General features: G+C 43.6%; 54 protein-coding genes and 5 tRNA genes (1 of these 59 running past the window's edge). 12 read left to right on the forward strand and 47 right to left on the reverse strand.

The window, feature by feature from the left end; all coding sequences use genetic code 11:
• Positions 1 to 597: 597 nt before the first annotated feature.
• A complete protein-coding gene (clpX, locus tag DP73_RS02640) occupies positions 598 to 1,863 on the reverse strand; it encodes an ATP-dependent Clp protease ATP-binding subunit ClpX (protein WP_034597239.1) in 1,266 nt (421 codons plus the stop codon).
• A gap of 44 nt (positions 1,864 to 1,907) precedes the next feature.
• Positions 1,908 to 3,191 (reverse strand): trigger factor, encoded by a 1,284-nt coding sequence (gene tig, locus DP73_RS02645; RefSeq protein WP_034597240.1) that lies wholly within the window; start codon positions 3,189 to 3,191, stop codon positions 1,908 to 1,910.
• Positions 3,192 to 3,448: 257 nt separating this feature from the next.
• On the opposite strand from tig, the gene DP73_RS02650 reads away from it, so the two are divergent.
• The 7 genes from DP73_RS02650 to DP73_RS23285 all read left to right on the forward strand — a co-directional run bounded on the left by DP73_RS02650 (position 3,449) and on the right by DP73_RS23285 (position 6,346).
• On the forward strand, positions 3,449 to 4,162 hold the full coding sequence (locus DP73_RS02650; RefSeq protein WP_034597241.1) for a DUF421 domain-containing protein: 714 nt from the start codon (positions 3,449 to 3,451) through the stop codon (positions 4,160 to 4,162).
• A gap of 11 nt (positions 4,163 to 4,173) precedes the next feature.
• On the forward strand, positions 4,174 to 4,554 hold the full coding sequence (locus DP73_RS02655; RefSeq protein ID WP_034597242.1) for a DUF4363 family protein: 381 nt from the start codon (positions 4,174 to 4,176) through the stop codon (positions 4,552 to 4,554).
• A 79-nt stretch (positions 4,555 to 4,633) separates the two neighbouring features.
• A tRNA-Leu gene (locus tag DP73_RS02660) sits at positions 4,634 to 4,716 on the forward strand.
• A gap of 319 nt (positions 4,717 to 5,035) precedes the next feature.
• On the forward strand, positions 5,036 to 5,491 hold the full coding sequence (locus tag DP73_RS02665) for a hypothetical protein (protein WP_052090348.1): 456 nt from the start codon (positions 5,036 to 5,038) through the stop codon (positions 5,489 to 5,491).
• A 119-nt stretch (positions 5,492 to 5,610) separates the two neighbouring features.
• Positions 5,611 to 5,686: transfer RNA gene (locus tag DP73_RS02670), tRNA-Thr, on the forward strand.
• 370 nt (positions 5,687 to 6,056) lie between these two features.
• Entirely contained in the window at positions 6,057 to 6,188 is a 132-nt protein-coding gene (locus tag DP73_RS24125; RefSeq protein ID WP_282432646.1) for a hypothetical protein, read from the forward strand.
• Positions 6,189 to 6,199: 11 nt separating this feature from the next.
• Entirely contained in the window at positions 6,200 to 6,346 is a 147-nt protein-coding gene (locus DP73_RS23285; protein ID WP_165574369.1) for a hypothetical protein, read from the forward strand.
• A 46-nt stretch (positions 6,347 to 6,392) separates the two neighbouring features.
• Here the strand turns inward: DP73_RS23285 and DP73_RS02675 are convergent, their stop codons facing one another.
• The 18 genes from DP73_RS02675 to DP73_RS02760 form a co-directional block, all read right to left on the reverse strand.
• A complete protein-coding gene (locus DP73_RS02675; RefSeq protein WP_034597243.1) occupies positions 6,393 to 6,689 on the reverse strand; it encodes a hypothetical protein in 297 nt (98 codons plus the stop codon).
• A gap of 206 nt (positions 6,690 to 6,895) precedes the next feature.
• Complete coding sequence (locus DP73_RS02680) at positions 6,896 to 8,128, reverse strand: DUF5667 domain-containing protein (RefSeq protein WP_052090349.1); 1,233 nt, start codon at positions 8,126 to 8,128, stop codon at positions 6,896 to 6,898.
• Between the two features lie 439 nt (positions 8,129 to 8,567).
• Positions 8,568 to 8,643 (reverse strand) — tRNA-His (locus DP73_RS02685).
• 15 nt (positions 8,644 to 8,658) lie between these two features.
• A tRNA-Arg gene (locus tag DP73_RS02690) sits at positions 8,659 to 8,735 on the reverse strand.
• Positions 8,736 to 8,856: 121 nt separating this feature from the next.
• Positions 8,857 to 8,933, reverse strand: a tRNA-Pro gene (locus DP73_RS02695).
• A gap of 180 nt (positions 8,934 to 9,113) precedes the next feature.
• The gene (locus DP73_RS02700; RefSeq protein WP_034597244.1) at positions 9,114 to 9,713 is read right to left on the reverse strand and encodes an XTP/dITP diphosphatase; all 600 of its coding nucleotides are present in this window, start codon (positions 9,711 to 9,713) and stop codon (positions 9,114 to 9,116) included.
• On the reverse strand, positions 9,710 to 10,435 hold the full coding sequence (gene rph / locus DP73_RS02705; protein ID WP_034597245.1) for a ribonuclease PH: 726 nt from the start codon (positions 10,433 to 10,435) through the stop codon (positions 9,710 to 9,712). Before rph ends, DP73_RS02700 begins: the two co-directional genes overlap by 4 nt.
• 114 nt (positions 10,436 to 10,549) lie before the next feature.
• Positions 10,550 to 11,485, reverse strand: a complete 936-nt coding sequence (locus tag DP73_RS02710) for a lantibiotic ABC transporter (protein ID WP_034597246.1) — start codon at positions 11,483 to 11,485, stop codon at positions 10,550 to 10,552.
• Between the two features lie 69 nt (positions 11,486 to 11,554).
• Complete coding sequence (locus DP73_RS02715; RefSeq protein WP_034597247.1) at positions 11,555 to 12,244, reverse strand: heparan-alpha-glucosaminide N-acetyltransferase; 690 nt, start codon at positions 12,242 to 12,244, stop codon at positions 11,555 to 11,557.
• A complete protein-coding gene (locus DP73_RS02720) occupies positions 12,241 to 12,888 on the reverse strand; it encodes an O-methyltransferase (RefSeq protein ID WP_034597248.1) in 648 nt (215 codons plus the stop codon). Before DP73_RS02720 ends, DP73_RS02715 begins: the two co-directional genes overlap by 4 nt.
• 587 nt (positions 12,889 to 13,475) lie before the next feature.
• Entirely contained in the window at positions 13,476 to 14,696 is a 1,221-nt protein-coding gene (locus DP73_RS02725) for an HD domain-containing phosphohydrolase (protein WP_128751368.1), read from the reverse strand.
• 34 nt (positions 14,697 to 14,730) lie between these two features.
• Positions 14,731 to 15,978, reverse strand: coding sequence for a globin-coupled sensor protein (locus DP73_RS02730; protein WP_034597249.1), 1,248 nt, complete (start codon positions 15,976 to 15,978; stop codon positions 14,731 to 14,733).
• A 92-nt stretch (positions 15,979 to 16,070) separates the two neighbouring features.
• The gene (locus DP73_RS02735; RefSeq protein ID WP_034597250.1) at positions 16,071 to 16,457 is read right to left on the reverse strand and encodes a hypothetical protein; all 387 of its coding nucleotides are present in this window, start codon (positions 16,455 to 16,457) and stop codon (positions 16,071 to 16,073) included.
• Between the two features lie 45 nt (positions 16,458 to 16,502).
• Positions 16,503 to 17,249, reverse strand: coding sequence for a nitrite reductase (locus tag DP73_RS02740; RefSeq protein WP_034597251.1), 747 nt, complete (start codon positions 17,247 to 17,249; stop codon positions 16,503 to 16,505).
• 256 nt (positions 17,250 to 17,505) lie between these two features.
• Positions 17,506 to 17,727, reverse strand: coding sequence for a hypothetical protein (locus DP73_RS02745; RefSeq protein ID WP_034597252.1), 222 nt, complete (start codon positions 17,725 to 17,727; stop codon positions 17,506 to 17,508).
• 108 nt (positions 17,728 to 17,835) lie between these two features.
• Entirely contained in the window at positions 17,836 to 18,393 is a 558-nt protein-coding gene (locus tag DP73_RS02750; protein WP_034597253.1) for a Fe-S-containing hydro-lyase, read from the reverse strand.
• The gene (locus DP73_RS02755) at positions 18,393 to 19,250 is read right to left on the reverse strand and encodes a fumarate hydratase (protein ID WP_034597254.1); all 858 of its coding nucleotides are present in this window, start codon (positions 19,248 to 19,250) and stop codon (positions 18,393 to 18,395) included. Before DP73_RS02755 ends, DP73_RS02750 begins: the two co-directional genes overlap by 1 nt.
• A gap of 348 nt (positions 19,251 to 19,598) precedes the next feature.
• A complete protein-coding gene (locus DP73_RS02760; RefSeq protein WP_034597255.1) occupies positions 19,599 to 22,334 on the reverse strand; it encodes a cell wall-binding repeat-containing protein in 2,736 nt (911 codons plus the stop codon).
• Between the two features lie 452 nt (positions 22,335 to 22,786).
• Between DP73_RS02760 and DP73_RS02765 the strand changes: the two genes are divergently transcribed.
• The 3 genes from DP73_RS02765 to DP73_RS02770 all read left to right on the forward strand — a co-directional run bounded on the left by DP73_RS02765 (position 22,787) and on the right by DP73_RS02770 (position 24,600).
• Positions 22,787 to 23,149, forward strand: coding sequence for a hypothetical protein (locus DP73_RS02765; RefSeq protein WP_034597256.1), 363 nt, complete (start codon positions 22,787 to 22,789; stop codon positions 23,147 to 23,149).
• Between the two features lie 202 nt (positions 23,150 to 23,351).
• Complete coding sequence (locus DP73_RS23290; RefSeq protein ID WP_165574370.1) at positions 23,352 to 23,498, forward strand: hypothetical protein; 147 nt, start codon at positions 23,352 to 23,354, stop codon at positions 23,496 to 23,498.
• Positions 23,499 to 23,688: 190 nt separating this feature from the next.
• On the forward strand, positions 23,689 to 24,600 hold the full coding sequence (locus tag DP73_RS02770; protein WP_034597257.1) for a hypothetical protein: 912 nt from the start codon (positions 23,689 to 23,691) through the stop codon (positions 24,598 to 24,600).
• Between the two features lie 101 nt (positions 24,601 to 24,701).
• On the opposite strand, the gene citG is transcribed toward DP73_RS02770, so the two are convergent.
• From citG to DP73_RS02885, 23 genes are all read right to left on the reverse strand, one after another.
• Positions 24,702 to 25,601 (reverse strand): triphosphoribosyl-dephospho-CoA synthase CitG, encoded by a 900-nt coding sequence (gene citG / locus DP73_RS02775; RefSeq protein ID WP_034597258.1) that lies wholly within the window; start codon positions 25,599 to 25,601, stop codon positions 24,702 to 24,704.
• A gap of 154 nt (positions 25,602 to 25,755) precedes the next feature.
• On the reverse strand, positions 25,756 to 26,292 hold the full coding sequence (citX, locus tag DP73_RS02780; protein WP_034597259.1) for a citrate lyase holo-[acyl-carrier protein] synthase: 537 nt from the start codon (positions 26,290 to 26,292) through the stop codon (positions 25,756 to 25,758).
• 3 nt (positions 26,293 to 26,295) lie between these two features.
• Positions 26,296 to 27,372, reverse strand: coding sequence for a [citrate (pro-3S)-lyase] ligase (gene citC / locus DP73_RS02785; RefSeq protein ID WP_034597260.1), 1,077 nt, complete (start codon positions 27,370 to 27,372; stop codon positions 26,296 to 26,298).
• A gap of 59 nt (positions 27,373 to 27,431) precedes the next feature.
• Positions 27,432 to 28,973 carry a citrate lyase subunit alpha gene (gene citF / locus DP73_RS02790; protein ID WP_034597261.1) on the reverse strand — a complete coding sequence of 514 codons (1,542 nt, stop codon included), beginning with the start codon at positions 28,971 to 28,973 and terminating at the stop codon, positions 27,432 to 27,434.
• The gene (locus DP73_RS02795; protein WP_034597262.1) at positions 28,970 to 29,863 is read right to left on the reverse strand and encodes a CoA ester lyase; all 894 of its coding nucleotides are present in this window, start codon (positions 29,861 to 29,863) and stop codon (positions 28,970 to 28,972) included. The genes citF and DP73_RS02795 overlap by 4 nt, the downstream gene beginning before the upstream one ends.
• A 221-nt stretch (positions 29,864 to 30,084) precedes the next feature.
• Complete coding sequence (gene citD, locus DP73_RS02800; RefSeq protein ID WP_034597263.1) at positions 30,085 to 30,348, reverse strand: citrate lyase acyl carrier protein; 264 nt, start codon at positions 30,346 to 30,348, stop codon at positions 30,085 to 30,087.
• Positions 30,349 to 30,483: 135 nt separating this feature from the next.
• Positions 30,484 to 31,113 carry a carbonic anhydrase gene (locus DP73_RS02805; RefSeq protein ID WP_034597264.1) on the reverse strand — a complete coding sequence of 210 codons (630 nt, stop codon included), beginning with the start codon at positions 31,111 to 31,113 and terminating at the stop codon, positions 30,484 to 30,486.
• A 448-nt stretch (positions 31,114 to 31,561) separates the two neighbouring features.
• Positions 31,562 to 32,350, reverse strand: a complete 789-nt coding sequence (locus DP73_RS02810; RefSeq protein ID WP_034597265.1) for an acyl-CoA dehydratase activase — start codon at positions 32,348 to 32,350, stop codon at positions 31,562 to 31,564.
• Positions 32,351 to 32,380: 30 nt separating this feature from the next.
• Positions 32,381 to 33,394 carry a 2-hydroxyacyl-CoA dehydratase family protein gene (locus DP73_RS02815; protein ID WP_034597266.1) on the reverse strand — a complete coding sequence of 338 codons (1,014 nt, stop codon included), beginning with the start codon at positions 33,392 to 33,394 and terminating at the stop codon, positions 32,381 to 32,383.
• A 70-nt stretch (positions 33,395 to 33,464) separates the two neighbouring features.
• The gene (locus DP73_RS02820) at positions 33,465 to 34,718 is read right to left on the reverse strand and encodes a methylaspartate ammonia-lyase (RefSeq protein ID WP_034597267.1); all 1,254 of its coding nucleotides are present in this window, start codon (positions 34,716 to 34,718) and stop codon (positions 33,465 to 33,467) included.
• 803 nt (positions 34,719 to 35,521) lie between these two features.
• On the reverse strand, positions 35,522 to 36,976 hold the full coding sequence (locus DP73_RS02825; RefSeq protein WP_034597268.1) for a methylaspartate mutase subunit E: 1,455 nt from the start codon (positions 36,974 to 36,976) through the stop codon (positions 35,522 to 35,524).
• A 12-nt stretch (positions 36,977 to 36,988) separates the two neighbouring features.
• Positions 36,989 to 38,368 carry a methylaspartate mutase accessory protein GlmL gene (glmL, locus tag DP73_RS02830; RefSeq protein ID WP_034597269.1) on the reverse strand — a complete coding sequence of 460 codons (1,380 nt, stop codon included), beginning with the start codon at positions 38,366 to 38,368 and terminating at the stop codon, positions 36,989 to 36,991.
• A gap of 13 nt (positions 38,369 to 38,381) precedes the next feature.
• The gene (gene glmS, locus DP73_RS02835; RefSeq protein WP_034597271.1) at positions 38,382 to 38,801 is read right to left on the reverse strand and encodes a methylaspartate mutase subunit S; all 420 of its coding nucleotides are present in this window, start codon (positions 38,799 to 38,801) and stop codon (positions 38,382 to 38,384) included.
• Positions 38,802 to 38,839: 38 nt separating this feature from the next.
• Positions 38,840 to 39,736 (reverse strand): glutamate racemase, encoded by an 897-nt coding sequence (locus DP73_RS02840; protein WP_081962919.1) that lies wholly within the window; start codon positions 39,734 to 39,736, stop codon positions 38,840 to 38,842.
• Positions 39,733 to 40,686 carry a GntR family transcriptional regulator gene (locus tag DP73_RS02845; RefSeq protein WP_034597274.1) on the reverse strand — a complete coding sequence of 318 codons (954 nt, stop codon included), beginning with the start codon at positions 40,684 to 40,686 and terminating at the stop codon, positions 39,733 to 39,735. Before DP73_RS02845 ends, DP73_RS02840 begins: the two co-directional genes overlap by 4 nt.
• 348 nt (positions 40,687 to 41,034) lie before the next feature.
• Positions 41,035 to 43,257 carry a YcdB/YcdC domain-containing protein gene (locus DP73_RS02850; protein ID WP_034597275.1) on the reverse strand — a complete coding sequence of 741 codons (2,223 nt, stop codon included), beginning with the start codon at positions 43,255 to 43,257 and terminating at the stop codon, positions 41,035 to 41,037.
• A 307-nt stretch (positions 43,258 to 43,564) separates the two neighbouring features.
• Positions 43,565 to 45,202 (reverse strand): cell wall-binding repeat-containing protein, encoded by a 1,638-nt coding sequence (locus tag DP73_RS02855; protein WP_034597276.1) that lies wholly within the window; start codon positions 45,200 to 45,202, stop codon positions 43,565 to 43,567.
• Positions 45,203 to 45,301: 99 nt separating this feature from the next.
• Complete coding sequence (locus DP73_RS02860) at positions 45,302 to 46,519, reverse strand: ABC transporter permease (protein WP_034597277.1); 1,218 nt, start codon at positions 46,517 to 46,519, stop codon at positions 45,302 to 45,304.
• Positions 46,516 to 47,238 (reverse strand): ABC transporter ATP-binding protein, encoded by a 723-nt coding sequence (locus DP73_RS02865; RefSeq protein ID WP_034597278.1) that lies wholly within the window; start codon positions 47,236 to 47,238, stop codon positions 46,516 to 46,518. The genes DP73_RS02860 and DP73_RS02865 overlap by 4 nt, the downstream gene beginning before the upstream one ends.
• Positions 47,239 to 47,286: 48 nt before the next feature.
• Positions 47,287 to 48,744, reverse strand: a complete 1,458-nt coding sequence (locus tag DP73_RS02870) for an HlyD family efflux transporter periplasmic adaptor subunit (protein ID WP_034597280.1) — start codon at positions 48,742 to 48,744, stop codon at positions 47,287 to 47,289.
• A 200-nt stretch (positions 48,745 to 48,944) separates the two neighbouring features.
• Positions 48,945 to 50,585: an ATP-binding protein gene (locus DP73_RS02875; RefSeq protein WP_034597281.1), complete on the reverse strand. Its 1,641-nt coding sequence runs from the start codon at positions 50,583 to 50,585 to the stop codon at positions 48,945 to 48,947.
• A complete protein-coding gene (locus tag DP73_RS02880; RefSeq protein WP_081962925.1) occupies positions 50,582 to 51,268 on the reverse strand; it encodes a response regulator transcription factor in 687 nt (228 codons plus the stop codon). The genes DP73_RS02875 and DP73_RS02880 overlap by 4 nt, the downstream gene beginning before the upstream one ends.
• Positions 51,269 to 51,714: 446 nt before the next feature.
• On the reverse strand, positions 51,715 to 52,095 hold the full coding sequence (locus DP73_RS02885) for a MarR family transcriptional regulator (RefSeq protein ID WP_242865670.1): 381 nt from the start codon (positions 52,093 to 52,095) through the stop codon (positions 51,715 to 51,717).
• A 339-nt stretch (positions 52,096 to 52,434) separates the two neighbouring features.
• On the opposite strand from DP73_RS02885, the gene DP73_RS02890 reads away from it, so the two are divergent.
• Complete coding sequence (locus tag DP73_RS02890) at positions 52,435 to 52,653, forward strand: hypothetical protein (RefSeq protein ID WP_034597286.1); 219 nt, start codon at positions 52,435 to 52,437, stop codon at positions 52,651 to 52,653.
• 118 nt (positions 52,654 to 52,771) lie between these two features.
• Here the strand turns inward: DP73_RS02890 and DP73_RS02895 are convergent, their stop codons facing one another.
• Both DP73_RS02895 and spoIIR read right to left on the reverse strand, forming a co-directional pair.
• Positions 52,772 to 53,569, reverse strand: coding sequence for a GerMN domain-containing protein (locus tag DP73_RS02895; protein WP_034597287.1), 798 nt, complete (start codon positions 53,567 to 53,569; stop codon positions 52,772 to 52,774).
• 179 nt (positions 53,570 to 53,748) lie between these two features.
• Positions 53,749 to 54,360 carry a stage II sporulation protein R gene (gene spoIIR, locus DP73_RS02900; RefSeq protein WP_034597288.1) on the reverse strand — a complete coding sequence of 204 codons (612 nt, stop codon included), beginning with the start codon at positions 54,358 to 54,360 and terminating at the stop codon, positions 53,749 to 53,751.
• A gap of 177 nt (positions 54,361 to 54,537) precedes the next feature.
• Here spoIIR and DP73_RS02905 point away from each other — a divergent pair, with 177 nt between their 5' ends.
• Complete coding sequence (locus tag DP73_RS02905) at positions 54,538 to 55,278, forward strand: ZIP family metal transporter (protein ID WP_034597289.1); 741 nt, start codon at positions 54,538 to 54,540, stop codon at positions 55,276 to 55,278.
• A 226-nt stretch (positions 55,279 to 55,504) separates the two neighbouring features.
• Here the strand turns inward: DP73_RS02905 and DP73_RS02910 are convergent, their stop codons facing one another.
• The gene (locus DP73_RS02910; RefSeq protein WP_034597290.1) at positions 55,505 to 56,194 is read right to left on the reverse strand and encodes a GDSL-type esterase/lipase family protein; all 690 of its coding nucleotides are present in this window, start codon (positions 56,192 to 56,194) and stop codon (positions 55,505 to 55,507) included.
• 255 nt (positions 56,195 to 56,449) lie between these two features.
• On the reverse strand, positions 56,450 to 57,671 hold the 3' portion of the coding sequence (locus tag DP73_RS02915) for an IS200/IS605 family accessory protein TnpB-related protein (protein ID WP_052090350.1). The gene runs 242 nt beyond the window's last position; 1,222 of the gene's 1,464 nt are visible here — the last part of the coding sequence; its start codon lies beyond the right edge, outside the window; its stop codon occupies positions 56,450 to 56,452.

The following is a 57,671-nucleotide window of genomic DNA, read 5'->3' on the forward strand; positions in this document are numbered from 1 at the left end:
GCCTCTCCATGCAATGAGTTTCACTCCTGTGGATCGAAGCCGCCCTGTCTCTCGGGTCGATTGTTCTTAAGCGTGTTTTGTGGCTTTTTAGCGTAGCTTTCATGCCGCTGCCGTAGCACACCAAAAAACTAAAGACTGCCTTTCTAACACGCCAAGGATTTCACGAAGTCATACCTGAGCCCCCCAAAGATCTGCTTACACTCCCAACAAACTGACTGGAGGAGCGCTTTTCTGCTAAGCGGATGCGTCAGTGAAGCCGCGCTAAGGCGAGGGCCGACGGTTCGCGTCCCGTAGCGCGCCGCAGGTTCACATGCGACGGAACAGGATGTTCCTAGTGCCGCATGCGCCACGGACGGCATAGCATGCGGCCAGAAATACCAAGAGGTTCGGACGCGCTCGCGAACTGTCAAGCGAGCCAGCGGCGTAACTCGCAAACGCGTGCGGAACGAAGACACTGTCTTCGCACGAGTTAACACACTAAGAAGCGCTCCGCCCCAGAGCCCGACAAAACCGTGACCCGATAGTGTTAAAAGGACCGTCCCCACAACACGCTAAAAACACCGGTAGTTCTTACGAACTACCGGTGTTTAATATTGCTTAAGCCGATTCTTCTTTCTTGCCCTTCTTAACCTTTTCGGTCATTACAAGGAGCGGCTCTTCTTTCTTTAAGACCACTTCCGGCGTAACGACACATTTTGAAACATCATTACGTGAAGGCAAGTCATACATAACATTGAGCATCAGATCCTCAAGGATTGACCTAAGTCCTCGAGCCCCGGTATTTCTACGAATCGCTTCCGCAGCTATACTGGTGAGGGTTGCATCTTTGAACTCTAAGGTTACTCCATCAAGCTCCATTAGTTTTTGATACTGCTTAACCAGGGCATTCTTGGGCTCGGTTAAGATACGTACTAATGCTGCTTCATCCAGTGCTTCAAGGGTTACAATGACAGGCAAACGCCCAACAAATTCCGGAATCAACCCAAATTTTTGCAGATCAGCCGGCAGTATTCCTTTTAGGACTTCGCCAACATTTAAGTTTACCTTGTTGGGAATAGTAGCACCAAAACCCATGGTTTTTTGTCCGGCACGGTTTTGAATGATTTTCTCAATTCCATCAAAGGCTCCACCAACAATAAATAATATATTGGTGGTATCTAACTGGATAAATTCTTGGTGGGGATGTTTGCGGCCGCCTTGGGGCGGTACACTGGCAACTGTTCCTTCAAGAATTTTCAGCAAGGCCTGTTGAACTCCCTCACCTGAGACATCTCTGGTAATGGACGGATTTTCCGATTTACGAGCTATCTTATCAATCTCATCAATATAAACAATACCCTTTTCTGCTTTTTCCACATCGTAGTCGGCAGCTTGAATTAACTTTAAGAGAATATTTTCAACATCCTCACCTACATAACCTGCTTCAGTTAATGACGTGGCATCGGCAATTGCAAAGGGAACATTAAGAACTTTGGCTAGCGTTGAGGCCAACAAAGTTTTCCCAGAACCTGTAGGTCCCAACATGATGATATTAGATTTTTGCAATTCAACATCATCGATTTTCATGCCCAAGTTAATCCGTTTGTAGTGATTATAGACTGCTACGGAAAGCGCCTTTTTAGCGTCTTCTTGACCGATAACATACTGGTCAATGATTGCCCGAATTTCTTTAGGTTTTAGAATGTCTCCAATCTCAACACCCAGATCATCCGTTAGCTCTTCCTCGATAATCTCATTACAAAGTTCAATGCATTCATCACAAATGTAAACCCCCGGGCCAGCTACTAGTTTTTTGACTTGTTCCTGGGTCTTTCCGCAAAATGAACACTTGAGTTGATTTTTGTCTTCAGTGTACTTTGCCATCCTCTCACCTCTATACCTCAGAATTCCCCCTAAGGCGTCGGGTTTTAAGTATTTTGTTCTACTAAGAAGTTGACTGTCTTCTGACTGTTCATGCTTTGTTTGTAGAACTGTAGCTCCCCGCGCGCTATAAGGGTTCGTTTGAGCAGTGCTGCGTCTTGTCCGTGACGCTCACTTGCTTTTTTAAGCTCTTCATCTAATTCGTCTTCAGTGATCTCAATTCCTTCTACTTTGGCAATTGTTTCTAAAACTAAATCAGTCTTGACACTCTCAGCAGCTTGAGGACGCAGCTCCTCTTTCATAGCTGCTTCAGTTGAGTTTGTAAATTGGAAATAATGCTCCAGAGTCATTCCTTGCTGGGCAAGATTACGACTGAGATCATCTACCATTACAGTGATTCTTTCGTTAATCATAACTTCAGGAATCTCAACGCTGGCGTTGTCAACCACTTTGGAGACAATGGAGCGGACATGCTCATCTTTAACTCGCATTTCAGTTGTCTTCATTAATTTATTCCGCAAATCGCTTTTCAATTCATCCAGAGTCTCAAATTCGCTGACATCTTTTGCAAATTCATCATCTAAAGCAGAAAGTTCTTTGCGTTGAATTTTTTTAACGAGAGTTTTAAAGACAGCCTCTTTACCAGCTAGCTCTGCACTATGATATTCAGCAGGGAAGGTAACGTTTACTTCAACAGGTTGTCCTATTTCAGCTCCAATTAAACCTTCTTCAAAACCGGGAATAAATGTTCCTGAGCCAATGACAAGCTCGTAGTTCTCAGCTTTACCGCCAAGGAAAGGTGTTCCATCTGTGAATCCTTCAAAATCTAAGGTTACAGTATCATCATTCTCGACTTTGCCTTCTTCGAGGGTCATCAGACGAGCGTGTTGCTGCTGCTTGCTTTTAAGTGCTTCTTCTACTTCTTCTTCAGAAATAATGGCTGCACTTTGTTCGATCTTAAGGCCTTTATATTCACCAAGTTCGACTTCAGGTTTAACCATGACTTTTGCTTTAAAAATCAGGTCTTTTCCTTCCTCAATTTGAACCAATTCAACACTTGGACGGTCTACAGGGTCGATGCCACTTTCGAGGACTGCTTCAGAGTATGCCGGGCCGACTAATTGATCTAAGGCTTCGTCATAAAGTGCTTCTTTTCCTACATGCTGTTCAACCATGCGACGGGGTGCCTTTCCTTTACGGAATCCAGGAACGTTAACTTTCTTGGCCAACACTTTAGCTGCTTGATTCACCGCATTGACAAATTTTTCGGCTTCTACGGTAACTTCCAAAGCTACAAGATTTTTTTCTAGTTTTTCAACTGAGACTGACATATTATGTTCTCCCCCTTAAACACTATTTAAGACTATGTGCAAGGCAGCTGTGGATACTCGTTAGTCTTACCGTTTTTTTAAGACTACAAACCCCCGCTTAAGCCAAATACATCTATGAAATTCACTAATCAATTATAACAGACTTACTTCTCGTAATCAAATTGAAGACCCCCTCAGCAGACGTCACGGATAACTCTTGCTATTAAGGGCAAAATACCCTATCAAAGATCCTAAATATTTAGGAAAGGAGGACATGCATGCTTATCATTGTAGTTAGAACCCTTATTCTTTATTTAGTGGTTATTATCGCCCTACGCTTGATGGGAAAAAGGGAAATCGGCCAGTTACAGCCTTTCGAGTTAGTTGTTATCCTCATGATCTCCGAATTCGCGGCTGTGCCTAGTGAAAACAATGGGGTTCCACTCCTCAGCGGCATTATTCCCATTCTGGTTCTCCTATCTGCAAGCATGACTTTAGCTTGGATTTCTCTCAAAAGCGAAAAGGCTCGAGATATTATTTGCGGAAAACCAAGTATCCTTATTGATCGAGGTAAAATTTCAGAAACTGAACTTAGAAGAAATTGTTATAACATGAGCGATTTGCTCGAAGAACTCCGTATTAACGATATCCCTAATATTGCTGATGTCGAATATGCAATTTTAGAAAACAATGGTCAAGTTAGTGTTATGCCTAAGGTTCAAAAAAGGCCCATTATTCCTGACGATTTAAAAATCACTCCCCCCTATGAAGGTTTACCTTTAACTCTTATTATAGATGGAAAGCTAAAAAGGGATAATCTAGAGCGAAGTGGTAAGGATTTGGATTGGTTGATGCGAGAACTCAAGAATCATAAGCTCGACAAGATCGAAGATGTCTTAATTGCCAGCTTAGATTCTTCCGGAAAACTCTTCTTACAAGAAAAAGAAAGGCAAAAAAAGAAAAAAGTTAAACCATTACAGACTCAAGTGTGAGGTGAATAGATTTGCGAACCCTAGGGACTATTATTGTTATCGTTATTTTTTTACTGGGAGGCTCCTATGCTTCCTATGGATTTGTAAAAAACACAACCCAAGCAACTGAGGCACACTTAAAAACGGTTGAACAATCTATTTCAGCTCAGCAATGGGAAGAGGCTAAAAAGGAATTAGGGATCGTGCAGGAGAGTTGGAAGAATAATGCTAACTGGTGGAGCATTATTCTCGATCACCAACAGATTGACACCATTGATCTTAGCATAGGTCGGTTAGAAAGATTTATTGGTGCAAAAGATATTCCCCTTTCTATGGGTGAATTGTCTGACTTACAACTATTATTCTCTTATCTTTTTGATGCAGAAAGGTTTAATCTCCAAAATATCTTTTAAAATAATCCCTGTTAAAATCTCACACTTGTCAGATCTTAAAATTTATGATAGAATTCTCTCTGTTGCAACAAATAAATTTGCGAGAGTGGCGGAACTGGCAGACGCACTGGATTTAGGTTCCAGCGGGAAACCGTGGGGGTTCGAGTCCCTTCTCTCGCACCACATTATGAGGCTGAGTCCGCTTGACATTGGGTTGTCAGGCGGATTTTTTGTTGTCCTTTTTAGGATGAACAAAAACTTACTTAATATCCCCTAGTTCAGCATGTTGGGTTTTGGTTGAGTCAACAGGGAATTATAAAATGAATTATAAAATTACAATCAGGAATAATAAACAAGGGCATACAAGGCAATTTTAGTAAAAAACTCTATCCATTTTGGAAAATGGATTATGAATTTATAGCAAGTTCCTCTTTATCACGGAATTATGTAACTGATTCTACACATACCATTTATACAAAAAATAAGATAGGAGGCAACCATTATGAAGGATAGAATGTATTTTGGTTTTGTCGTTGGTTTAATTGCAGGAATTCCGTTAAGTATCTGGACGCTTTTTTCATACTATGTATTAGATTTTACCCAAACAAGAATGTTGGATTATGCTTCCGAAATATTATTTGGGCGATTACCTCTTAATGCTTTAGAAAGCATTATTGCCTGGATTGGGCAAATGGTATTTTGTGGATTTATCGGAGTAGGATTTGCGTATTTAATCCCTATTGTTAGTAGTAGACATTACTTAGCTAAAGGATGGATATATTCGGCTTTTATATGGTTCAGTTCGTATGCAATTGCTACATTATTCAAAATGCCTGATTTATTTTACACAGCACCTTATACAGTAGTTTCAAATTTTATTGGGGCAAGTATATATGGATTGGTCCTTGCAGAAGCCACCAGGCGGTTGATTAGCACTCCTAAATGCCATGGAAATTAGGAAATTAGTCACCTCAGCCTTCGAACTGAGCTTTGCTGTCTAAAATGATCCCAATTTCCTCTATTTAACATTGACCAAATCTATTAATCTTGCTACAATAGTTCTTGTCGAAAACACATGCCGATGTAGCTCAATTGGTAGAGCAGCTGATTTGTAATCAGCAGGTTACAGGTTCGAGTCCTGCCATCGGCTCCAGTTAATTTAATAATCAGTAGAGGGTAGGCTTTAAGGGCTTCTATCCTCTATTTTATGTTTATTGCCGTTTTGTATATCTTAAGCAAAGGAGTATTCTCCACAGTAGTTTTATATCCTTTACTTACCGACCCCCTCAAACTTTTTCACCCAAACGTATAAGGTTTTAAGAGAATCTATAATTTACAACGAAACCTAAGATATTGCGCATGCCTCCGGACGCGGGGGTTTTTTTGATTTCAAACATAAATATTCAGTTTTTAAAACTTTCGATACAGTTTGGATCTAAATGATTACATATTTTAACTGGTATTGCTTCGACATAAATCACAAAACCTAAACTGTCTAAATAACATACGAGGAGGTTTTGTGAATGTTTGGCATGAAAAGAAGAACTAGTAATCCAAATAGTTTGTTTAGTCCACCTTCGTTATTTCTCCATGCCCTTACGATTGGAGCTGCTGTTTGGATAGGCAAAGCTTGGGGAGATAAAGACGATCTTTAAGGAGGGGTACTATGGCAACTTTAGGTAAAGAAAATAATTTGAAATTCGTACCGGAAGGAAATGCTCAAAAGCCTGGAATACTAACACCAAAAACTAATGTAATCGCTAAAAAGACGGATTTTTTAAATAATGAAAGTTCAGATCCTAGTCATAGATGATTGTTGTAAGGGACAGCCTCGGCTGTCCTATTACATGTAGAGGTTGTCATCCTAAACTCTGAATTAACCAAAAGTATTCAAAGATCAAAACCATCAGATCAACTCCGATTAAAACCATTAAGTTACCTAACCAATTCTCGGGATATTTCCAAAAGTAAAAGATAATATTAAATAGAATAACAACGGCCGAACAGATACCCCAGCGCATATACAGTCCCTGATCATTTGAGAATAGGTGAATGAACCATATTACCGGAATAAATAAAAAGACACTCAAAAATGTAATTATTGAGTAACCGATTAAGCGGCGCAAATCGTCGGGACCGGGTTTTGCTTTACTCATGGTTTCTCCCCCTCCCCCTTCACCCTTGAGTTATTGGATAAATAAGTATATCACGAATAATCTGGAGTTTGTAATAACTCCATTTATTGAGGAGAGCTAAGGTCTTACCCGACTAAAGAATAGTGAGACATTCAGAAAAGCGACCTAAGGACTTGCTCTTAGGTCGCTTCCATAATTTCCGGTAAATTTAATTAGCAGGCATTGACTTATTGCCGCTCAGATTTTTGTTTCTCCTGCTTTTTGTTGTCACTTTTTTCTTTAGCTTTCTCATTTTTATTGTCAGCTTTTTGGTTCTGCTCTGCCTTTTCCTTCTTAGAGGATCTATCAACGGTTGATGAAGACTCTACACTAGCCGGAGCAATTGTTACAGATGTTGGCTGAGTATTGGCCAAGGAAGTTTCTTGAGAAGATGCAGGTTCAGTCACAGTCACTTCGTTTGTTGAGGCCTGGTCCTGATCAGAGTCTTGACTATCCTCCTGTTCAGCATCCTCTTGATCATCCTCCAGCTGGAGCTTTCCATTTTCTTTAAGTGTCTTCTTGAATTCTTTTAAGGCTACCTTAGCTTCTTTTTTTAATGCTTTATTATGCGCTACATCTCTGACTTCTGAGTCTGTTGAATCAACAGTAGTTCCAGTATCAGTTTCTTCAGCAGCTACTGCTACGATTTTGGCCTCTTGCTTTTCCATCTTTGTAACCGCTTTTTCCATAGAACGCACTACATTGAGAGCCAGCTTTTGAGCTGCCTGAGGAGGGAGCTTTTCGAGTAGATTACCTAATACTTTTATGTTGTTTTGATTGACATTGGTAAGAGCGATAGTCAGCTTTTGGGCCTCTTCCGAGTCAGGATCTTCAATTTGCTCTAAAAATTCCTGAGCCTTGGTGATTTTGTCTGCATACTCAGTAAAAGCCTTCTCAGATCCTTCTGCTTCTCCATCAGTCATTAATTTCTGGGCCTTGGCCAGCTTCTCCAATGCCTGCTCCTGAGTCAACTCAGCCTTACGAGCCGGATCAAAGGACAAAGCCAATTTGAGTTTACCGATGAGTTCTGATAACCAATTCGCCGGATCAATCTCGTTGCCGTCTGCATCTACAACAGTCGTCGATTCAGCATCTTCGGTATTATCATCCTGGTCGGTTGTTTCTGTACTTGTATCATCTGTTGCTGATACATCCGCACTTGATTCATCTGTACTTGGGGTATCAGCACTTGTGCTTTCAGTGCTATCTGCATCCCCACTCACTACGTCTGCGTCCGTTGTCTCCGCAGTTGTGGATTCTGTAGTCTCTGTAATTGTAGTTACGGTATCTGCACTTGTAGTGGTCTGGGCAGAGGTTTCAGCTAAGACAAGGGCCGAGCTAAACGGAAACGCTAAAAGTGCTGCTGTGACGGCAACAGCAAGTTGATTCTTTAATTTTTTTCCTTTTGTGATTTGTTTCAAATGATACCTACCTCTTTCGTTATAAATCTTGAATAATGCGCACCTTTCATAATATCTTTACGAAGTTAGAATTATTTTTTAGGGGGGTCCAAAAGAGACTTGGACATTTTACGTCTAACCTGAGGGATTTTAACTGTACAAAAAAGGACAGATTCTTAGTAGTCAAACTTAAGAACCTGTCCTCTTGTATTTTTAGCATTCTCTAGCTTTGCTGTGTTCCATGCCGCTGTTCGGCACCACAGATAATGAAATACTCACTGGCTCTATGTGAGATTTCTTCACTTCTGTTGAAGAAGTTGCCTTTCCGGTCTACACCAAGGCTACAGATAAAGGGGTAGCATTGGTTGCCCCGATACTTTAGAAATCCTCACCAAAAAGCTATACTATTTGGCAAACATAAAAAACACCGAGAATTAATTCTCGGTGTGCTTTTTCTTTATGGGGTGGGTGATGGGGCTTGAACCCACGAATGCCGGAACCACAACCCGGTGCGTTAACCACTTCGCCACACCCACCATGAGTTTTTTTGTTGGTGCGCCTGGAGAGATTCGAACCCCCGACAACCTGCTTAGAAGGCAGATGCTCTATCCAACTGAGCTACAGGCGCATCTTAAAAGGGCCAGCTCAAACTCCCAGGTCTACAAATTTACAGCTTGTGAATTATTGCTACTGTAAACAATAGCTTGTACACACTATAAATTTGAACCTCGAACTTCGTCTTTAAAAAATGGTCGGGGCAGAGGGATTTGAACCCCCGGCCTCCTGCTCCCAAGGCAGGCGCGCTACCAAGCTGCGCTATACCCCGTTGGTGACTTGATTAGTATAGCTCATCTTTGAGGTTTCGTCAAGGAAAAAATCAAAAAAAGTTTTAAAAAAATTGGAGGGGATTTTTATGTGCTTTTTCAGCTTCTCAGTGCCTAACCCGCGGAGTTTTTTGGGAGGAGAAAAGCGATGCTTATGCTTATGCTTATGCTTATGCTTAGGTCTAGCTTTTAACCTTCAGCGTTTGAAGGATGGGGATTGCTTTGCGGAATGCTTGGGCACGGTGACTGAGCCGGTTTTTCTCGCTTAAAGTCAGCTCGGCCATAGTTCGCTGATACTCCGACACAAAAAAGAGAGGGTCATAACCGAATCCGTCTTTTCCACGGCGTTCAGTTAAGATTTGTCCTTCCACAGTGCCCTCAGTAAGAAATTCTTTTCCATCCGGAGTTGCTATGACTAAGGCACAACGAAAGCGAGCCTGTCGTTGAGAATCAGCAACCCCTTTTAACTCTTGAAGCAGCTTATCATTATTTCGCTCATCATCTTTAGGTTCTCCCGCAAAACGGGCAGAATAAACCCCGGGGCTACCAGCTAAGGCATCTACTTCCAGCCCGGAATCGTCCGCTAAGGCTATTAAACCGGTTTTCTTAACCGCGGCTTTCGCTTTGAGGGCTGCGTTCTCCGCGAAGGTTATCCCGTTCTCCTCGACCTCTTCCCAGTCTTCAATATCTTTTAATGAAAGCACTTCTATGTCTGCGTCTCCAAGCAGTTCTTGGAGCTCTCGAATTTTCCCCTTATTCTGAGTGGCCAATACTATTCTCATACTGATGTCTCCGCCGCAGCTTTCTGAGCATCCATTAGGGAACGTATCCCCTTTTCAGCAAGTTCTAAGAAATTATTCAGATCCTCGCGATCAAAAGGAATATCTTCTGCTGTTCCTTGGATCTCCACGAACTTTCCTGCACCTGTCATGACAATATTCATATCAACTTCCGCCTGGGAATCTTCTTCATAGTCTAAGTCTAAAACTGCATTTCCCTGAACCTTACCTACGGAAACTGCCGCTAAGCTATCCTGTATTGGATTTGTTTTAAGAAGTTTCTTATCCATCAAATATTGAACCGCATCGACTAAGGCCACATAAGCTCCGGTAATTGCTGCTGTTCGGGTTCCGCCGTCCGCTTGGAGGACGTCACAATCAAGCCAAATTGTCCGTTCGCCAAGTTTCTTTAAGTCAATAACCGATCTCAAAGCACGACCGATTAAACGCTGTATCTCCATAGTTCGGCCGGTAAGTTTGCCTTTGCTGGCCTCACGCTGAGTCCGAGTTTGGGTTGCGCGAGGTATCATGGAATATTCTGCTGTAACCCAGCCTTTCCCTGATCCCTTCTGAAAATGCGGTACTTTTTCTTCGACGCTGGCAGTGCACAAAACCCTGGTTTCTCCGATTTCTATAAGAACCGAACCTTCGGGGATGTTTGTAAACTTTCGGGTGATTTTCACCGGTCGTAATTGATCATTTCCTCGACTATAAGAACGTTGCATATTAATACCTTACCTTTCTACGGCAGTCTTTTATGTCAATATTTAGTTTATCAGAATCAGCAGAGAAACGCTAATCGCCTGAGCCGTAACAGTAAAATTTTTACTATTTACTTCTTAGCGCAGGGACTGCCTAGCCACACTAGATAAATCCAGCGACCGGGCCGGTGTTACTTCCTCTCCGACAATCCCGGCGATAGTGTAGAGCTGGGCAATCGGGTCAAACCTAAATTCCTTTAGTAGGTTAAAACCTTTGATTTCACTGGAGCGGCGAATATGAATTCGAGGACCTGTGCAAGGATACAGCATTTCCCCAACCCGTATGTGGTCGTCATTGGCAAAACAAATCGGTAAGTCTGCCTTAATTAAATCCCAAACTCGTTGTTCCACCAAATCCAAATCAATATCGGGTTTCTCGGGCAGCTCTAGGACAAAGCCGTGTTTTATGTCACTATGTACTTCCGGCTTTGGCAAGCCCATTTCTTCTAAAATCATCGATGTAATGTCCTCAGCACTGTGGGCCATGCGTCGGTACTTGATAGAATCAAAAACAATGTCTGCTATACTTTGGGGCTCCGGACCGAAAACCGTCGGCCGGGTTACGATTACTTCCTCTCCCACTCCAATCATCACTTCGGCATTCATTTTCAGTTGAGGGTAAACCAGGTCAAAATGCTCAACAACAACACGACGCCCTTTAGATATTGCTTTCTGAATGGCTTCAGCTATTTTCCAAGGTTGTGTAAACGCCGACTCAAATCGAACATCTAAGTGATAAGTGTGGGAACGAAAATGCCCCCGGTCTGCATCATCCATCAGGGGTAAAGGCCGAATATTTATTCCATCGTCGTCATTAGTGAGTTCTAATCCCGGAAACATTCCGCGAATAAGCAGGGATTTCCCTGCCCCGGCATCCCCCACAAATCCTATCAGCTTATCCTCAGGACTTAAATAGCGTTGAGAAATATTTGTCCCCAAAAAAAGGAGACGCTTCTTTCCTCGAGGAGCAAAGTAGACTGCCTGCATCAAATGTTCATGAACAAACATGGCCATATCCGTGACTCCCTTCTATTCCGGAAAATCATTGTTTAGTCTAACTGAACAAGTTACTAAAAATAATGTTCAATAAATAAACTTAAAACTGAAAATGGCAAAAAGAATAATGGGTTGATGAACCAAATAAATCATCAAAGAATTTCGGCTCAACCAGATAATAGGCTTAGAGTTGAGCTGTAAGGCGAATACAAGCTCTGATTTCTGAGCATAGAAATGCCGATAAGCAAGAATCCCCAAAAAAGTCGCACTACTATAGGGCAATAGAGGGTAATAGTCAATCGACCCAAACCCCTTATATAAAAGACCAAAGGGAATCAAAAGACTTGTTTCAACCAATATCTTTTTAAACCATAACCCCAGCAAGATAGAAGCACCTGCAAGTGTCCAAAGAATCGAGGAAGCTAGAGAGGATAAAAAGGGCGCTAAAATCATGGTTACACCTAAGAAATGAAGAATCCCAAAGCGTACATACATATCTCCCAGCGCTAAGTAAGTTACCCCCGTAATCCCCATCCCCAGCAGCAATACTTTAACTCCTCTTCTGACCGGAGATCTGCTAAAGCCACTGGCCAAACCGGAAAGAAAGATAAAAAGTAGAGCTGACGTTTTTCCGAGCAGAAACCAAAATGGGGCCTGATAGTTAATCTTAACCCCGGCAAACTCTCTTAAATCATAAACGAGATGAAATATAACCATTAAAACTATGGCAATTGCCCTTAATAGATCAATTTCCCCAAAACGTTGTTCGGAAGTCATGAATCTATCCGCCGACTAATCGACACCCCATCTCCAAAGGGCAATACGGTAGTCGAGAAATTCGGGTTAGAGGCCAGATCCTGCAAAAATTGCCGCAGCCCTCCCACCATCCGATCATATTTAGGAGCAAAACTGCTTCCCGGAACCACCCAGCCCCGGAAGAGGACATTATCCACCACCAACAACCCCCCTGGCGAAATCAAAGGGTAAATTAAATTCAAGTACTCTAAGTATTCTCCTTTGGCCGCATCAATAAAAACAAAGTCATACATTGAATCCAGAGTCTTTAAAACTTTCCGAGCATCCCCTTCCAAGGCTGTAACATGATCAGAAAGTTCAGCACGTTTAATATATTCCTGTGCTCGAAATAAACGATCCTTATTCATATCAATAGTGGTAACATGCCCGCCGGTCTCTTTAACTGCCCGGGCTAACCAGATTGTTGAATACCCGATTGCCGTCCCCACCTCTAAAACAGCCTGCGACTTACTCATATGTACCAGTAAATTGAGAAAGTTGCCAACCGTAGGGGTTACAACCGGAATTGTTTCTTTTAAAGCCTGTTCTTCCATTTCACGCAACAGAGGATCCCGTTCACCTAACAGCGTCTCCAGATATTGTTCCATTTCAAAAGGGTAAAACAAGGTAATCTCCCTTTCCTGACTGTTTGATTGCTACTATACTAGCCTTTCTTCCACTTTATCATAAATCATTTCCAAAAGCTTGGAAAAGGTACAAAAAAAAATGCGCCAATATAGCGCATGTCGAAGGACAACTAGGGGCAGTTAAGCCGTAGCCCCACATATCGAGAGTAATATCGCAAAGATTTCGGAAGGCGCACATGAAATGTGCCTTCTCCCCAACCGCACCCCCCTTGACCTAAGACCAGGGACGCCGTGCGACACGGGCTCGACGTCTTTTACGTTAGCAGCCTAGCAAACTTCCGTTTAAGCTCCCGACCCCAGACACGGGGCAGCGCACACGGTCCCTTCCCGCCATCCATGGCTCCAGGGACACTTGGCCATCCATGGCCGGCGGACGTGCGCTGCCGCCAGTGAGCCACGGATGGCTCATCTGGCACGATAGTCTCCGGTGGAGATTATCGCCGTAGGCGGGTTCTTCAAAACAATACCTATCGCCGAAGGATGAACCCCGCTCCCCAAAGCAAGGAGCTTAAACGGTTAGTTTGCTCTGCGTCGTAAGACAGAGAGCTGTGTCCCACAAGTCCCCCCTATAAAACCCGTTTGGCGACTTTAATCAGGCCCGGATCCAGGATTGTCCCCATTCCGCGCTCAATTATAGCTAGAGCCTCACCTGAACTCATTGCCGGTCGATAAGGTCGATCCTCGGTTAATGCAGTAAAAATATCGGCGATTGCCATTAAACGAGCACCTTCATCGAGATCTTTTTCTCCCAAGGCGAAGGGATACCCTCTGCCATCAAGTCGTTCATGATGATGGGCTGCCCATTCTACGATACGTGTAGGCAATCCTGCCTCAGTCAACAAGCGGTGTGTATAATATGTATGCGTCCTGATTATATCTACTTCAGCCGGATCAAGAGATCCGGGTTTATCTAAAATCTTCCTTGGAATTGATAGCTTGCCCAAGTCATGTAGTAAACCCGCTACATAAATCTCATGTAATTGTATTTCTTCCCATCCGACCCCTTTAGCCAAACGTTCAACCGTTGCGGCAACTGAACGGGAGTGACGAGCAGTAAACTTGCTTTTTTGGTCAATTAGATCGGCGAAGGTTTCCGCCAAGCGATAAGTAAAACTAATCTCTAATTCCCGAGTGCCGGGCAACTGCCAATGATCAAACAAGAGTCCTAAGGCTATCTGAAGCAAGTCCGGTTGCTCCAAATCTAACCAAAAGGCCTCTTTCTTAGCAACTTGCCTAAAGGCCTGGGCTACTTCCGGGAAAAATAATGTCCCAGTTTGATCATTAATCCATTCAATGATTTCTTCTCTCTGTTGACGAGTAGATAACTTCCGTTTTAGCATAAGATCCACTTGATCTGCTAAGGACAAAATGCGGGCCATTAGGGTTACTTCTTCGCTCGGAACACCTAGAGCACCGTACATGGGATCAGGTGTTTCATGGTGATATTTAATAGCATTGGCCAGGGTTTTGCCGGAGGGAAAACGCTCTACAATCAGAGCACCGGACAAACAATGTCTCTCGAGGACATGTCTGCTCCCATTATATTCCCCAAAGTACCCAAATGCGCCTATATCATGAAGCAGTCCCGAAATTGTAAGATGAACAAGCTCTTGCTTGTTGAGCCCCAGGGAACGACCCAGACGCATTGCAATATAAGCAACACGTTCTCCATGTCGTTCTCCAAGGGTAACATCCAAACCTCTTTCAATTTCTTCATCGATCAAACCTAAATCAAGTGCCCGGGAAAAACTCCACATCTGTCGAATGTAGAAAGCATCTTCAAACAATTCTGCTGACCTCCCATTAGACTAACTACTGATGCTAATCGCGCAATCCCATTTGAGCAAGTGATGTTGCTGAATTAGCTACATCTTCAGATGCCGCTCCAATTTGGCTGGCGGTAAAGGATAAGGCATCAATCTGTTGAGCGATTCCCTGTACTTGTTTGATGCTGGCGTTGATAGCAGCCATTATTTCCCCGAAACGATCCACTACTTGCCCCGCCTCTGCGGCGGCGCCCTGCATGGCCTCAGTTGTCTGGGCAATTGAATTGTTTACGGCAACGGTATTTTGTTTGGTTATTGTGATTAAGGCGCTGATTTCTTTAACGGATTGTTCAGAGTGGTTAGCGAGTTTTTTGACTTCCTCAGCCACTACTCCGAAACCTCTGCCGCTATCCCCGGCCCGAGCCGCTTCGATAGCCGCATTTAAGGCCAACAGATTAGTTTGAGAAGCAATCTCCTTAATCACATCTGTTACAGAAGCTATCCGGGCAGAACTTTTATCAAGTTCGCTCATTTTACCTTGCATTTCAGAAGTCATACCGGCCAAGCGCAGAATTGTGTCCGAGATGGCTTGAATCTTTCGAACACCCTCTTGAGCTAAGACATCTACCTGACGGGAAAATTCTGCCGCCTCAGAGGCGTTCCCCGAGATTTGAGCAGTTGCTTGATTCATTTCTGCTGCCGAGGCTGCAGTTTCTTCGGAGGTTGCAGCCAATGCTTGGCTGGCTTCACTAACACTGCGTTGTAAGCTATCTATTTCTGTTAAGGCCTTCTCTAGCTCAGCCTTCTTATCAATTTCCGTCATATAAGACTGGATATAACTAGCCATAACCACTTGCTGGTCAAAACTTAGGATTCGTTGAAAGGCTAAACTAGCCCTAATAGCCTGGTCAGTTTTCTTACGATAGTGTTTAAAGATCCGGGGAATAATCTCGTCACAAAACGCTTGATTGGCGCTTAAATAATAAAAGGGTGGCAAGTTGATTCGACTATGAACTTCCCCGATAGTAACTCTCCACTGCAAAAAATCCTCATCAAGCTTATCGGGAAAGAGTGAAAACAAATATTTTTTCATAGTGACTTTCAGCTTTTCTACCGAAGAAAATCGGTCAATAATTGCTTTTAAATTCGGTAAAGTCGTTACATGAGCATAGAAGTTCCGAATAATTTCTTCAGAATCTTGCTCAATAATTGGTCGAATCTCTTTGAGAAGGGCCAACTGTTCCCCATCAATTCTCAGTAATTTTACAGCTTCATCCAAACTAAATTGATGTAAATTTATCAATTTGTTCACCCTTTCTATGCCCATTTTGAAATCCGAAAACCCTTGTTCTTGATCTCAATCCAGGGATCGATGATCGCCTTTGTCTTAAAATGCTATTGCATTTCCTTATCTTTTTCCGTTATATAATCTTTGCCTTCCAGAATGATTCCCAGAGCAGTTAATACAACATTGACCGTACAGAAGGCGTCGTGCTCATCTATGGCACAGTTATCACAGATACTTTGCACCTCTATGAAAGCTTCTTGCAGGTCTATATTCTTATATCGTTCAGGAATTACCGGAACGCTGCGGAACATATCTAGAATATCCTCAGGAATCTTATCAGAGAACTTCTCCCCAGTCTGAGCAGATAAGCTCAGAAATTCCTTGGCCATAAATAATTGACACAGCACCGAACATTTACATCCATCTGCACAGGATTTATCCATTTTGGTAAAGGCTTTATAAGCACTAAGCTTACTGAATCCTTGGTTGGCCATATTCTCGCTCCTTTCTTTTCTTAAGAACAGATACTTACATTGAACCTAATTGCTTAGTAATTCTTCAACCCTGGTTTTAAATAATTCAAGTCCTGTCTTCTCAATAACTCGATAAAGACGAGCGCGGGACCCAAGTTCTTCCTTATACTCCTCAGCCTGTGAGTTGTAAGTATCCAAAATTCTTGTTACGACAGGGATAACCTGTTCTCGTGGGATTCCTTTACGGATTAAGACTCCGTGTACGGGATCCATTCCTGACTCTTTGCCGCCAAGCCAAAGAGAATATTTCCCTCGAGGCTCAGCCATCAGTCCAAGATCGTTGCACTGGACACCTGTACAATTTCGAGGACAGCCCGAAATCCCAATTTTAAAATCCCAAGGGAGAAGTGTTCCATAAAACTCCTCATCCAGCAGCCTGGCAAGCTCTAAAGTATCTCCCCGTGAATTCGAGGAAAACCCCTTACCCGGGCAGGAAGTAATATTGCGAACGCTTTTATGCAAATTTGCTACCCGAAGCCCCACCTCTTGGATTTTTTCTAAGGCTTCAGCAACCTTTTCCTTAGGAATAAGCAAAAGCGAGGTCATCCGACGGGTGTTCTTGATAACTCCATCATCGCCTACGATCTCCGCTAAAACACGCACTTGCTTGCCGGTTAAGATTCCGCCGGGAGAATTAACAATAATAGCAAAAACCCCATTGGCTTGTTCCTCAATAGCCCAATGAATTTCACTTGAACATTCTACCGATTCGCCTGTCCATGAATAACTAATATCTCGTTGAAGTTCAGTCACAAATAAACTCTCCTCTAACTACTTTAAAGTAATTCCTATATGCTGTACATTTCTAGACGAGTCGACGAAATCCTGCAGTAAACGCTAAATTATTTATTCATGGTAAATATAATCAGGCAGGCAACCATCTATAATCTCGAGGCATGGAACCTCATACACAAGCAGAAGAGAGAGCCTAACAGCTCTCTCTTCCTTGGATTGGAACTTATTCATATGTTCTTGCCATAAAAATTTTTTAAGTTCTTTGGTAAACGTTTTATCCTGCACGCCGACGGATAATGGAATGTGATGGTAAGGTACGAGCATATGATTCAGGTTCAGGCTTAGTTTCTAAGCGTTCTACCGATCCATCTGACAACACCTCATAAATTTTAACAACTCCATCACCTTTCGTCCATTCATGGCAGCACTCTCTGCAGTAATAACGTTCACGGCCAATCCGACCGACATCTCGCGCTTCACATAGCGGGCAATTCATACTTCAGCATCTCCTATCAAAGGATATTCGGTATCTTTAATGAATATCCTCATTATACCGCAAAAACCATTTCATTTGCCCCTTGTAATTGTGAAGCTTTTGTGATTGTTACACTCTTCGGTATTGAGCTTTTCCCAAGTCATAAAGATTGTTGCCCTCGTGATCAATGATTACCATAACCGGGAAATCTTTAACTACTAAACGCCGTACCGCTTCAGGGCCCAACTCCGGGTAAGCGATAACCTCTGCTGATACAATCCGTTTAGCAATCAGCGCCCCTGCGCCGCCAATTGCCCCAAAGTAGATAGCCCCATGTTTCTTCATTGCCTCAATCACTTCCGGCGAACGAAGGCCTTTACCGATCATCCCGGTTAGTCCTCGCGAGATAAGCTTTGGAGAATAGGCATCCATGCGTCCGCTGGTTGTTGGCCCGGCAGAACCTATCACTTGCCCTTCTTTAGCCGGTGTCGGGCCTACAAAGTAGATAATTTGATCTTGCACATCAAAGGGCAGTTCTTCCCCTCGCTCTAAAGATTCAACCATTTTTTTGTGGGCTGCATCTCGCCCTGTATAAATAACCCCATTAATTAAGACATTGTCTCCGACTTTTAGGAATCTGAGCTTCTCTTGGGTTAGCGGCGCTTCAATTCGGATAATTCCATTCATCAGGCATCCCTCCCTTGTAAGACGATTTCCTTATGCCGGGTGGCGTGACAGCCAATGTTCACTGCCACAGGCATTCCGGCAATATGGGTGGGATATACTTCTAAGTTGACTGCCAGAGCGGTAGTAACTCCTCCAAACCCTTGTGGCCCAATTCCCAAGCCATTGATGCGATCTAATAACTCTTCTTCGATTTTGGCCAGACGTTCCTCGGAATTATGCTTTCCAACTTCTCTTAGCAGGCCTTTTTTAGCTAAGAAAGTAGCTTTTTCCATGGTTCCACCTACGCCCACCCCCACAATAATGGGAGGGCAGGGATTTCCACCTGCGCGATCAACTGTGTCTACAACAAATTGCATCGCCCCTTCAAGTCCCTCAGAAGGCTTACACATCTTTAAGCCTCCCATGTTCTCACTTCCAAATCCTTTGGGAGCAGCTATTAGGCGTAATTCGTCTCCCGGGACAATATCATAATGAATTACTGCCGGGGTGTTATCACCGGTATTAACACGATCAAAGGGATCTTTGACAACAGATTTGCGCAAATAACCTTTATCATACCCACGCCGAACCCCTTCATTGATGGCCTCGGTCAGGCCTCCCCCCACTACATGGAGATCTTGACCAATACTTACAAAGAGAACAGCCATCCCTGTGTCTTGACACATGGGAACTCTTTCTTCTTTAGCAATTTCTGCGTTCTCGATAAGGCGTTCCAGCACTTCTTGACCTAATGGAGAGCGCTCCACCTTTAAAGCTTGCTGAAACCCGACCATTATGTCAGAACCTAAGTTGTAATTTGCTTCGATACAAAGATTTTCCACGGCAGAAATAATTTCTTCGACAGTTATTTCCTTCATCTTTCATACCCTCCTCCATGCTTTTCTTTATGCTTTTACATACTTTTCTTCATCGGAATAGATACCGCCATAAGAAACAGCATCTTCTGAATATTCTTTACACCTGTTTTTATTTTACACTCATCCCAAATAAATGCAATAGCAAAACAAAAAGGCTTCGAATAGCTCATACCATCCGAAGCCTTCATTTGAGAACCAAATCAAGTGATTCTTAGCTTTAGATGGAGTTTACCTAAGAGGAATACTTACTCCATCTAAAGCTTAGAAGAACTTATCCAGGGACGTAGCAGCCGTTATCTCCCACTTATAGGAGATGGGAGTCTTACGGCTGGTAGTCATCGGATAATTTTAGTCCGGCAAGTCCGTCTTAGCATAATCTATTGCCGAGTCAGGGCTAGAGCCGGTACTATTCACCGCTCTTACTTTGTAATAATAGGTTGTATCTGCCCAGAGGCCTGTATTCGTATAACTGGTGGTAGAAACTGTTGCAATCTGAGAGTAGGTTCCGGAAGATGATGTGGAACCGTAAACATAATAGGATGTAGCATCACTGACTGAATCCCAGGTTAGATTAATTTGACTGGAACTTACTGCCGTTGCCTTTAACCCTGTCGGAGCGGCTGGTGTATCGTAATCATCATAATCTTCTTGATCAATGTTGATTAAAATGCTATTCGGTACAACAGCTATTCCCCCAAAAATAACTTCTTTCTTAATACTCCTAATCTTACTTTTGAAGAAGTTTATGGTAACCGGCTCTACAGGATCACTGACTAAAAACACTGGGGAATTTGTTATTGAGGCTAAGGCGGCACCGGCTAGGGCATCCGCATAGTTTTCCCCGGTAGATACATAACATGTGCTGAAATCAAGTTGATCAGCAAATTCTTTAATAATACTTATATTTGTATCATACCTGGTAATTCCGCTCAATCGTCTGGGAGAGGGGAGTTGTTTTAGGACATTATCGCTGATAATCCCTGTCCCTCCCACTACATAGGTGCTTCGGACATTTTTTTCTAAAAACCCTTCAATGTTTGTAGGCAATTTATCTTTGGGAGTAAGCAAAATTGGCATACCTTTCATGGCAGCTATGGGTGCAATCGATAAAGCATCGGGAAAGGTTTCTCCACTGGCAATTACCGCTTGATCAAATTCCCCCATTGCCTGAGCAATTTTGATCGATGTGTCGTATTTATCAGTCCCAGCGATCCTGGTTACCCCTATCCCTAGGTCTTTGATACTTTGTTCAACTCCGGAGGATATAATGCCTGTTCCACCGATGATAATTACTTTTTTCACCTTTAAACGTTCAAGCTGAGCCTTTGTTTGTTGGTGCAAGGTATTCTTAGTGGTTAGTAATAAGGGAGCGTTATATTTTTGGGCAAGAGGAGCGCTGCATAAGGCATCCGTGAAGTTCTCCCCGCTTACGATAACTGCATAGTAAGAAGTGGTCCATCCTGACTTAACAACTTCTGCAGAGGTTCCATACAGATCCTCGCCAGCTAAGCGATCAGACTGGATATCCGAGGAAGGTTCTGTAGGAATGGTGCCGTCTGTCTTGGCAGTGGTTGCATAGGCACTCGATGAATAGCCGCTGCTGCTCCAGCTGTTCACTGCAGTGACTTTGTAGTAATAAGTAGTATTCGGCGACAAGCCGGTATCCGTATAATTCGAAGTCGTTGTTGTCGTGATCTTGGAGTATGTTCCTGAAGAAGTGGGCGAGCTATAGATATAATAGGATGTTGCTTCACTCACGGAATCCCAATCCAGATAGATTTTGCTGGAACTCTCAGCCTTTGCGGTCAGATTTGTTGGAGCGGATAGATCTGACTCGTCAGATTTATCGGTGGTTGCATAATCTCTGGAAGAGTATTCACTGGTTTTCGAGTTCCTAACTGTCTTAACTTTATAGTAATAGGTGGTGTCTGATTTTAAATCACTGTCTGTATATTTCGAGGATGTGGCTGTCCCAATCTTTGAGTAGGTGCCGGATGATGTTGTTGATCTGTAAACATAGTAGGATGTTGCCTCACTCACTGAATCCCAATCCAGATAGATTTCGCTGGAGCTTTCAGCAGTTGCAGTAAAGTCTGTTGGTGCTGATAGGGACTCATCTTCGTCTTCATCAGAATCCAGGGTTTTAGCATAGTCTTTGGAGGAATATTCACTGGTTTTCGAGTTCCTAACCGACTTGACCTTATAGTAATAGGTAGTGTCCTCTTCTAAATCACTGTCTGTATAGCGGGAGGATGTGGCTGTCCCAATCTTTGAGTAGGTGCCCGATGATGTGGTTGATCTGTAAACATAATAGGATGTTGCCTCACTCACGGAATCCCAATCCAGATAAATTTCGCTGGAGCTTTCAGCAGTGGCAGTCAGATCTGTTGGTGCCGACAATGAGTCATCTTCATCCTCATCTTCGTCTTCATCTAGGGTCTTGGCATAGTCTTTAGAAGAAAAATCACTTGTTTTTGAGTTCTTAACTGTCTTAACTTTGTAATAATAGGTGGTGTCCTCTTCTAAATCACTGTCTGTGTATTTCGAGGATGTAGCTGTCCCAATCTTAGAATAGGTGCCCGACGAAGTTGTTGATCTGTACACATAATAGGATGTTGCCTCACTGACTGAATCCCAATCCAAATAGATTTCGCTGGAGCTTTCAGCAGTGGCAGTAAGGTCTGTCGGTACTGACAGCGAGTCATCTTCATCATCGTCATCAGAGTCCAGGGTAGTTTCATAGGTTCGAGAAGAGTAGGCACTTGTACCAGCACTGTTTACTGAAACTACTTTGTAATAATAGATGGTTTCCGATTTCAAATCGGAGTCTGTATAACGAGAGGTTGTGGTTGTGGCGATCTTGGAATAAGTACCTGACGACGATGTTGCCCTATAAACATAATAGGATGCTGCGTCACTGACAGAATCCCAATCCAAGTAAATTTCGCTGGAGCTTTCGGCGCTGGCCGTAAGATCAGTAGGTGCTGACGGAATACTCGCCGCAAAGGTAACTTTTGGGGCTATTAGGACAGCAAAAAAGAAGCATAGTACTAGGGTTAATAATCTTAGACTGTTTTTTTTCATTAATCTACCTCCTATATAAGAGCTTTTTCTCATATCTTCCCGTTCTTTTTCTATTGTTGATCGAATCACAATCCTCCCAGTTTCCGCTTACTTTTACTTTATTCTTTTTATATCTTCATAATCCTTCCTGTAGTAGAAACTATTTCTTTGTCAAACTAAAATTCCGAATCATCTTCCATTTTAAGACCTATACCGTATAGCTTCGTAACAGACGGTACACTCTCTATAAGCAAGTCGAAGCTATTCTCAGGCTCCCGATTCGTTCAACTTAATAAGTTAACCTTCATCACAGTAATAACAATAAGCACCAACAAAATCTTAGTTAGTGCTTATTGTTACATATCAGATTTTACACTTATTTTATCACCGAAGGAGTGTATAATTAGATATTATTAACTACAGAGGGTCACAAAAGAACCCTCTTGGTAATCAAAAAAATAGGGGGGTTAACCATGTTAAAACGCATTACTATCCTTATAGCAACAGCTATCCCTCTTAATTGGATGTCGGATTATCTGAATATAACTCTTTTAATTACAGCTGTACAGTGCTTTATTTACTTTCTTTATGAACTATTTCAAACTAATAGGACGATACCCTCTTATATACCTTTTGTTTTTGGGCTTTTATCCTCCGTTCATGCAGGCGGTAAATTTATTGCATGGCTAACATTGTTAATACTGCCAAAAAATATGCACGGAGATTACGAACTAGTGATTGATATTTGGATGTATATTTTAATAGGTTTTATTTTGTTTAATATTATAATTAAGGTTATGAGTAAGTTTTTTGAGTTATATGAAAGCGAAAAATAGTTTGCAATATACTTTAAAATAATAATGCCATTTTTCTTACCTTATCAAATCCTAAGAATCCATTATAAAAACCGCTTCAAGCGGTTTTTTCTAGTTAATATTCAGTAGACTTTCAGGTGAACCTCAGCTTCATTTCAGAATCTTATTGCATAATTACATTGTCAGAAGACATTCCTTAATATCTACTAGGAGGTGAAAGATTTTGAAATTGCTCCGCAAGCTACTGCTTCGTTCAGATCGCTTTCGACGGGCTTTAAGCGACTATCAGCGACGAATGAAGCAAGGCCCGGAACGAGATCTCCAAGTAAAGCCGAACAGAAATGTTTTAACCTTAATCATCTCACGCTAATTCTCTTTAAGGCAACTCTATAAACCAGAACCCCCGTGATTTTCTTAACATCTTTGTTAGTACATAAGGAATTATTTCGGGGAGTCAAACCTTTATCCTCAGATTAGGCACATTATTGCAAATTACTCTATTCCTTGTACCTTATAACTTGTAACTCTAAAAACAACACATTAAAGGAGGCCCTTAAACTATGAAAAAAGCTCAAACAATTTTAATAGCCACAGCCCTTACCACCCTTTTATCGGCATCTGCGGTATTTGCAAACCCTATGAACTTTCAAGCACCAAATTCTTCTCAAGTTAAGTCCGGATTCAATCACAATGCCAGAGGAAATGCCGATGGGGTTAAAACTGTTTTGGATAATCTGGTAACTTCCGGAACCCTTACCCAAGACGATGTTGCTGCTATCCAAGCCGCTCTCGAAGCTGCTAAACCTTCGGAATCTACGGCTGGGGAAAAGCAAAAACCTACTAAACCTAATGGGAGTAGATTTACAACGATTTTCGATAGCCTTGTCACTTCCGGGGCACTCACTCAGGATCAAGTTGATGCCATTCAAGCTGCTCTTGAAGCAGCCAAATCTGCAAAACCTGCTGCCGGGGAACAGCCTACCAAACCCAGCGGCAACAGATTGGCGACTGTTCTAGATGACCTAATGACATCCGGAACCCTTACTCAAGACAACGTTAATGCCATCCAGGCTGCTCTCGAAGCTGCTAAACCCTCGGATTCTAAAACCGGTGAACAGCCCACCAAACCTAATGGCAACAGATTTACAACTATTTTCGCTGACCTGGTGACTTCCGGGTCACTTACTCAAGACAAAGTCGATGCTATCCAAGCTGCTCTCGAAGCCGCTAAACCCACGGATTCCGGGGAAAATCGGAACCGGGGTAACGGTGGGTTTAAAACAATCTTAGATACTCTAGTAACAGCCGGGACTCTTACTAAAGCCCAAGAAGATGCCATTAAAACAGCCCTCCAATCAGCTAGACAAGAAGGTAACAACGAGGGTGGATTGGAGCCTATTCTGGATAGTCTCGTAACAGACGGTACACTGACTGAAGATCAAGTAGAGTCCATTCTTAATTCTATGAATTAATTACAGATACAACCCATACTAAAAGCAAGGCTGGGACCTCATCCTGCCTTGCCTTTTTACACCTTATATATTATCTTCCATAGAAAGGTCTTCTCCTGACTTTAGGAGTTTCTTCCATTGAAAAATTCTTCTAAAAGAGCCACAAAAACCGTAACTCCTAAAAGATCAGCACTCCCACCCGGGCCTATCATTCTTTGACAAAAGTCTTTATCCATCTCTTCAATGGCTTTACTCCCGGCCGGTGTTTTCATACCGCCAAGAGCAATTATCTTATTGGCTCTTTCCTGAACCTCTCTCAACGTTTCCAAAGAATGCCTATGTAGAATATTCGTATCTTCGCAAAACTGCATAATGGTTACCAAGGTTTGGATTAACCTGGAGTTTAGGCTCAAGTCGTGGTTTTCCTTATAAACATTTAAGGCTATATCAAAGACAATGGGTAATCCTCGTTGCACTTCTCCACGGATCCCTTCAACCTTGTGAGTTAAATAAAGCCTTTCACCATGGGTCAGTTTTGTCGGATCTTTGTTTTCCAATTCTTGGTTTCTGGCACTTAATTCTACTTCCACTAAACCTTCAGTCATATCTTGAATAATACTCCGCAGGGAGGAAAAGCCAGCCCCTGAGTATAAGACCTTTCCGGCTGCGGCACAGCAGATTCCCAGTAAAAAGAGGGTGCCTTTATGGGTGTTAACCCCCCGAGTCTTAGCAAACATTCTCCGCTCACCTAATTGTCCGATGGATCTTATGGTTTGGAATATTTCCTTCGGACTCTCGGTAGAAAGACCTGCTTGGGCACACTGAATCAGGGGACTTATCAAGGCTGAAGCACTGTCTAAAAAGGTAAAGTAATCCATGTCACTATGAGCACCGGTTGAAGTCGCTGAAACTAACCCCGGTGACGGATGACAGGAAGCCTCATAGAGAATTGCTTGTACCGCCAGACTTGCTATCTCAATTGCTTGTGCCTTAGAACTCCCCGTTCTTCCTTCTCTCTCCATAGTTTGCGCTCCATTTTCTTTTCTCCGATCGGTAGCCTAAGACATTTGAGGGTTTTAGGCATCGGTCTTTTTTGTTTTTTGTGTTTTATGGTTTTCGGTTTACTTTTTTACTTTGCTTTATGTTTTTGTTTTTGTTTAGTTTTAGTTTTAGTTTTTAAAACTTCACGTTTAGAGCGTCATGACTTTTTGCACTTCGATAGTTTCGAAACTTCTCTTCAATATAATGTATAACTTCATGTTCCGGATGCCTTCTTGCTCTTACGCAATGCTGGGCATAATCCTCGCAAAGATAACATTTTCTCCTAGGGTATCCCAGCTCCTGCCGAGACACACTTCTCCCCGAGTGATCATAGACATCGAGATCCAAACATCGTCCCAGAACATGGTTTTCTTCCAATTCAACAGCTAATCTCTTCAAGGCAAAGACATCCTCTTGGACTACAGCCATGAAAATCGGGCCTTCTGCCCCTTGCTGCAATGTCTTATAAGCTAGTTTTGGCTCAAACATTGAGGATAGCAGCTCACTCATTTCCCGAATTATCGTTATGGTAAGCTCATTGGTCTTTTTAAGTCCCGGGTAGTTTACTCTCAGGACTAAGAGAGGATTTCCATAACCTTTGATAAGTTGTTCAATTTCTTGGACTCTCTTCTCTCTGGCTTCGAGTAAATCCCCAACAGTATAGTTTCTCATAGTTTAATGTGGAGAATGAGTTTTTCGGATTTTCTCCACTATCTCCCTTCCAAGGCTGGTGTCCAGAAATCTTAAGGTGACTTCAGGCAAAAGGTTGATCAGATTAGCTGTTTCTCCCTCCCTTAGCAGGCTTCTTACCCTTGAAGCGCTAATCGGTTCATCACCAAAAGGTCTTCTCCTAATTTCTTCCAGCTCAACCCCGTAAATCGGCAGTACTTTCTTCAAAGTCTCATTATAGGCTTTGGTAACGGGACAATAGGGTTCCTCTCCTACATAGCGTTTCAGGATCTGAAAGCTGCTGCAAAAATATTTGCCAAATATCGCAGCATCTAACTCCGCATAAGCTTGTAGTCGTTCCCCTTCTTCCCTTATGAAATAGGCGGGAAAGGTAGCGGCTGAGATTATATACTCTCCGCTTGGTATGATCTTAACATTAGGCAAATGCTTAGTTCCTTCAGAGACAAGGGCCAGCCTGGTGGCAAAGGGGAACAGGGATTTGTCCTCTTCCACAATAAAGACAAGCACCTCTCCATGGTTATTAGCTGCTTCTTCAATCAAAAACTGGTGCCCCAGGGTAAAGGGATTGCAGTTCATTACCAGAGCTGCCCTTTCACCTGCCCCAATCTCATATTTGGCTTTTAATCCCTCTAAATGCTGCCTGATATCATAAATTCCATTTTCTAAGAGAGCAACCGCCTGGTTCTGATGAACAAACTTAAACCCCAGAGCCGAAAAAATCTTAACCTGGCAGGGATTGGTATACACAAAATAGTGGTGTATACCTTCACTGAAGAGTCTATCAATTAAAGCCGTGACTAAGGTGGCGGCCATCCCCTCTCCCCTAAGGTCATGGGCTATGGCAAAACATTTTAAAACATTCTTAGCCTTTGAGCAAGTAGCGACAATGGGAGCCCTCTCCGTCAGGGAGAACTGGGGGCTGGGTTCTTCATTCCGAATAACGAAAGTATAGTCTACATCCCTATCTAAGATTAGGCCGAATTCCCCGAGAAAGCTCTCAACCTCATCCCGCTCCGTCTTATCCTTGAGATTCACTCTAGCGACTTGAGCACCATATACCATCCTTACTCTCTCCTTAAAACCGTCCTCGTCCTTCATTTTTCAGTTGATGGAGGTACATCTTACATCTTGACCTTCCTCACAACGTCGATTACTGTACCATCCCGATATTCTATCACAGCCACGATCTCTTCTAAAGTTTCGATCGGTTTAGGAATTCCCGTGATTTTCTCCGCCAGTTGTTTTAATTCCTCAATAGTCATTAACGGAAGTTGAGTCCGGCTTAGTTGTTCTAGCAGATCCAATCTCCTGGGGTTAACGGCTATTCCTCGTTCGGTAACCACGGCATCAATGCTTTCTCCCGGCGTGGTTATCGTCAATACTTTATCTCTAATAATCGGAAGCCGTGCCTTCATCAGGTTGGTTACCACAATAGCCAGCTTGGATCCTGCCGCAGTATCACTATGTCCTCCGGAACCGCCCATAATCACTCCACTGGAACCGGTTGTTACATTCACATTAAAATCCAGGTCGATTTCCGTGGCCCCCAGGATCATGATATCCAGATTATTAACCACTGCTCCCTTAGTATGGGGATTGCCATACATAGAAGCTGACATAAATTGATGGCTAAGATTGTCTCTATAAGACTCCACTGCTTTTAAGTCAAAACATTGGACATCCAAGAGGCTTCGAAAAAGCCCTTCTTCCAGCATTTCTACAAGATAGCCCGTAATTCCGCCGGAAGCAAAACTTCCCACAACTTCTTCGTCCTGCATGATCTTTTTCAGTTCTGCAGCAACAGCCAAAGAAGTTCCCCCTGCTCCTGTTTGAAAAGACATGCCCTCTCGGACTAAACCGGAGGCTTTAATCAGCTGGGCAGCTCTTTTAGCAATAATCAGGGCCACAGGATCCTTAGTGATTTTGGTCGTCCCGGAAACAATCCCCTGAGGATCTCCGATAGAGTCAATCTTAACGACATAGTCCACATAAACTTGGCTGATTTCAATAGGATTCGCGGGATAAGGCACTAAATGATCGGTTATGGCAACGGTTATATTGGCATACTCCGCGTCTGCCACCGCATACCCCAAAGAACCACAGGCCGACTTTCCGTACACGCCGTTAATATTTCCATAGGTATCAGCGGTAGGGGCCGCCAAAAAGGCCACATCAATCTTCAGATTTCCGCTTTCTATAGCCCTGGCCCGCCCACCATGAGTTTGCATGATTACCGGTTTAGGAAGTCTCCCCCGGGAAACTGCTTCCGCTACCGGGCCGGATAGATAATTAGTGATTAGCCCGGTAACTACTCCGGTTTCCATATGTTTGACCAGCGGGGCATGGATTGGAAAAATCGAACTGGCTGCGACGGTTAGCCCCTTTAGCCCTCTGGCCGCCAATTTTTCCATCACCATATTTAAAACATAATCCCCATTTCGCAAATGATGATGAAAGGAGAGTGTCATTCCGTCGGTAATCTTTAACTTATCGAAGAGATCATCAAGGCTGGACAGCACTTTTTGATCATTGGGAAGCACACTTGTCAGCTTTACAGCGGATCTTGTTTTCACCCCGCAATTACTGAAGGATCCTTGAAAGGGCTTAACTTGCCCGTATCCATCTATATAATCAGGAATTTCCCTGCCTAGTAGATTTTTCATTTTGCGCCACCTTCACCACTAATAAGTCCCAGCCTAACCCCTTGGTCGACAATGCGCCTGGCCCGATTGATGACCGGGGCATCGATCATTTTACCATCTAACGAAAAGACTCCCTGACCTTCTTTCTCCGCTTCCTCCATGGCTTCAAGGATCCTTAAGGCCCATTTTAATTCATTCTGAGTCGGTGCGAAAACAGAGTGAATTGTCTCGATTTGTCTCGGATTAATGGCTGCTTTCCCAGTCAGACCCAATCCTTTTCCTCGGGCAGTATCCTTTTTAAGCCCCTCGTGATCATTGGTATCTGTAAAAGGCGTATCGATAGCATCAACTTTTAAAGCTCGACAGACTGTGGCGACTTTATTGCGGGCATAAAAGATTTCCTCCCCCTCTTTTGTCCTTTCTATGCCTAAATCCGCAGTTAAGTCTTCTCCCCCCAATAAAACCCCGACGGTTCGCGGAGAAGCTTTAATGACGTTATAAACATTTTCCAGACCCAGAGCGGTTTCTATGAGAGCAATAATCTTAATCCCTCCGCTGGGAAAGCCCTCTTCTGCTTCAATTTTAGTTAGAGTTTTATCCACCAGCCTTATTTCCTCTTCGTTGGCCTTAGGGATTAATAAAGTATTGGGCCGAACTCTGGCGATAACCTCTATGTCCGGAGCTCCAAATTCCGTATCTAGGGGGTTAACTCTTACTACAACTTCCACGGCTGAGTAATCAATTGTTTTAATGGCTTCTCTAACTAAGATTCTGGCACTATCTTTTTCGGTCAGACTTACTGCATCTTCTAAATCCAGAATAATCGAGTCAGCACCTAGTATAGCTGCATCTTGAAGCATTCTCGGACTGTTTCCGGGCATGAACAGCATACTTCGTCTTAAGGCTTGCACTCTCATCTCCCCTTATCTTGTCTGTCGCATTCGAGCAGTAGATTCCTTTGAACTCTGAACTTTGTTGGTTAGGCAGAGAAATCTTTTGAACGTAATTTATGAGAATACCAATAGAGAGCTGATTACCTCTATAGAGAGGAAACCATTTATCAAATTTTACTAAGAATTTCTTCATTTCTCTATGTTTATCTTTTATGAATCTCATGAACATGTTCTTCATACTAAATCGCCCTGTTTAGAGCAGTTTCTACTCTGGCAGCAATGGTGCAATCTAATGCCCCTCGATCTTGAGCTTTAATCGAGACACCCTCGACTCCCATTTCCTGTACTTTATGTAAAATTACTTGCTTGATAACCTCTCCGAATTGCTGCATTACAATACTCTCTAAATCAAGCTCAATTATTCCCTGGTCCTTAGGACTGACCATGATTAGAATATCATTGGACTCTAAAGTCCCAGCTTTTGCCACTTTGGTAATCTTCACTTGCCTACCTCACTTCTCAAAGAATACTCTGTCAGCCTTAACATGCCCTAAAATTACACATTCCGAACACTAGTCATTAAAAGACTGGTGTTCGGAATATCTGTTGAAGGATAGACTCAACCTTTTCCTGGTTATTTAGTTGGACAATTCGAATTCTCCGGTTTCATAGTTAAAGATGAAAACCTCTCCTGTTTCAATCATATAGTAAAAGCCATAGATATTTAGTTCTTTGTTAAGATATTTCTCTTTAATGTAGGGATAGGTCAACAGATGCTTGATTTGCTCAAGTATGTTTATTTGCTCGGTTAACCATTCTCTTTGGTATATATCCGATTCATCTTTGAGATGTCCCATAACCCGTCTCTTAACATCTTGAGCCAATTCCAGCCATTTTTTAGTATCCGGTAGTTTGCTGAGAACCTCATCGGGTAAATAAATTGAGGCGCAGCCTCCACAGTTGGAGTGACCACAGACAACGATATTTTCAACCTTTAGGGATTTGACAGCATATTCAATGGCAGAAGTCGTTGCCACATAATCCTGATGAGTGTCTTTATAGGGTGGCACGATATTGGCAATATTTCGTACAACAAAAAGTTCTCCCGGTAAGGACTTAGTTATCATTTCCGGCATTACACGTGAATCAGAACAAGCGATAAATAGGGTATGCGGTTCCTGAACTCGTTTTAATTTACTAAATAATGCTTTGTGCTCTTCATAGTCTTTCTGTCTAAACTTAATCAGCCCATCTAGTAATCTTTGCATAAGTCGACCTCCAAAAAAAATTTTTCTTCGGCTCTTTGGCCCATACAGTCTTCAACGCCTATAATATCGATTTGTAATTTCTTGCACTAACTTCATTATAAGGCTTTTTTACTTAAAATAGGAGACTAGTTTAGGCATATTTCATGTTTTTATTATGTTTTTTTATTATAGCAATATCATTTTTATATTTGCTGCAGAATCCTGAATTATCTATACTAGCTTACTTTTCATAGGTTTCTGCTCTAAAAGCCTAGGTTTTCTTGATTAATCAATATCATTTGTCATATAAGAACTATTAAATTTGTCTATATACAGTTCAATAGAAAGCTGGGTTAAGATTATTGCGCCGTATCAGTTGGCCACTAAGTTGGCAGCGCCCTATTTCCTACATTTCCTTGAAGTTCCTCTTATATACTCCATTTAATAAGCTGCCCAATATTTCGAGTTTTTATCGGGTAGCATATACGCAGCAGCCAATTGCCCCATTATACTGGGGCTCCGGAGGTATCACAATCCGACGGCCGGAACCCTCTTCTAAGAGCTTGGCTACTGCCTGGTTGTGGGCTACACCACCGGTAAAAACTATCACCTCTCCTCGGAAGGAACGCAAGAGAGGTAAAATGCGTCTCACAATGGTAGTGTTTACTCCGGCAGCCAATTCCGGCAAAGGAAATCCTTCCACAATCTTACCGATTAACTCACTTTCACCAAATACGGCGCAGGTGGAATTTAGTTCTACCGGAGCCTCGGTGTATTCCCCCAGTTCATCCAGAGAAAGATCGAGGATCGTCGCCATATTTTCCAGATAACGTCCGGATGAGGCCGCACATTTATCGTTGGTCAAAAAGTCGATCATTCTGCCTTTTTGAACCTGAATAATTTTACTATCTTGTCCACCCAGATCCACCAGGGTGAAATCCTGCAGACCGGTTTGGAATATGGCCCCCCAAACGTGAGCCTTTAGTTCAGGAATTGCTTCTCCACCGGCAAGTTCCAGAGTGTTTCGACCATATCCTGTAGAGACTAAGCGATCAACTTCAGGCAGCCCTAAGGCTGTAAAGTCCACAGCAAGCTTGTCTCCTTGTTTTCGTCCATATTCTCGATAGAAGCGGATGGTATCCAGACTTTCCAGCCGAATAATTTCCAGCTCTTCCCCTTCAGCCTTTTCCTCCATCAAAGCAATTTTAACGCTCCGACTTCCCAAATCAATTCCACAAATAGTTTGTTGTCCAGACATGTTGTCCATCCTCTCATGGCAAGCCTAACCTTAGTCTTCGATCATACTTAGAAATGATTCTAACCGCATTTTGTTCCGGGCATCCAGCCCCGTTGGATTTTCACCTTCTAAGGTTAAAATTGGATAGTCCAGCTTTTTACGAATAATTTGATCCTCGATCTGTCGATAACAAAAGCTTTGGGTGTAATGAATTATTCCATCAAGTTGACGACGCTCTGCTTCCCTGGCAATATCTTCTATGCGCAGGAACACTTTGTAGGGATAGGTATATAAACGATACTGTTCAACAATGTCCGGGGTATTAAAAGGCATGGCGAATTGCCTTTGAACTTCATTAAAGACTACTCTAGCTCCGTGGTCTTCTAAATAATCGTATAGCTCCGGGAAAATAGGCGGAACCCCGATATAACCCAAGCGGATTTCCCGTTTTTTCCCCTTCACAGCTCCGGGAGAGGATGCTGAGAGGGGCTCCCTCATGCGGGCAACCTGAATAAACTCCTCCATCTCATGGCCAAAACCTTCAGGGTTACCATTAAAATCTGAACAGGACACCAGATAAAGGTGATTCTCAAACCCGCTGACTCTGTTTTCTTCCCAAGTTAAGCGATCGATCTCCCCAGCCAGGGAGCGAACCTGGTCAAGCCGTTTCTTTTGCTCGTTAACGTCCTGCCATGTGGTGCCCAGAACACTTATTAGTTTGTCCATTTGGAGCCGCAGCATGTCCGGATCTCGGTCATAAGGAAAGGCAAATGGAATAATCTCAATCCCCTCAACTTCCCAGGTCTCCATCAGAGCATGAGTGTTGCTGCAATCCCCTTGGGTTACAGCAACTATTTGCCTGATATCCGGATTTTGCAAGGCTGTAGAATATAGACCCTTAATCCAGCCACAAACATTGCGAGGATACCCCGCCAGCTCAGCTTCTTCTAAGCGTTTCATTGCTTCCGAGCCGGTAATAAAGATATTGTTCAAATCAACGGGCGTATGCCCTGCAGCATAGATAACTTCAACCGGTACTGTTGTTGTTAACCCGATTTTACTCATTGGTGTCTACATACTCCTTTGGTTCTTTGACTCTTCAATAATACCTTCATTATAATAGTATGTTTCCCTTTTAGGAAGGCAATTGAGCAGCTCGCTTTAAGACAGCCAAGGTTCTGTTCATCTCATTGTGGACGATCATATATCCTTCATCGACTCCCATACCGGGTTTGGCCAGCATTTGATCTGGACGAGTAGCCAGGGCTACATGGACTGCTGTCCGTCCTCCAGAATCCGTCTCATTGCAGGATCCACCCACATAAGCACCCACGCCAAATTTTTTGGAGTAGATAACCGCTTCAATGGTGTTTTGAATCCCACCCAAATCGGGAGTTTTGATTTGAACCATATCCGCAGCCTGAGCATCTACAAATTTTACAATATCTTCGTAAGTATTGCACCACTCATCCGCTACAATTTCTACTTTTACTCCCCGGGCCTTCAACGCCAGCCTTAATTCCTTAAGCTGAGCAATTTGTCCTTCAAGACTTCCGGCATCCATGGGCCCTTCAATTCTTAAGTGCAAGGGAGCCGCAGCCTCTTCCAAGGCTACGAAATACTCTACCATCCGCTCCACATTATCCTCGAAAGCTAACCCAATCGTCCCGTAGACATCAATATGCAGGATCGGCCGATAATCATCCCCACCCAGGGTCATAATCCGATTTTTAAGCCAAGTTACATAATCTAATAGGAGCTCACCATTCTTGCCCAGCTTTGTCTCGACATTATTGATCAAAGCATGAGGTAAAACCCCTGCACGCTTGATTATCGCTTTATCCGCATTTTCATAGCGGTCATCCCCGGTTTGGGTAAAAATCGGAACAGGCTCTAAAACCATGGGCAGCTTGTATTCATCTAAAATCACTTCGGTCATAGTCTTTCGCTGGGCTTTAGCCACTCCATCCAGAATAGCCTGACTCACACCATACCGAATGGCAGTATGATATCCTTCTCCATTCTCACGTTTGGAGTTTTCAACCAAGCCCACTAATTTTCGAAAGGAATCTAACTCTTGCCCAATGAGCTTAGGGGCAATTTCCTCTAGGATTATCGGTATAAAATCATTGGCCAGAAAGAGAGGATCCCTGCCTCCGGCACCTGAATATTGTACAGCAGCACAGTCTCCAGAAGCAATCTGCCCATCTTCTAAAATAAGCATCACCGAAATCGACTCGCCACGTTGGCGAACCGCCTGAAAACCGGGAGTCTTAGGCTCCCCTACATATGTAAAGCCATCATGCTTGACACCGGATTTGATGGCAAGCTGATCATCAAAATAAAATCCAGTAAGTCCCGGTGAAGCAATAACGTCAATAATTTTCATCTTAATCCTCCTAGCGTGTTAAGAGCGTGTTAAGGGGACGGTCCTTTTAACACGTTTTTTACTATCATGAAAAATCGATTCTAGGTGACAGGGGGACGGTTCTTCTGTGTTAAGCTCTGGAGCGGAGCGCTTGCTGCCTGTTTTCAACCCGTGCGAAGACAGTGTCTTCGGGCACCGCGGCATCAGTCCATCCATGGACAAGTCCTGCGGCGCGCTAAGGGACGCGAACCGTCGGCACTCGCCTTAGCGCGGCTTCGCTGACGCATCCGCTTTGCAGACAAGCGCTCCCTCAGCCAGTTTGTTGGGAATATAAGCAGAGCTTTGGGGGACTCAGGTCAGCCTTCGCGGCTGCTGCAACATGTCAGTCTTACCTGTAAACACCCCAAGACACGCTAAGAATAATAGACCTGAAAGACAAGGGCGGCTTCGAGCCACAGGAGTGAACCCATTGCATGGAGAGGCGGTAAAGCCCACAAAGTTGACCTGGGGAAGCGTGCCACGGGTTCACATCAGGTATTACCCGGTCGGTTTGGCACGAAAGTGTCCGGTGGACATTTTCGCTGAAGCGGCTATCTCCAAAGAAAACTTATCCGCTGAAGATCGCTCCCAGGTCAACGTGTGGGCGAGCCTCGGAGTGCTGGGTACACGAAGACACTGTCTTCGCACGGATTACCCTTCTTTCAGACACTGTCTTCGCACGAATTAGCTGATCTTGCAGCGGATGTGGTCGAAGTCGCCCTGCCTCCAGCGACCCTATTTCCATCCCTAGATAGTGCGACCTAAAGCGACCCCAGCGAACCCCGCTAATTTCTGGGCCGCCCCACCAGCATCCCCTTCCCAATGGCATAAATATCATCAATCACCATCTGAAAGGACGGATCCCGCTCTTCATCTCTGCCCCGCTGGGCTATGCGTTCCCGATGAAAGTCCCTAATAGATTCATCAAAGGGAACATTGCCAAAGTCTAATAAGCGAACCGCCCCGGAGGTGTCCCGGGCCGGGAGGATCTTGCCGGCGTTATAGCGGCTAGGTGCAAAGGGTACATCAATGACTCCTGCTTGGAAGGCCCGAACTGTTCCGACAGCAGCATCTCCTTCTCCCAAATCCAGGACTCGATCAAGAATCGCTCTGGTCTCGGCTATGATCATTTCTTCTTCCAGAGCTAACTCCGGAGTCAGAGGCAGGGTCTGGTCTTTCAGCATGGTTAAGATTTGCTTTGTGGTACGAATACCTGCTGCATTGGCTTCTTTAGTAGGAATTCCCAGTGCTTCGTGAGGAGTCTTGACAATAACTTTGGTTGCCTTACCTAAAGCTGCAGTCACTGCACCCCAGGAAATGACCCCAAAAGCTTTCGCTTCATCTTGGGGAAAACCACCCATCCATTGGTGGAAGACGGTAGTGATCATAACTTTGGGCAATCCGAGTTTTGCTAAATACTCTTCCGCAAGAACCGGTAATGTATGCAAAGCAGCCACGTCTTGAATGAGGTTCCCGCATTGTCCGTAGCCCAGGGTTAGACTGCGCACACCTTGAGCCACTGCCAGTATCCCTTCAATGACAGCAACAGCATGGGAAATTGAGGGGGGCACTAGGGTTCCTGTCAAAGGACCAAAGGGCTCACGATTGATTTTTACTCCTTGTTCTTCGTAGAGGCCAATAAGGCGATCGACATACTGCCAATATTTAATGGTACTTTCAATGGAAACATCTTTGGAATAGGGAATATTATAGGAAATTCCGCCGCCTTCGTAGTCAGTAAATCCACCGGCAATGGTAATCTCAGCGAGTAAACGGGCATCGGGAGTCCCATGCCGAACCTGAACAGGAACTTGGACACTCTCCACGATCTGCCGACAGGCAGCTACCCCGTGATTGACTGCCGGAAAGCCGTTAAGCATGGAGCGGCCAATCATGGCACTTTCTTCAATTCCCGCTTGGGCTTCAGTATAACGATTTTGTCGTGTATAGGAGTCTATCGTGGAGGGCAGAAAATCCGCCCCACCTTCATCCTGCAAAAAGCGCAGCAATTCTATATGCTCACTAAGCAGGGCTACACCGGCTCGGGGCTGGGCAAAGGTGATCCCTTTAGCTTTACCTTCAGCCAGTTTCTCGGCAAATATTTTACTTTTAGGGAGAGATTTTTGATAAGCAACTGCTTCCTCAAAGGATACGTCCTTACCTGTTGGCCATTGTCCTAATACTTCTTGCCTCTGGCGCTGAAACTCTTCAGTGTCCATTTGTCGGACTGTTAGATCCATTAATAAACCCTCCTAAAGCTTTACAATATATTTCTTCATCATTCTGAGAGCAATCTGAGGTGAAACTTCTCTGAGCAAGCCCATGGCCGCTAAAATATACTCTTTGTCTAAAAAGAATGTAGGATTTTGCGGTTTCAAAATCGTCGGTTCCTGGGAATTAAAGACTGCCCCTTTTAAAATCTCCGCCGGGTCTGGATGATGGAGAAGAACCCCGCCCGTCCCGATAACCACTGTCAAGGGAGTTAAATCCTTACCATTTTGGATATAGCTTGCACCAAAGGGGGTATAAACCACCTCAATCGTCCCTGCATGACGATCCACCGCTAAACCCACAGCCATTCGGCCCATGGCCACATCAAACTTTGCTTCTTCGACCGTCTGAGGAATTCGCCAAGGATTCTCTTTTAACAACTCCAATTGGCCTGTAACTTGTTCCTCTGTCCAGCCCAAGTAGTCCATTAATCCTCTCCCGGCGATTTCCACCAGAGCCTCTGAACTGTAGCGCATCCCCAGATCCCCTTCGACGGTTCGTTTCACATAGGGTTCTGGCAAGCCCTTGAGCATGACACTCGGTTTACTGGGATCTCCTTTGGCCACGGAATGGACATCTGTGGTAGCCCCCCCGACATCTACGATCATCAGTTCTCCCAAACCCGGTTCAGAACCTTCTCCCTGAGCCAGCAGCTCTGCGGCGGAAAGAACCGCTGATGGTGTAGGCATCATAATCCTCTCTAAGTATTCTTCTGCCTTATCTAACCCTTTGGCCTTAATAATGTGAGATAAATACACCTCCCGAATGGCTAACCGCGCTGATTCTACGGCTAAAACCCCTAAATCCGGCATCACATTATCTGCTACAACCACAGGATTATGTTGTTTCCTCAACATCTCCTCAGCTTGTGCAGCGACGACTTTATTACCTGCCACCACAACAGGAAGACTAATCGGAAGATTACTAAGCAGCTCTGCATTTTTAAGAATTACTTCCTTATTACCGCCGTCGGTTCCCCCGGCCAGCAGAAGGATATCGGGTTTTGAAACAACAATTCGATCCAAATCCTTGGGGGATAACTCATAACTGAAAACTTCAAGCACCCGAGCTCCGGCACCTAAGGCTGCCCGCCTGGCTGCCTCTGCGGTGAGTTCCTTAACTAATCCACTGGCAATCATTTTCAGTCCGCCGGCTGCGCTGCTGCAGGCCAGCTTACGAACGAAGTTCCATCCTCCCCTTGGCTCGGGAATCTGGGCTAAAGCTGCTTTCATGCCTTCCATGATATTTGTTTCTATGGTTGTGCCTGCCCGAGCTGTCCCCAGGATGATCTCCGCATCCAGGTCAACAACCGTTACCTTGGTATACGTACTGCCAAAATCAATGAGAAGGACTGCTTGCAAGGTCCATCCCCCCTTAATTTATCGTCATACCTAAATCCTTACGGAGATCTTCAATAGGAAGATCCGGCAGAGTTCCCGGTGGATAAACTCTGTTAAAGCCCATGGCTAAAAACCGTTCTTTAACGGATTCAAACTCCTGTTTCCCACAAACTAAATTCCCACCTACATAGATGATGATGTCGCCGATTCCTTTTTCCTGACATTTCTCACGCAAGCCCCGACAATCCATTTCTCCGTGCCCGTATAGGGAGGAGACTAATATGGCGTCGGCATTGGTTTCTATAGCCGAGTGAATAAACTCCTCTTGAGTTGCCAGTACCCCGATATTAATCACTTTGAAACCGGCTTGCGTAAAAGCAAAATCCAAAATTCTGTTACCCACTGCATGCACATCTGATCCAATGACCCCTAATACCACGGTCTTTTGTTCCATGATTCAATTCCCCCCGGTCGCTTTCTAAAACCTCTGAACTATTCGCCCAACACTACTTGTTCAACCTGACCAATCGGTTCTTGGAGGAGGGTATTACCTACTTGTCTGAAAAGTTCGGGATCTCCACTTACGTAGTAACGCACTCGCCAGGGTTTTTTCCCTAAGGCAGGCGGTGATTCGAGGAGCCCCGACCGCTCCCAGTCATCCAAATGCTTGAGTAAATTCTCCAGTTCTTTAACAACTGCCTTGGCGGGATCAACAATCAGGACATCTTCACCTAAGATCTTATTCAAGACAGGTTCGAGAAAGGGATAATGTGTGCACCCTAGAATAAGGGTATCTACCCCTGCTGCCTTCAGCGGCGTAAGATAAGTTTTAGCTATCCCCAGGGCTTGTTCCGATTCAGCTAATCCCGCCTCAATTAAAGGTACAAAGAGGGGACAACCTTGGGCCTTAACTAAGGCAATAGGCTGTTCTCCATGCTGCCAGGATTCGCGAAGTGTAGGGTCTTCCGGCAGGGAACCTTTGGCCAAAGCCCGGCTTACCGCGCTGGAATAAGCCTTACTGCGCACCGTGGTTTCCGTGGCAATCAGCCCGATCCTTCCGGCTATGGTTTTTTCCACTGCATAGCGGGCACCGGGTTCAACCATGCCAATCATCGGTACGTCAAAACGTTCTCTAAGAAAAGGCAGGGCTGTAGCAGAACTGCTGTTACAAGCCACAACAATTACCTCCGCACCTTGACCGATCAAGAAAGTGACAATTTCCTCTCCGAAACGAATTAACTCCTCCCTGGAACGGTTTCCATAGGGAACCCGAGCGGTATCTCCAAAATAGACAATTCGAACATCCAATACTTGCTCTAATATTTCTTTCATCACGGTGAGTCCGCCCACTCCAGAGTCGAAGACACCGATGATTCGTTGCTTCTTCAAAATTTCTCCCCCTTTAGTTCCAATAAAGCCCCTCTAAGTAAGTTAAGACTGCCTGCATCCGGCTCAAAATGAAACTCAATACATTCCATATTCTCAGGAAGTACTTTTTCAACTCTAAAACGAAGTCGTGGTGCTAAAATCACCGCCCCACATTGGGGTAAGACCTCACGCAAATTAGTCTCGTTCGGTTGAATCAGGGTTCTAAAAGCAGGATATAAGCCCGCTTGCCTAAGGGCCAGCTTAATTTTCTCCGCATATTGGTTACTTTCACAAACCAGGGCGAATTCTCGGCCAATACTCAGCTTGGCGATACGTACAATTGTATCAAGCCTAGGCTGCAGGGAAATCCCCAAAATAGGGATATGCTGTTTCCCTAACAGGATCTTAACTTCTGCCAGACGGGATACCCCGGTAATAGCCATATCCATTCCGGATATACATTCCTGAGCACGAGGGGATTCTTGAAGTTCGGAAAGCAGTAATGGGAAGAGATTAACACCGGGGCCGAGATTCCAATTGACATCAGCTAATTGCTCAGGATTGCTGACTAAATAGGCCACCTTCATCCGAGACAGCTGATCTTTTTTCTCCATACCTCGCACATGCACAAAGGAGACAAAATCATCGATACTAAAACCCAGACCTACTGCTTCCTCCATGGCTAAATCTACTATACGCAAGACCTTCTCTTTACGACTTTCCTGCTGCATGATCAGGGCAGTATCCTCCACGAAGGTTCCTTTTCCACGGGCTGAGGACAAAACCCCTTCAGCTTCAAGCTCCTTATAAGCCTGACTGACCGTATTTCGGCTGACAGCTATGCTCTTAGCCAATTCCCGCTCCGGTGGTAATTTTGTCCCTGCAGGCCAAATGCCTTGTGTGATTCGCCGACGAATCTGCTCTTTAAGCTGGATATAATAGGGCACACCACTTTTTCTATCTAGCTCCATATAATCACCTTCTAACCTTGTTAACCTTTTTATCCTTTTGGCCCCATCTATCCTATGTAGGCATAATCCTTTTTGGCCCAGTTGACTAGTCCAATTACGATTTACTTCTCCACTTCCTTATCTATTCCCTGCTTTATATAAGTATTATCAATAATTATTTTTCTTTATGGCTGGGCTATCAAAAAGAAGAACCCGCCTAGCTAAAGACAGGTTCTTCTTAATGGACTATATGAATTTCTTAAGCGAAGGGGCCTTCGACGACACTTCTAATTTTGATGAACTATTGTCTGTTAACTGTTAAATCATCTCATCCTGATATTGGCTGATTCTCGGTGGGAGTGGGCTGAGCTATCTCAGATAACTCTTCATCTGTCGTCCGACGGTATATGCATGAACTAAGGCATAGGCAGCTTCCGCTCTGGTGGCACCTTGATTTGGCGAAAAAATATTTTGGTCAATCTTTATAATACCCAACCCCCAAGCAAGAGCAATATACCCCATAGAGTCAGGATTAATATCGCTGGCATCAGAAAAAGGCACTCCATAAATCCCTTTGACTTGAGCTGAGTCTTCCATATTCAGGACGCGTATCATTATTTTGCATAAATTCTCTCGACTTAATTCCTGTTCCAGTTTTCCATCCTCAAGCAGCCAGCCCCGCTCTTTGGCGACATTTAGAACCTCTTCATCACTTATAACCCTATCCCAATTGCCTGCTTCGGCAGTTAACATAGCCCGCATGAGAGCCCCTGTGGTTATTTTTTCACCGGGACAAAACTTATCACCGTATTCTCCAAAGGCTCCGGTCAGACCTAATAAGCTGATTTCTTTTTCGGCATAATTACCTTCAATATCCGTATAAGTATTGGCCTTAAACCACTGGGCTTGAGGGTTTCCCAGCCAATCCAGGGGATTTCCGGTTTTAGCGTCCAGCAAAACAGGCAGTTCTAAATCGTAATATGAATTTGCTTGATAGACTAAGCGAACTTGCTGTGGTCCACTGGGATCAAAAATCAACATGTATTTCAAGGCTAAAGGACGGATTTCTAAGAACTGCTCAATTACCTTATCAAGGGATAAAACATCCGCAGAACTTGGAAACTCCTGGTTTGACCAGTTCATTTCGTAATTTGTTACTTGTTTGGCTTTCGTATCAACAGTCAAGAATATCCCATTGTGGGAAACCGGAATTCCATTAACTAACCTGACGTAACTAAACAGCTGAGTATTAGGCGACATTTTGCCTTGATAAAAGTTTTCCCCTTCCAGCTTAACGAGCTTAAAGTTCTCGGGCTGAATACGCTTGAGAAAGTCTTCGGCAATTCTTTGGGCATCACGGCGACTAACAGGTTTAGCTTTGTCATTAGTACTCAATCCGTAGGATAGATTAAAACTGACTAGATCACCGGTCTGAGCATTGACCCGAGCACTAAGAAAGCGTTGATCTCCAGTATCATAAGAGTCGGTATTCCAATGTAAATCCCAGACCTGCTCATTGGGATTGTACCAGTCCGGATTCAAGTTTGAATTCCGGAGAATGAAGTCCTTGGGAATAGTTACTGCTTTTTTCACTATCTCTACCGCTTCTTTTTGCGTGATTTGATAATCTGAAGGGTTTATAGAATCTTGATCCGCTGGGGATTCACTGATTGGGGTATTATCCTCAAAAGCTGATATTTTTAATCTTGCTTCCGGAACAGGTGCAGCAGATAATGAGCCGCCGGCCTTGGCGGGGCTTGAGAGGGAGCTAGAGGCAAGAATAGGTTTATCCAGAGTAAGCGGTTTCCCTGTCAGAGCATCTATGGCTCCCCCAAAATAGTTATTTGTCAACTGATAGACCAGGAGTACCCGTTGTTCTTCCTTGGTTTGGGGGTTAGGGATTGGCGGTAGGAAATACTGCAATTCAAGCATTGGCGTAGCTGTAAAAACTTGACGGGCTTTTTCCGCAGGAATAATCTTGGAAGCTGAAGGAAAAACTAAATTTTCTGTCCAATTATAGTAGTAGCTTATAACACGACCATCTTCTCCACTGACTCTCATGGCGACTCCGTTTTCGGGGAAGGGAATTCCATTCACCACCCGCATCCACCGATAATTATAAGTAAAGGGTTGAGAGTCGTTAAAGACATAGACCTGTTGTTTTTCTTTAATCAGCTGCATTTCTGGCAAATGCTTGCCCGTTAATTTAGTCACTAACTCTGAGGCAATTTTTGAGGCATCTTCCGAAGATAAGACAGGAAGTTTGAATGACGAGGTTTTACTTTCATTCCATTGATTAATGCTTAAAATCTCTCCACTAATTGCATCGACCTCTGCCTGAAAGCTTCCGTAGGGTGCCTGGTCTGAATTCCAACTTAACGAATAGGTAGTACGATTAGAATATTCATTCTCTCCTGTCGAAAGCTGGGAATAGCTTTCCGGCACTCCAAAATTATCTTTGACTAATTGGATTGCTTGCTCAATAGTGATACCTTGCTTGACATTTCCTAGAGTATTTACCGGACAGACCACTAACTGTAGTAGTAGTATACAGATAACTATAAGGTTTAAAGGCAGAGGTTTTCTTACCAAATTCTATCAACCCTTTCATCTTAATTGCTATATCTAAGGTCTCTCTGCAGTACCTCCTTTTTCAATACTTATTTGAATTACTTCAGCTGTCTTAGTCCACAAAATTATATATTCAACAACTTCCATTAATATCCTTCTCGCAGTTCAGGCAGGCCTCCCAAATTTGTACATAAGGGAGCTGTCAACAAAACAAAAACGGTTTCCCTCACTTTTTCAGTGAAAGGAAACCGCTGTTTAAGAACTGTACCACTAGGTTCTTGGGACTGTCAGATTGTATTGAGGGAATTAAAAGTTAAAGAATCCTGATTTAGTGACTGAGCATTTGTCGAAGTTGCTGCTCTAAATTAAAAGATACTCCACTGTTGTTGCCAACAACCGCTGACTTGGAAATATAGCCTTTATTATAGAGTAAGAAGTAGTTCAAGCTTGGGGGAAGAGAGTTTGGCTGAGTCATGGCTACAAATCCTCCATTTTTTGCGGCCAAAGCAGCTGTTAATAAAGCATCTGCATAGGGCTTTCCTGAACTGACATCATCTTGACGAACAAGCCCTGAAGTAAAGTAGAGGGGGGATTGAGGATTATCTTTGTTAAGGAGATTTTGGAAGATCAGACTTTGAGTATCATAGCGATCATAACCTCCCCAGCGTTGAACCAAGAAACGGTTGCTTAGTTGATTTTCCACGGAATTACTGATAACCGCTGTTCCTCCTAGGAGTACAACATTTTTGGCATTTAGATTAATCAAAGCCTGCAGCGTAGAAGCCGGCAACGTATCTCTATCAGTTAGTAAGATTGGGTTTCCTTGAGCCCCCGCAAAAGCACTGATAGCAATAGCATCAGGTATAGCGGAGCCATTAGCCAAATATACGGTTTGCGTGGAATCAATACCCACCTGGGAAGAAATCAAGGCCGCTGTATCATAACCTTGCAGCCCGGCGATCCGAGTCACTGTGAAGTCTTTACTTAATGTATCTTCAATGGTTTGGGAAACAGCGACGGTTCCGCCAACAATGTATATGTTCCTAGCCCCTAACTCATGTAACGCAGTTAATGTCCTTGAATCTAAGGTCGCAGAACCGGTCATAAGAATTGGTGCATCCAGCTTTTTTGACAGTGGCGCTGCGGCAAGGGAATCAGAAAACTGATCATCTCTTGCTAAAATCACATTTGGTGCACTGGTCCACCCTTGCCTAGCGATCTCAACGGAAAGTGCCACATTATCCGAAGCCTGGGAACCGATGCGACTCCCCGTTTCATAAGCCGCTTCAACAGGTATGGATTTTATGACCTTTCCCCCAAAAATGATGTCCACATTGCCAGCTTTTTCCGGGTTGATGTTTAGGATAAAGGTTCCATCACTTAAGGTAGTGTAGCTTTGGGTTGCCGGACTAGCATCAACCTTTGTCCCGTCTACTGTCACTGACCTTTGATCCAAAACCTTCCCCTCTGAATCCGTGAGTTTTACACTTACGGAATTATCAACGTGAACCTTGAGTGAATCTGTTACGGTTGCTACAGCGTCCAAAACCTTGATTATCCCCGTTGCCGAACCCTTGTTGGGGGAAACAGCACTGACCTTTAAAGTATATTCTCCGGGAGTGTACAAGGTGAGATTGGATAAACTGTAATAACCCCCGCCCCCGGATACGGAATAGTAAGTCACATTTCCTTGGGAATCTGTTAACGTAGCATTGACCGACCCGGTAAAGAGCTTACTCGTCGGAATACGGTTTAGCTTAAACTCCACATCCGTCGTTTCTCCAATAATTACGGTAGACTCTTCTTCGGACACAAAGGTTAACCCTCTTAAGGTAGTGTAAGTCTCACCATTAATGTCAGTACCACTTTCATCAGCAGCCAACAACATCCCCGGTAACATACCAATCAGCAAAAGTGCCATCATAAGGATACTTAAAACTGTCTGAGTGCGTTTCTTTTTGATCACTAAATTTCTTCCTTTCTCTCTCCTAATTAGCATCCAACGAGCGAGGGAGCGGGAACGTGTGTGAACAAAGCAATGTCCCCTTACTTTCTAAAGATAACTTTATTCAAATCTTAAAGCGTCGATAGGATCCATTGCGGCTGCTTTACGTGCCGGGAAAACTCCGAAAATAATTCCTATACCGGCGGAGAAACCAAAAGCCATCACCACTGATGCCAGAGAAATACTGGTACTCATGGATAAGGCCTTCCCAACTAGGTTTGATCCTCCATACCCCAGGGCAATGCCTATCCCTCCGCCTAAGATACTTAGTACGACGGCTTCAATAAGAAACTGGAGAAGAATATCCATACTTTTGGCTCCAATGGCTTTCCGAATTCCAATCTCCCGAGTTCGCTCTGTTACTGAGACAAGCATGATATTCATGATTCCGATTCCCCCAACTAGCAGGGAAATCCCGGCAATTCCACCCAGGAGCATGGTTAGGGTCTGTGTAACACTTTGCATGGTTTCTAACATATCCGCCTGATTCTGAACTCTAAAGTCATCGGCTTTACCATCCTGAATATTATGGGCCTTGCGTAAAGCCGCAGTAATTTCATCCTGAGCTGTCTGCATAAGATCCTCAGATGAGGCAGAAACCAAAATATTACGTACGGTTTTTTTACCGATCAAGCGAGCCTGAACCGTTGAAATAGGAGCAGTGATCATGTCATCACTACTTTGAAATCCCGTCGAGCCTGTTGCAGTCGTCACACCGATGACTTGAAAGGGTACATTATTAATTTTAATGTTCTTTCCAATAATATCCCCATTGGCATCTCCCAGTAGGTTTTCTACAACAGTTGGACCAAGAACCGCTACTCTTGCGCTCTTATTCACATCTTCTTCAGTGATATATCTCCCCCGGGCAATTGTAACATTTTTAATGGTTTCATATTCTTCAGTCGTACCATTAATGCTGGTAGAGGTGTTTCCACTTCCCAAGACTACTTGGGCATTAGTATTGGCAACCGGAGCAACAGCTTTCACAGCCGTCCCAACTCGAATCTTAGAAGCATCCGCCATGTCTAAACTGGAGGAGCTACCCACTCCGCCTTTTACCCCTCCGGTATTTGACTGGCCGGCGCTAATTGTCAGCAAGTTTGAACCCATACCCTGAATCTGTGAAGTAATTGAAGCCGTTGCCCCGTTCCCGATTCCGACCATGGCAATAACCGCAGCTACTCCAATGATAATCCCGAGCATAGTCAACATAGATCTTAGTTTGTTGGCTCGCAAAGCTCTGAGAGAGACTCGGATACTTTCTAAAAAGTTCACTCTGCTCTTCCCTCCTCGATTTGCGCTTTTGCTCGGCGGGGGTCTTTTACGATCTCGTCCCCTTCAATGTGACCGTCTCGAAAACGTACAATCCGCTGGGTAAACTCTGCAATATCCGGTTCATGGGTTACGATAATAATAGTATTTCCCTCGGCATGGAGACGCTGGAAAATGGCCATAACTTCTTCACTTGATCGACTGTCCAGGTTTCCCGTAGGCTCATCCGCTAAGATGATTGAAGGCTTCGTGACAAGGGCTCGAGCAATAGCTACCCGCTGCTGTTGTCCACCGGATAACTCTTTAGGACGGTGATGAATTCGTGTGCCGAGGCCGACGGATTCTAACGCAGCTACAGCGCGAGCATGTCGTTCTTTAGTACCTACTCCTGCATAAAGCAGGGGGAGTTCTACGTTTTCAACAGCCATAGTTCGAGGGAGGAGATTAAAGCCTTGAAATACAAAGCCGATTTTACGATTGCGAATCACAGATAATTCATCGCCGCTGGCTTTTGCCACATCTGTTCCATCAAGATAATATTCTCCTTCAGTGGGAGTATCTAAACAACCAAGTATATTCATCATCGTCGACTTACCCGACCCGGAAGGCCCCATGATGGAAACAAATTCGCCTTCTCCCACATGTAAATCCACGCCGCCTAAGGCCGCAACTTTAATGTCCCCATTAGCGTAAATCTTTTTGATCCCTTTTAGCGTTATCAAACAACAACCCTCCTCTATCCTGAAAAATTCAGAGACGGATCTTTTCTCTTACTTTGATCCCGGGGGTGGGCCGCCGGCGGCTGCCCCTCCTCCTCCACCTATTCTAAGTCCTCCTGTAGATTTCGCTGCTGTGGCGGTTGAACTACCAACTATAGTAATAACCTCTTGTCCTTCCTCTATCCCACTTTTAACCTCGATATTTTCACCATCGTCCAAGCCAAATTCTACCGGAACAAATTGACCATTGGCTCCGGTCTGTCCGGTTTTAGCTGGGTCTGACCCAGGGATCATAACCCCTTTTTTGTCACCTCTGGTTTTAACCGCCTCGCTGGGAACGGTTAGCACATTCTTGGCTTCTTCCACCATAATGTCAATATTAGCATTCATTCCCGAACGCAGTTTATCGCTGGCTTGTTCTACTGCCACTGTAACTTCAAAGGTTGTAACGTTGGAAGTGGTTGTTCCTTGAGGAGCAACTAAGCTTACAACTCCGGTACTATGGTCATCCGCGTAGGCATCAAGGGTAATGTCCACTTTCTGTCCCACTTTAACTTGGGCAATATCAGCCTGGTCAATAGAGGCATTTACTTCAAGACTACTTCCTGAGGATCCTGCAGGAGTAATGGTAATCTTGGAATCCTCACTCGTATACTGATACAGTTGTAAATTGGAATCAATAACGATAGCATCCGTTGGGGCAACAATAGTCGCTCCCGACAACTTGGCCTCTACACTATCAAGTTGAGCCTGGGCTTGAGTTACATTAGCTTGCGCCGATGCAATATCAGCAGCTGTCGGCCCCGCCTCTTGCTGGTTCATTTTATATTCAGCAGCGTCCACATCCGCTTGAGCTGCTTCTAAGGCCCTGGCTGCCCCTCCATTTTGGGCGTTTTTGGCCGTTGTTAAGGCCGATAAGGCATCGTTTAAAGAGTTTTGAGCAGATTGAATTGATGAAGCGTCTCCGTTCCGCTGGGCCTTAGCTAAAACATCACTAGCCTGTTTAACTTTCTCATTAGCTAAGGTGACTTGGTTTGCCAAATAGGCTGAATCCGCATCCTGCTGAGCTGCAGTCAAACTCTTCTGTGCCTTGGCAAGTTCTGACCGAGCTTGAGCCTTTGTTTGTTGATTATAGCTATCATAAAGGGATTGAAACTTAGCCTGAGCCACTGCTAAATTGGCTTGTTGCTGAACAACATCCGCTCTAAGGTTTGTTTCGTCAATTTTAGCGAGTACTTGACCCTTTTGAACCGTATCTCCCACCTTGAAATTCAACTCTACCACCTGTCCCCTAGTCACATCTCCATTGTTGGAAAACTGCAAGGGTATGGACTGGGGATAATTAACGGTTCCGGTTGCCGTGATAACCCTGCTAACATCTCCCATTTTAGCCTTTGCTGTAATATTGGCTGAAGTTACTGGTTTGGCCGTATACTTTTTATAGCCCCAATATCCCCCTCCCAAGACCAAAACGCTTAATACCCCTATGGTCACCCATTTTTTGTTCATGCTCTCTCTCCTCTTTTATGTATTCTCGAGAAATTCCATTAATATAGAAGGAAGATTAAATATGACTCTAAATACTGGTTAAAATTCCTAAATCAGAATATCACAGTATTATGTTCAAACAACGATAAACTTCTTAAGATCTTGTCAGGATTAGCTGAGGATTACCTGAAGAACTGCTGTCAGATCTCACTGAATAGGGTTTACTTCTGTCTCCTAGGCAATAAGATTTTAAAACAACTTCCTTCTCCCAGGGTACTCTTTACTTCGATGGAACCCCCATGGGCTTGGATAAACTCTTTGGCAATAGCCAGTCCTAACCCGGTTCCACCGCTCTCTCGCTCTCGGGCTTTATCCACTCGATAAAAGCGATTAAAAATATGCTCAAGTTCCTCTTGGGGAATACCTTCCCCAGAATCTTCTACCGTTACTTGAACCCAACTATTTAAGTTATCCTTACTCTTAAATACTTTTGGATTCCCTTCTGTTGCTTTAGGCATTCTTGAATGATTCAGTTTCTCTTCTTTCTCTATCTTATCCACCTTACGTTGGAAGACATCTCGTAATCGATGAGTGTTCCTTTCGGCCAATGTTCCTTCTTCGGCAAACCGTTCTATCTCCGCTAAGGTCACCTGTAGACATCCGCCCGGGGGGGTATGTAAAAGGGCATTACCAATTAGATTAACAAAGACTTGGGTCAGGCGGTCAGGATCCCCTGTAATATCGGTTACCTCTCCCTTGATTTCGACAACTAATCCTCGCTCCTCGAATTCAATGGCAAATTGCTCTGTGATCCTTTCTACTAACTTCCTTAGATTTACCGGTTTTAAAGACATGGGTAACTTTCCCGCTTCCGCAAGATTTAACTGTTGCAGATCCCGGACTAAGCGAATAAGTCTTAAAGTTTCGTCTTGTATAGGCAGAATAGTTTCCGGAGTTGAGGGTAAAACCCCTTCCTGGATTGATTCAAGTTTTCCGAGGATGACTGAAAGTGGTGTGCGCAATTCATGAGCTATATCTGCCACCATGTTGCGGCGAACTTCTTCATTGCGAGCTAATTGTTCCGTCATTCGATTAAAGTCTTGAGCTAAGATTGCAATATCTCCCTTGCCCTTGACATCAACTCTGGAGGACAAATCCCCATTCCCTACATTGCGAACAGCTTCCATCAAATGATTAAGGGGTTTCGTAAAATGCCGGGTTAATAACATCCCCAAGATTAAAGCTACAAAGGATGTAAGCCCTAAACCGATGAGCATAGCTTGAATAATCGAGGTTCCAATGGTTTTGGCCAGTCGATTATTTGAACCGGTAACAATCGGGGTTTCCTGCCAATAATACCCTACTATCTGTTCCTTAACCTTGATCTCTTCCCATTGCTTAGGGATTTTATTACTATTGGGTAACTGGGAAATAGTTTTAGCCAGGTCTTTATTCCCTGAGTCCCCTACAACCTTACTCTCCAGATCAAATACCCAAAAGGGTGGGCCTTCCCGTCGTGTTTTTATTCTCAAGTCCTGTCCGGGAATAGTTTGTTCCGGGGGAACTCCAACGACAAAAAGCCGGGGCCTTCCTTCAAGATCAACCCCTTCTAAATTTGGCCCAAACCGGCGTTCAGCCTCGCTGACTTTGGTAATATACCCCTGAACTCCATCCCAGCTGTTATGAGCTTCATAGTAGCCACTTAAAAGCCTCCTCCAACTTTCACCATAGGCTTGTTGGACATAGGTTTCCGCATGCCCAAGTAAAGATTGGGTTGTGATTAAGGCTATAGCTGTGAAAAAAATAGCCATAAAAAAAACCATGCCAATTAAGCTGATAATAAACTTCCTGCGTAAAGTCACAAGCCTTCACCAAACCGATACCCTACGCCAAAAACGGTTTCAATATACTTTGGCTCACTGGGGTTGTCCTCAATTTTCTTGCGCAGGTTGGAGACGTGGGTGTCAATGGAACGTTCATAGTAAAGATATTCTTCCCCCATGGCCTGCCGTAAAAGCTGCAGACGACTGTAAACAGTTCCCGGACGTGTAGCAAGTAAATGCAGTATATTAAATTCTGTAGGAGTTAGAAGGACTTCCTGTCCGCGCTTTAAGACCTTATGACTGGAGACGTCTAAGCTAATCTCTCCTCGAATTATTACTGAAGAAGTGTATTCCTGGGAAACCCCTGACGAGCGGCGAAGTACAGTTTTGATTCGAGCGACTAATTCCCGAAGGCTAAATGGTTTAACAATATAGTCGTCTGCGCCAAACTCTAAACCAAGAACCCGATCAATTTCCTCGGATTTTGCCGTCAGCATGATAATCGGTATGGTACTGGTTTCACGCAAACGTTTGCACATATCCAGCCCACTTATGCCCGGGAGCATCCAATCCAGCAAGACAAGATCCGGCTTTTCCCGTTCGATAAGCTCCATCCCTTCTACTCCATTGGTTGCAGTTAGGGCGTTATATCCTTCCCGCGAGAGGTAATCCCTCACCAGGGTAAGAATTTCCGGTTCATCATCGACTAAAACAATCTTCATTTTCATACCACCACTTTTCCCCTTTTGTTGTTGATATAAGTATAACGTTAATCTTTGTGATGTATCTAGGAAAGTTTTGAAGATTTTATGAAGAAATAAGAAAGTAAGGGGCAGATTGCCCGTTCACACACGTTACGTTTCACTAGCTCGTTAGATGCTGAAGGAATTGCGCCAACCTCTGGGCCGCTCTACGATGTGAACCTGGGCGCAATTGGCCTTCAGCATCGGCACTCGCTTTAGCGTGAACTTCACTAAAGTGTTCTCTTGGCAATTCGCCCCTTAATTTCTGGTCAACGGGGGTTGGGGACGTGAAGGGATGAGGGGGCGATTTTTGTCTTTCTCTGGAGGGAGAAAGTAAGGGGCGAATTGCCCGTTCATACACGTTTCGTTTTATCAATAATAATGCCCTCGCTTAAGACTTCTTAAACGAGGGCGATTGTCGAGAGTTAAACTTCTACTAATTCCATTTTCTCAGCAAGGAGTTTTGAACTGCGAGACAGTTCTTCGTATTCGGCATCGGTATAATCTTTGATGATTTCGCTGATAAATTTTTGTCTTTCGGCGATTACTGCATCCAGTGCTTCATTTCCTCTTGGTAACAAGTGAAGCGCGACTACTCTCCGATCCTTTTCAGCTCGTACACGTTCGACAAGCCCTGCAAATTCCATTCGATCTGCTAAATCCGTTGCTGTACTACATGCTACATATAAGTTTTTGCATAGATCACCCATAGTTAAAGGCCCATATTCTCGAATGCATAAAAGTGCATTGAACTGAAGCTCAGAAATATCCATATCTACTAGAACCGATCGGCCACGCTTAAACAAAATTGCATTTGCTCGTCTTAAGGTTTCCTCCAGCTGCTTTATTATTTCTTCATTTGCCAGTCATCCCACCTCCCAATTTTACAAATATTTTAACAATTCTATATTATCACAGTTTGGGATAATATTCAGTACAAAATAAACAAGTTACCTAAAATACTAGTTAGAACTTAAATAAGGATTCTAGTCGAATATGAACTTTCGTTCATCTAAAGTTGAACATTCGACCTTTATATTGCTCTTAATAATATGTACGCATATAATAGAACGATTTGACGCTTTAAATACAGTACAATTTTTTTATAATAAATCATCTATTAATTGTCAAAGAGGTGATTTGAATTGCTTATTACTATGAGTGAATTTATAACAAATATTGAAAAATACTTAACACTCGTTAATGATGAGGAAATTATTATCACCAAGAATGCAAAACTTACTTCTCCAATAGAAGACGACAAAGTGGAAACTATGAAGTCATTTTTTGGTACTCTCTCTAATGATATCTCTTTAGAAGAATCAAAAGAGGAAAGATTGAAGAAATATGAGCTTATTGATTGATTCAAATCATCATTATTACTTGGAATGCTCTTTAATACAAATCGCCACAAAAATAACCACGATTTAAACAACGTGGTTATTTTTGTGGCGATTTTTAATTACTTTTACTTTTGATTTATTAGGTTGAACTTGGAGGATAATTAAATAGATTAATTGAACTGGGAGAATCTTTGAGAGCTCCGTTATTCTTGCTTTCATTATTACTATTCTTATTACTACTGTTATTACTGCTATTAGTACTGTCGTTACCGCTGTTATTATAATCCGGGACTACTATCCCTAAACCTGAATTTCCGGTTCCGGTATTAGGTGTCACCGCTTTCCCTGAAACCTCTGATTTAACCAGATTGGCTTTGTAGACCAAATTTGATGCGTCAATGGTTCCATATTTACTAATGGGTTGGCCATCGACACGGATTTGAACTTGCTTTATTGTGGAAAACTGGGTCAAGGTATTAACTAAGCCATACAGGGCAATCTCAGGGGCCACTTTAGAGTTAGGTTGTAAAAACTCTTTACTTAAATCTACAATAACCACACTGTCTTTGATGGCAATATCTCGCAAGGTCGTAGTTGTAGATACTGAGGCCAGCAAATCATTTCCTGAGGGACCTTTTAGCCACTGGACAACGGTCTCTCTGGCGAGGCTCACTGTTTTTGGCAAGGTTCGCTCTTCCTTGAGTAGATACTTTCCACTGGGATCAGGATAATAAAGGGCTACCACCTTTCCTTCTCCTGTTGCGGTTGATGCGGGGATTGTCGTTTCTTTATCCCCGGTTGATCCTATCCAGTCAGCCAATGGAGTTGAGGCTCCATCCTTTTTCACAAGTGTTTCTAGCGTTCCACAGCCGGTCATCAGGATCAAGCTGAGGAAAACTACCCCCAGAAGACTATACTTCCGAACCCGTACTTTCATAATTGCTGCCCCTTCCTCAGACAAATTAAAGGCTTGTAGAAGAAGATGACTTCTTGCGCAGAAGTCTTCAATTCCTCTTTTTTAACCTTATGCTTTGTCCAAAAAAATAGTACAGGTTCCGGCAAAAAAGATCTGAGCTGATCTAATTAAAGCCAATTTCTTGACACATAAATCACATACTAGATCAAGAATTCTTTTATCTTCTCCCAGAAGAATAAACGCACCTTAGGCGGGCTTTTCAAAGCATACTCCGTCTGACTTTTTCCATCCACTTGAACTGCGGTGGAATTCTCGATATCTACAAAACAAAGGGCCGGAAATAGTACACACCACCAATTTGATCCTTGTCCCTCGCCTATCACGACACGTAGTGCTTCATATTGCCCGGCAGGCAGCACCAGGGTTCCGTAAGATTTAGTAGGAAAGGGAAAATGCCCGTAATCTGTGTGAACCGTGTAGTTTTTATTCCAGGAATGGATTACAGAAAGTCCAATCTCTTCCATATCAGGCCTAATCCTTTGGACGATTTTCCGAGATTCTTCTAAGGACTGGGCAGCAGCCAACTGAGGCGACACTTCCTTCAAGATTGCATCTCTAACCGCTCTCTTTAAAGCTTGATCTTCCTCACTATCTGAATTAGCCAGCACGTGAAAACGAATTAATTGATCCGGTGTTTGAGCCATTGTCTCTTCTTTGGCGATTCCCACCGGAATAGTTTCTCGAAGTACTCCAAAAGCCATAATTCCTATCATACTAAGTATAATTGTTAAGGCAATAAACCGAACCTTCATTTCCGAACCCCTCTCCGACATTCTTTCTCTATACAAAGCCTGTCCAGGAATGTGAAGGTTTAAACAAAGTAGGCAAACAAATTATATTATTCTAAGGGACAAATTCTAAGATCAGTATAAAGCATCCTTTTCAGCCATAAATATTTGTATCCGATGATTCGTAGAAAGGAGTTCCTTATGAACGACATTTTGGAGATTGTCTGGATTAGTATGATAGCCGGATTGGCCACAACCTTAGGCAGCCTGCTAGTCTTAATGTTTGGGAAGCCAAAAGAGCGTGTTTTAGCCTCCCTGTTGGCTGGTGCCGGTGGAGTGATGCTGGCGGTGGTGAGTGTGGATTTGCTTCCCGAGGCCTGGGAAGTTGGGCCGCCACATCAAGTGGGATTAGGGTTTGTCCTCGGTCTGATATTTATGTACTTGGCAGACATTCGTCTCAATACCACCTCGAATACTCTGCCATTGTCAAGAAGACAACGTCTTAAAAGAACCGGACTTCTCGTTGCTACTGGAATTGCCTTACACGATATCCCCGAAGGGATGGCCATAGCGGTCAGCCAAGAAGCTGCTCCTGGACTGGGGTTTTTAATCGCCTTTGGGATTACATTACATAACCTTCCTGAAGGAATGGCAACAACGGCTCCCTTAAAAATGGCTCAGATCCGTTGGTGGAAGATTCTTCTTCTGAATATTGGAATTGCCTTTTTCACTCCCCTGGGGGCCATACTGGGTCTTCTCGCTTTGGAAAGCGTTCAAAATTCCCTGGCTTTTTTTCTGGCCTTCGCTGCCGGTGCTATGACCTTGCTGGTTTTCGCGGAACTAATGCCCCTTTCCAGAGAGCGTCATCCCCGTTATGCTTTACTGGGGGGAACTATTGGATTTATCGCTTTTGCTTTGATCAGTCTGATGCTCCCAGCCTGATAAGATGGAATGATGCCAGTAAGTAATGGCGGGCGATCTCTTCTATACTCTACAGAAATATAAGAAATTATGAAGTCTTTATCGAAGGATACAACTAATGCAAAAAGTAAGGACATAACGAACTAATATTTCGTTGCGTCCTTACTTTTTGCATATCAACTTCTAAGTTTTATTAGGTAGCAATTTTCACACTATCCTTATCCTTAGGATGACTTTATTATTAATTTTACTTCAAAACTTCAGCAGCATAATTCCCCATGGCCTTATATCCTTTAGCGTTTGGATACTTTCCATCAATGGTTAACCCGTCTTTATATTTTCCTTCTGAATCAAACAAGGGGTTGGAAAAATCTAAAGTCAAAATTTCCTCCTCTTGAGCGTATCCCAACTCCCACTCTCGAATCTCTTCAATACTATCGCGAACCCCCGGGTAGCCGATTGGCAACGCCAAGATAGGGGTAATATGATTAGCTTTTGCTTTTTCCACAATCGCTTTGATATTCTTCTGAATTTCTGTGAGGGGCACCTCTTGCAGGGCATCTCCGATTCCGGCAAATATAATCACTCTACCGGGCTTTTCGGCAACAACGTCTGTGTCAAAACGATCTAATAGGTTCTTAGCATTTTGCATTGTCTTTCCCTTATTTACCACAGTCACCTTAAGAACCTCTGCCAAAGTTACAGTCCAAGAATCTTTATCCGGATCTAAAGGATATCCTAAAGTAAAGGAGTCTCCTAATGCAACAATCTTGGGATTGCTTAGTGTTGAATCAGTTTCTGATTGGTTGGACTTCGCCGGAACATCCGACACCTTAGCTCCTTCGCCCCAAAACCCTGTAAAACCCGCGATCAAGACAATAAGGGCTAGCCCCACTGCAACTTGAATTAGGCGTATTTGCAATCGATACGTACGCATTAATATTCCTGGTTTCTAAATACTAAACAATTCTATACATTTGCCTAATATCTTCACTTTGTCGACTAAACAAAGTGGTAGCGCCACAGGATTCAGCCACTAGGGTTAATACTTTCGTATTAAACATCCGTCAAGCCTATGGAGTCCCTCCATTAAGTACAACAGATGTGCGACTGTTGGTCGCCCTTAAAGGTCACTCCGCACAAGCCTTTCAACTAAGTGTACTTGTGCAGTCGATTAGTTTAAGTTTAATCGTCAGCAATTACCTAGGAGAAGTTTCCTACGTACTAGCCATAAACCAGGCGTGTTCACTTCCTTTCGTTGTTTAAATAATTTGTTAACCTGTTTAGTTATTTCGCTCCATTGACCCCATTCTTGCTTCGCTATAAATACCGTTAGCATTTTCTTCGGAATCAGTTTGTCTAAAAGCAACTTAGGTACAGCCTCTCTGTAACCGTAGCCTCGTCTTGCAATCACTAAAGCCGCTCCATTATGAACATCTAGTCCATACTGATGACAATATTTATACAACCCAATTTTGCTTGTGTATTGAGGTTTTACCTTAGAAAGCTCAACCCCCCGGCGTAAGCATCGTCTCTCTAGCATCCGAAGGAGTGTGGCGTAGACAAACTGGCTTGATGCTCTTGCTAACTTAGTCGTAACATCGCGGTCATCTTTAAACTTTAAGTCTTCGGCTACCATCCCACATTGATGTCTTTCGGCTTTATTAACCGCGTCCTTAACAAGTTCACCGCATAAGTTAAGTCTTCGATTACTACAACAGCAAGTCAATTCAGGCTGCTTTAGATAGGCGTGACCTTGATAATTACCTTGTCTACTTACTTTGGTGATTCCAAAACCGTCAGGATTTGTATCTACCCCGATCATACTGAGATGTGCTGTGTAAATCACTTTGGCTTCGAGCTCTTCAAAGGTGATGTGAGCGTAATACTTACCGTCTCTCTTGAGCAACTCAACCTGATAAGCATCACCACGCTCTAGCGAGTCTATGAACATTTGCCGATAGTTAAATCCGTTGACTTTGCCTGTTTTTTTAGACAGCTTTTGTGGTAGATAAATGGGCATTAAAACCTTAACCGCTCGGTTCGTAGCTGTCTTCTCAAAAGTTGAGATTTGTAAAAAGCTAATGCCTTCTTTAAAAACAACCCTTAGATTAGGATTCCCACCTTTAGACTTATCTCCACGACTATAAAAACGGTCATTTCGGAAATCTTGCCATTCTTGCTTCGTGATTAGCCCCTTACAACGCTTGATAAACATGGCCTTCGTACCAAATGTGACAGGCGGAAAAGTCTTAGTGGTTAGGAACGCTGTCCAGTAATCCAGTTTGTGTTGTCGTTTTGCTAACTTTGAGGTTAAGGCTTTTCGTTTACGCTCATTGAGATCGGGATACTTTAATTTTTTCACGAGTGCGTCCACTTTTTTGCGGTAATTCCCGCAGTAAAGCTTTACGAGT

This window comes from Desulfosporosinus sp. HMP52, assembly GCF_000765145.1.
In the GTDB taxonomy this organism is placed as follows: domain Bacteria; phylum Bacillota; class Desulfitobacteriia; order Desulfitobacteriales; family Desulfitobacteriaceae; genus Desulfosporosinus.

Bases quoted from the DNA above. Each gene is read 5' to 3' on its own strand.
- clpX (WP_034597239.1), bottom strand. From the start codon at position 1,863: ATGGCAAAGTACACTGAAGACAAAAATCAACTCAAGTGTTCATTTTGC.
- tig (WP_034597240.1), bottom strand. From the start codon at position 3,191: ATGTCAGTCTCAGTTGAAAAACTAGAAAAAAATCTTGTAGCTTTGGAA.
- DP73_RS02650 (WP_034597241.1), top strand. From the start codon at position 3,449: ATGCTTATCATTGTAGTTAGAACCCTTATTCTTTATTTAGTGGTTATT.
- DP73_RS02665 (WP_052090348.1), top strand. From the start codon at position 5,036: ATGAAGGATAGAATGTATTTTGGTTTTGTCGTTGGTTTAATTGCAGGA.
- DP73_RS24125 (WP_282432646.1), top strand. From the start codon at position 6,057: ATGTTTGGCATGAAAAGAAGAACTAGTAATCCAAATAGTTTGTTTAGT.
- DP73_RS23285 (WP_165574369.1), top strand. From the start codon at position 6,200: ATGGCAACTTTAGGTAAAGAAAATAATTTGAAATTCGTACCGGAAGGA.
- DP73_RS02675 (WP_034597243.1), bottom strand. From the start codon at position 6,689: ATGAGTAAAGCAAAACCCGGTCCCGACGATTTGCGCCGCTTAATCGGT.
- DP73_RS02700 (WP_034597244.1), bottom strand. From the start codon at position 9,713: ATGAGAATAGTATTGGCCACTCAGAATAAGGGGAAAATTCGAGAGCTC.
- rph (WP_034597245.1), bottom strand. From the start codon at position 10,435: ATGCAACGTTCTTATAGTCGAGGAAATGATCAATTACGACCGGTGAAA.
- DP73_RS02710 (WP_034597246.1), bottom strand. From the start codon at position 11,485: ATGGCCATGTTTGTTCATGAACATTTGATGCAGGCAGTCTACTTTGCT.
- DP73_RS02715 (WP_034597247.1), bottom strand. From the start codon at position 12,244: ATGACTTCCGAACAACGTTTTGGGGAAATTGATCTATTAAGGGCAATT.
- DP73_RS02735 (WP_034597250.1), bottom strand. From the start codon at position 16,457: ATGGCCAACCAAGGATTCAGTAAGCTTAGTGCTTATAAAGCCTTTACC.
- DP73_RS02745 (WP_034597252.1), bottom strand. From the start codon at position 17,727: ATGAATTGCCCGCTATGTGAAGCGCGAGATGTCGGTCGGATTGGCCGT.
- DP73_RS02750 (WP_034597253.1), bottom strand. From the start codon at position 18,393: ATGAATGGAATTATCCGAATTGAAGCGCCGCTAACCCAAGAGAAGCTC.
- DP73_RS02755 (WP_034597254.1), bottom strand. From the start codon at position 19,250: ATGAAGGAAATAACTGTCGAAGAAATTATTTCTGCCGTGGAAAATCTT.
- DP73_RS02760 (WP_034597255.1), bottom strand. From the start codon at position 22,334: ATGAAAAAAAACAGTCTAAGATTATTAACCCTAGTACTATGCTTCTTT.
- DP73_RS02765 (WP_034597256.1), top strand. From the start codon at position 22,787: ATGTTAAAACGCATTACTATCCTTATAGCAACAGCTATCCCTCTTAAT.
- DP73_RS02770 (WP_034597257.1), top strand. From the start codon at position 23,689: ATGAAAAAAGCTCAAACAATTTTAATAGCCACAGCCCTTACCACCCTT.
- citG (WP_034597258.1), bottom strand. From the start codon at position 25,601: ATGGAGAGAGAAGGAAGAACGGGGAGTTCTAAGGCACAAGCAATTGAG.
- citX (WP_034597259.1), bottom strand. From the start codon at position 26,292: ATGAGAAACTATACTGTTGGGGATTTACTCGAAGCCAGAGAGAAGAGA.
- citC (WP_034597260.1), bottom strand. From the start codon at position 27,372: ATGGTATATGGTGCTCAAGTCGCTAGAGTGAATCTCAAGGATAAGACG.
- citF (WP_034597261.1), bottom strand. From the start codon at position 28,973: ATGAAAAATCTACTAGGCAGGGAAATTCCTGATTATATAGATGGATAC.
- DP73_RS02805 (WP_034597264.1), bottom strand. From the start codon at position 31,113: ATGCAAAGATTACTAGATGGGCTGATTAAGTTTAGACAGAAAGACTAT.
- DP73_RS02810 (WP_034597265.1), bottom strand. From the start codon at position 32,350: ATGTCTGGACAACAAACTATTTGTGGAATTGATTTGGGAAGTCGGAGC.
- DP73_RS02815 (WP_034597266.1), bottom strand. From the start codon at position 33,394: ATGAGTAAAATCGGGTTAACAACAACAGTACCGGTTGAAGTTATCTAT.
- DP73_RS02820 (WP_034597267.1), bottom strand. From the start codon at position 34,718: ATGAAAATTATTGACGTTATTGCTTCACCGGGACTTACTGGATTTTAT.
- DP73_RS02825 (WP_034597268.1), bottom strand. From the start codon at position 36,976: ATGGATCTAACAGTCCGACAAATGGACACTGAAGAGTTTCAGCGCCAG.
- glmS (WP_034597271.1), bottom strand. From the start codon at position 38,801: ATGGAACAAAAGACCGTGGTATTAGGGGTCATTGGATCAGATGTGCAT.
- DP73_RS02845 (WP_034597274.1), bottom strand. From the start codon at position 40,686: ATGGAGCTAGATAGAAAAAGTGGTGTGCCCTATTATATCCAGCTTAAA.
- DP73_RS02870 (WP_034597280.1), bottom strand. From the start codon at position 48,744: ATGAACAAAAAATGGGTGACCATAGGGGTATTAAGCGTTTTGGTCTTG.
- DP73_RS02880 (WP_081962925.1), bottom strand. From the start codon at position 51,268: ATGAAGATTGTTTTAGTCGATGATGAACCGGAAATTCTTACCCTGGTG.
- DP73_RS02895 (WP_034597287.1), bottom strand. From the start codon at position 53,569: ATGAAAGTACGGGTTCGGAAGTATAGTCTTCTGGGGGTAGTTTTCCTC.
- spoIIR (WP_034597288.1), bottom strand. From the start codon at position 54,360: ATGAAGGTTCGGTTTATTGCCTTAACAATTATACTTAGTATGATAGGA.
- DP73_RS02905 (WP_034597289.1), top strand. From the start codon at position 54,538: ATGAACGACATTTTGGAGATTGTCTGGATTAGTATGATAGCCGGATTG.
- DP73_RS02910 (WP_034597290.1), bottom strand. From the start codon at position 56,194: ATGCGTACGTATCGATTGCAAATACGCCTAATTCAAGTTGCAGTGGGG.